Origin of the sequence: Pseudomonas sp. SDI (assembly GCF_003105155.1) — a bacterium.
Taxonomy (GTDB): Bacteria; Pseudomonadota; Gammaproteobacteria; order Pseudomonadales; family Pseudomonadaceae; genus Aquipseudomonas.
This window is the reverse complement of the sequence record NZ_QETK01000034.1, coordinates 1-49,708: the sequence shown is the minus strand read 5'-3', so window position 1 is coordinate 49,708 and position 49,708 is coordinate 1. Positions and strand designations below refer to the sequence as shown.

Sequence of the window (49,708 nt, the reverse complement as noted above, 5' to 3'; positions counted from 1 at the left end):
CTGTGCATGGCAGTCCCTGTGGGAGCGGGCTCGTCCCGCGATGCTTTTAGGGGGCTAATTGGTCTTGCACCCCACCCAGCCATCGCAGACACTGACGAACCCGTCTCGCAGCCCTTCGGAGAGCGCCTCAATGGCCCAGGAACTCTACACCCGTACCAACCAGAAAATTTACTTCGCCGGCCTTGCCCTCGAAGCGCTGGGCGATGCGCAGGAAAGCCGTGCGATGAATGCCCAGGCGTTGATTCAGGCCGAGCGCGAGTCAGCGCTGTTTCACCTGTATGGGGCGCTGCTGGGGTTGTGCCATGAGATCGCCGGCTTCTACCGCCTGCCGCAGGCCGCCGCGCCGCGTGCCGAGCTACTGCTGAGCCGCGACGTGCTCGACGCCATTGCCATTCCGGAGATGGCCGAGCTGGTTGAGCTGGCACAACAGCCGGAGACCTGGCTGGCGCAATTGCTCAAAGCTTATGCCGATTTGTTTCGACCGCCGGTCGCGACGAAACAGCCCAAAGGCGACGTCACCCAACCGCTGATTCAGGCCGTGAGCCTCGATGCACCCGAAGTGCTAGCGCTGTCGCGTGAAGAACTGGAAAGCTGGCGGCAGAACCTTAAGGGCCTGGCCGTTCGTTTCCGCGAGGGCTTGAGTGAGTGCTGATCCTGCCCGTGGCTGGTACAATGCCGGCCTTTCCTGGAGATCAGTCCTTTATGCCCACGTCCTTTCTAGAAATTGTCGAGTTACCTGACGGCCGGATCGAGCTGCGTCGTGCCGAGGACGAGGGTTCACTGGTTACCCTGGATTTCTCTGAAGACGCCAAGGCGTTCCTGCAAGGTCAGCATGTCGAGGTGGCCAAGGCCATGCTCAGCGTCGGCGTGCAGATGGCGGGCAAGCTGGTTGAGGGCGAAATCGAGCGTGACGACGGTCCGCGGGTTTTGCACTGATCCCTCAAATCCTCCTGGATTTAGCCTGTGGGAGTCGGCCAGCAAGGCAGGCTCCCACAAAATCTCCTTGAACCAAGTGTTCAGCCCAAGCGGATGTTCAGGCTCTGCGCATCGCCGGCGCGTGCGGCATTGGTCAATTGCTGGCGAGCGGTGGTGCTGACCGGATTGAGCCAGCTCACCACGGTGTGGCTACGGCCCAGGCGCAGCGCGTCGCAGGCCAGTTGCAGGGCGCTCTGGTTGCCACGCGGTTGCAACAGCAGGATGCGTTCGCGGTTCAGCCCGGCGTCACGCAGCCAGGCCTGGGTAAGGCTGGCTGGCGGGGCGATCAGGGTCAGCCAGCGGGCATCCTGTTCCTCGCTGAGTTCGCGCAACATCGGCGCCAGCAGGTTCTGGCAGTGCTCCAATGCGCCACGGAAAGACAACTCGCTGAACGCTGGTGGTTCGTTGCTCGGCTGAGCTGGTGCCCTGGCTTTCAGGCGTGGGAGTACCGGCTGGGCCAGAAACGCCTCGAACAAGGGCAACTGTGCTTGCTGTGGTGCATGGGGGAACTGCATGACGCCTCCTGTTACCGGCGAATGATGCCGACGCTCAAGCCCTCGATAACCAGCTCCTGTTCTTTCAGGTTGACTTCGATGGGGGCGAATTCGGGGTTTTCGGCGATCAGCCAGACCTTGCTGCCTTCACGCTTGAAGCGTTTCACCGTGACCTCATCGCCGAGGCGGGCGACGACGATCTGGCCGTTGCGCGCTTCGCGGGTGGTGTGTACCGCCAGCAGGTCGCCGTCGACAATGCCAACGTCCTTCATGCTCATGCCGTTGACGCGTAGCAGGTAGTCGGCGCGTGGATGGAAGAAGGCCGGATTGATGTTGCAGGATTCCTCGATGTGCTGCTGGGCGAGGATCGGTGCCCCGGCCGCAACCCGGCCGATGATCGGCAGGCCGCTGTCGTCGGGCTTGGCTTCGAAGCCAGGGATGCGAATGCCGCGCGATGCGCCGGGGGTCATCTCGATAGCGCCCTTGCGGGCCAAGGCCTTGAGGTGCTCTTCGGCGGCATTGGGCGATTTGAAACCCAGCTCCTGGGCGATTTCCGCGCGGGTTGGCGGGAAGCCGTTGTCTTCCAGGCAGCGCTTGATAAAAGCCAGAATCTCAGCTTGGCGTGGCGTCAGTTTTAGCATGTCGATCGCTCTGTCTTTTTATACAGTGACTGGGATTATATACAGTGGGTGGCAAGCTGCAAGCGTCACGCTGCAAGAAAACCCCGGCCAACGCCCCTGACGCCGTGCAGTACGTGGCGTGAAGCTGTGTTCTAATAGCGCGCTCGACTTGACAGTCACGGTGTTGAAACGTATGTTTCAAACAAGTGTTTGTCAGGCGGAGTAGTCATGGCCCAGTCGGAAACCGTTGAACGCATTCTCGATGCTGCCGAGCAGTTGTTCGCGGAAAAAGGTTTTGCCGAAACCTCATTGCGGCTGATCACCAGCAAGGCCGGGGTCAACCTGGCGGCGGTGAACTACCATTTCGGTTCGAAAAAGGCCCTGATCCAGGCCGTCTTCTCGCGCTTCCTCGGGCCGTTCTGCCAGAGCCTGGAGCGCGAGCTGGAGCGCCGCCAGGCGCGCCCCGAGCAAAAGCCCAGCCTTGAAGAACTGCTGGAGATGCTGGTCGAGCAGGCCCTGGTGGTGCAACCACGCAGCGGCAACGACCTGTCGATCTTCATGCGCCTGCTGGGCCTGGCCTTCAGCCAGAGCCAGGGCCACCTGCGCCGTTACCTTGAAGACATGTACGGCAAGGTCTTCCGCCGCTACATGCTGCTGGTCAACGACGCCGCACCACGCATTCCGCCGATCGAGCTGTTCTGGCGTGTGCACTTCATGCTGGGTGCCGCAGCGTTCAGCATGTCCGGGATCAAGGCGTTGCGTGCCATCGCTGAAACCGACTTCGGGATCAATACCTCGATCGAGCAGGTCATGCGCCTGATGGTGCCGTTCCTCGCCGCCGGCATGCGCGCCGACAGCGGTGTCACCGACGCAGCCATGGCGGCTGCGCAGTTGCGTCCGCGGAGCAAGTCCAGCAGCGCGCCGGCGACCGCCAAGGCCTGATTCACGGCTGGGCGCGGCGGCTGCCATCGGCTAAGCTAGCGCCCCATGCCTACTCTCGATTTGTTGCATATTTCCCTCGCCGACCAATGCCTCTATGGGTTCGCCCATGGGCGTCTGGTGCTGCGTCTGGCGGTGTCGACCGCGCGCAATGGCCCAGGTGAACGCAACGGTTCCGGCTGCACGCCGCGTGGCCGTCATCAGGTCCGCGCAAAAATCGGCGCCGGCCTGCCGCAAGGCGCCGTACTGCGTGGGCGGCGCTGGACCGGCGAAACCTGGACCCCGGCCCTGCACGCGCAGTTTCCCGGGCGCGACTGGATCCTCACGCGCATCCTCTGGCTGAGCGGCTGCGAGCCGGGGCGCAATCGCCTCGGTCCGGTCGACACCTTCCGCCGCTATATCTACCTGCACGGCACCCCCGACAGCGAGCCGATGGGCGTACCCCTGTCACATGGCTGCGTGCGCTTGCGCAATGCCGAGCTGATGCGCCTGTTCGAGCAGGTGCCGCTGCATTGCCCGGTACAGATTGAAGAAGCCGCCTGCCCACTGTGGGCCGACGCGCCCCTGAACTGAAGGATCATTTATGAGTGCCAGCCTGCAAGGCTCCCTGATGGTGGATATCGCCGGTACCTGGCTGACCGCCGAAGACCGCCAGCTTCTGCGCCAGCCCGAAGTGGCCGGCCTGATCATCTTTGCCCGCAACATCGACAGCCCGCGCCAGGTGCGCGAGCTGTGTGCGTCGATCCGCGCCATTCGTCCCGAACTGATCCTGGCGGTGGACCAGGAGGGCGGTCGCGTGCAGCGCCTGCGCCAGGGCTTCGTGCGCCTGCCGGCCATGCGTGCGCTGGCCGACAATGCCAACGCCGAGTACCTCGCCGAGCAGTGCGGCTGGTTGATGGCGACCGAGGTGCTGGCGGTGGGCCTGGACCTGAGCTTCGCGCCAGTGCTGGACCTCGATCACCAGCGCAGCGCCGTGGTTGGCAGCCGGGCCTTCGAGGGTGACCCGCAACGTGCCACGGCACTGGCCGGAGCATTCATTCGCGGGATGAACGCAGCGGGCATGGCCGCCTGTGGCAAGCATTTCCCCGGGCATGGCTGGGCGGAGGCCGATTCGCATGTGGCGATTCCGACCGACGAGCGCAGCCTGGAGCAGATTCGCGCGGCCGACCTGGTGCCGTTCACGCGCTTGAGCGGGCAACTGGCGGCGGTGATGCCGGCGCATGTGATCTACCCGCAGGTCGACAACCAGCCGGCCGGTTTCTCGCGGCGCTGGCTGCAGGACATTCTGCGTGGCGAGCTGGGCTTTGATGGGGTGATCTTCAGTGACGACCTGTCGATGGCCGGCGCGCATGTGGTCGGCGATGCGGCCAGCCGGATCGAGGCGGCCTTGAGTGCCGGTTGCGACATGGGCCTGGTGTGCAACGACCGCGCGGCGGCGGAGCTGGCCTTGTCGGCGGCGCAGCGGCTGAAGGTCAAGCCCTCGCCGCGGATTGCGCAGATGCGCGGGCAGGGTTTTGCGCGCACCGACTACCGTCAGCAGCCGCGCTGGCTGGAGGCGCTCGGGGCGCTGAAAGAGGCGCAATTGGTGGATTGAGGGCTGCGGTGTAGCCTATCGCGGGGCGAGCCCGCTCCCACAATGCTGTGGGGGCGGGCTCGTCCCGCGATGGGTTCAGCCGGTTTTGGACGTCTGGCGCTTCCCCGGCAACGGTGCAAACAGCGCATCGATATCTTCCGCCGCGAGCTTCCAGTCACCGGCCTGGCGTCCCTCCAGTACGCCCGCGGCCAGCGCTGACTTCTCCAGCTGCAATTGCTGGATCTTCTCTTCCACCGTCCCGCGGGTAATCAGCTTGTAGACGAACACCGGCTTCTCCTGGCCGATGCGATACGCACGGTCGGTCGCCTGGTTTTCCGCTGCCGGGTTCCACCACGGATCGTAGTGAATCACCGTGTCCGCTGCGGTCAGGTTCAAGCCGACCCCGCCAGCCTTCAGGCTGATCAGGAAGATCTGCCGCTTGCCGCTCTGGAAGTCCGCCACCGGCGTGCGCCGATCACGGGTTTCGCCGGTCAGCAGGGCATAGTCGATTTGCCGCTCGCGCAGCTCCTGCTCGATCAGCCCGAGCATGCTGGTGAACTGCGAGAACAGCAGCACCCGGCGGCCCTCGGCGATCAGTTCCTCGATCATTTCCATCAGGCTGGCCAGCTTGCCCGAGGCCGCGTTGCGCACGTTCGAGGCTTCGGCGTTGACCAGGCGCAGATCGCAGCACACCTGGCGCAGCTTCAGCAGCGCCTCCAGAATGATGATCTGGCTGCGCGCCACGCCCTTGCGGGTGATCTCGTTGCGCACCTTCTGGTCCATCGCCAGGCGCAGGGTTTCATACACGTCGCGCTGCGCGTCGCTGAGCTCGACCCAGTGGATCATCTCGGTCTTGGCCGGCAGCTCGGTGGCCACCTGCTCCTTGGTGCGGCGCAGCAGGAACGGCTTGATCCGGGCATTCAGGTGCTGCAAGCGCTCATCATTGGCTTGACGCTCGATCGGTACCCGGTAATCGCGGTTGAACGCCTTGCTGTCGCCCAACCATCCCGGCAGCAGAAAGTGAAACAGCGACCACAGCTCGCCCAGGTGATTCTCCAGCGGCGTGCCGCTCAGGCACAGGCGCTGGCGTGCATTGAGCTGGCGTGCGGCCTGCGCCGCCTTGCTCGACGGGCTCTTGATGTACTGCGCCTCGTCGAGGATCAGTACGTGCAGCGGCAGGTTGCGGAACTGCGGGAGGTCCTTGGGCAGCAGGGCGTAGGTGGTCAGTAGCAGGTCATAGTCCTGCAACTGGTCGAAATACTTGCGCCGGCCGATGCCTTGCAGGGCCAGCACCTTCAGCCCCGGCGCAAAGCGCGCGGCTTCGTCCTGCCAGTTGGGGATCAGGCTGGTCGGCATCACCACCATGGCCGGCCGGTCGAGCCGCCCGGCGTTCTTTTCGGTCAGCAGGTGCGCCAGGGTTTGCAGGGTTTTGCCCAGGCCCATGTCGTCGGCGAGGATGCCGCCCACCTCCAGCTCGCGCAGCGCCTGCATCCAGCTCAGGCCGTCGAGCTGGTAGCTGCGCAGGGTCGCATTCAGCCCCTCTGGCGGTAGCGCCGGTTGGGTGCGGATATCACGCAGGCGCTCGGCCAGGTCGCGTACCCGCTCGCCGCCTTGCCAGCTCAGTGGCAGGTCGTGCAGGGCATTGAGCCGGGTCGCGTCCGGGGTGGCCAGGCGCAGGGTGGTTTCGCCGGGCTCGCGCAGGTAGAAGTCGCCGAGTGCCGTCAGTACCGGTTTGAGCCGGCCATACGACAGGGCGATGTTCAGCGCCCGGCGCGCTGCCTGCGGGTGCGGGATCGGCACCAGCAGTTGTTCGTCGTCGCGGTGCCGCGCCAGGTGGTTGGCATTGAGCAGCTCCGGGTGCGTGCGCAGCAGGTTGAGCAGGATCGGCAGCAGGCTCAGGCGCTCGCCGTTGATCACGATGCCCAGCTCCAGGTCGAACCAGTCGCGTTCCGGGGCTTCCTGGATATGTGCGTACCAGTCGTCGACCGGGGTCAGGTCGAAGGCAAAATCGTCGGCGCACTCGATGATCCAGCCGCGCTCGCGCAGGCTGGCCAGGTCGTTGAGGACAAAGCGCAGCCAGGCGTTGTCGTTGGGCAGTTCGTAGGGCTCGCCGGCGCTTTCCGGCAGGGCTTTGCTCTGCCGGGTGGCGACCTTGAAGCCGAGTTCGAGCAGGCGGTCGCGCAGGGCGCGTTCGGCCAGCGGCTGGCGGGTCGGATGCGGGTTGTGATCGCTGTCGTGGCGCGGCGCCGTGCGGCTGCCGCTGACGTACTCGCCGGCGTAACCGAAGGCGAGTGCTGCGCGGTGTTGCACGTGGCGTTGCATGCGCCCGTTGCGCGGGTCGAAAGCGCTGAACTCGATGCTGCCCAGCCACAGCCGTGGCTGGGGCTGGAGGGTGTCGGAGGGGGTGTCGGGCATTTCAGGGTTTCGTGATCTTGAGCAGCAGCGCCAGGTGCCCGCCATCCATGAAGGTCAGTGTGCCGGCCTTGATGCTGGCATTGCTCTGGCGCAACTGCTCGCTCTGGAGCACGCTGCCGTTAGCGTCGAGCTGGTTGACCCAGAGGTTGGCGTCGGCGCTGATAAAGCGCTCTTCGCCGACCTCAAGGTTGCCCTCGATCGGGAAGTGCCCGAACTGCTCGTTGCCGGCGCTGATCGCCACGCGGCCGGCCGGTTGCTGCCAGGCCTTGTGCAGCAGCACGGTGTATTGGCTGTCGGCAGCCAGCTTGGCGGCTTCGTCGCTCAGCAGTGGCTTGCGCTCGTCGGCCGCAGCCGGGGCTTGTGCGCCCTGGCGCCAGTCTTCCGGGGCGTACTGGCTGGTGATGGCCGGTACGGCGTTCTGCCGCACCAGGATCATTTCGACCTGGTAGGTGCCTTCGGCAAAGGCTGCCGGCGCTACCAGCGCCAGCAACAGGGTCAGGCTACGCATTACACGCATGGATCTTCCTTCACGCAGAGGGTGGGGTCAGGCGCTCGAACAGCGCCTCGAGGTTATTGAAGCGTTCTTCCGGGCGTTCCATCGGCACCATGAACCTGAACTGGGTCGCGCCTTCGAACTTGTAGCGTTTCGGCTGGCTCTGGATCAGCTTGATCAGCACCAGCGGATCAACCGGGGTTTGTGCCTCGAATTCGAGCTTGCCGCCATTCGGTCCGGCGTCGACTTTCTTGATGCCGAGTTTTTCCGCCTGCAGCTTGAGCAGGGTCAGCCGCACCAGGTTCTTGGTCGGCTCCGGCAGCAGGCCGAAGCGGTCGATCATTTCCACTTGCAGGTCTTTCAGGCCGTCCTCGTCCACCGCCGAGGCGATACGCTTGTAGAGGATCAGCCGCGCGTGCACGTCGGGCAGGTAGCTTTCGGGGATCAGTGCCGGCAGGCGCAGGTTGATCTCCGGGCCGCCGCCCAGCGGCTGGTCGAGGTTTGGCTGGCTGCCCTTGCGGATAGCCTTGACCGCGCGTTCGAGCATTTCCATGTACAGGGTAAAGCCGACCGCCTGGATCTGTCCGCTCTGGCCTTCGCCAAGCAGCTCGCCGGCACCGCGGATTTCCAGGTCGTTGGTGGCCAGGACGAAACCAGCGCCCAGGTCCTGGGTGTTGGCGATGGCTTCCAGGCGCTTCTCGGCGTCGGCGCTGATCTGCTGGCGCGGTGGCGTCAGCAGGTAGGCGTAGGCCTGGTGGTGGCTGCGCCCGACCCGGCCGCGCAACTGGTGCAACTGGGCCAGGCCGAACTTGTCGGCGCGCTCGATGATGATGGTGTTGGCGCTCGGCACGTCGATGCCGGTCTCGATGATGGTCGAGGCGATCAGCACGTTGAAGCGCTTGTGGTAGAAGTCGCTCATCACCTGTTCGAGTTCGCGCTCGCGCATCTGCCCATGGCCGATACCGATGCGTGCCTCCGGCACCAGTTCGGCGAGGTCGGCGGCGCATTTCTCGATGCTCTTCACGTCGTTGTGCAGGTAGTAGACCTGGCCGCCGCGCAACAGCTCCCGCAGCAAGGCTTCCTTGATGGTGCTCTTGTTCTGCTCCATGACGAAGGTGCGCACCGACAGCCGGCGCGCCGGCGGGGTGGCAATGATCGACAGGTCGCGCATGCCCGACACCGCCATGTTCAGCGTGCGCGGGATCGGCGTGGCAGTGAGGGTGAGAATGTCGACTTCGCTGCGCAGGGCCTTGAGCTGCTCTTTCTGGCGTACACCGAAGCGGTGCTCCTCGTCGATGATGACCAGGCCCAGGTCCTTCATCTTGACGTCGTCCTGCAGCAGCTTGTGGGTGCCGATAACGATGTCGATCTTGCCTTCGGCGAGGTCGGCGACGGCGGCGCCGATCTCCTTGGGCGACTTGAAGCGGCTCATCACTTCGACATTCACTGGCCAGTCGGCGAAGCGGTCGCGGAAGCTGTTGTAGTGCTGCTGGGCGAGCAGGGTGGTCGGCACCAGGATTGCCACCTGGCGACCGCTATGCACGGCGATGAACGCGGCACGCATGGCCACTTCGGTCTTGCCGAAGCCGACGTCGCCGCACACCAGGCGGTCCATCGGCTTGGCGGCGAGCATGTCCTCGCGCACCGCTTCGATGGCGGCCTGCTGGTCGGGGGTTTCCTCGAACGGGAAGCCGGCGCTGAAGGTGGCATAGTCGGCGCTCGGGTCGGCGAACGCATAGCCTTTGCGCGCGGCGCGGCGCGCATAGATGTCGAGCAGCTCGGCGGCCACGTCGCGGACCTGCTCGGCGGCCTTGCGCTTGGCCTTTTGCCAGGCTTCGGAGCCGAGCCGGTGCAGCGGCGCCAGGGCGTCATCGCTGCCGGTGTAGCGCGCGATCAGGTGCAGGTTGGCCACCGGCACGTAGAGCTTGGCGCCTTCGGCGTACTCCAGGGTGAGGAATTCCGCCGCCTGGCTGTCGATCTCCAGCGTCGCCAGGCCGAGGTAGCGGCCGACCCCGTGATCGATATGCACCACCGGCGCGCCTTCGCGCAGTTCGGTGAGGTTCTTGATGACTGCGTCGTTGCTGACGTCGCTGCGCTTCTCGCGGCGTCGGCGCTGCATCACCCGTTGGCCGAACAGCGGGCTTTCGGCGATCAGTGCCAGCGCCGGGTCGTCGAGCAGCAGGCCGTCGTCCAGCGGCGCGATGGTGATCGCCAGGCGGTGCTTGCCGTCGACGAATTCGCGCCAGCCGTCGACCGTCTGCGGGCGCAGCTTCAGGCGTTCGAGCAGCTCCAGCAGCACTTCGCGGCGGCCCGCCGACTCGGCGGTGAACAGCACCCGGCCGGGGAACTGGTCAAGGAAGCCGGCCAGCGCGGCCAGCGGCTGGTTGGCCTTGGCCTCGATGGCCAGTTGCGGCAGTTGCTGTGCCGGGAAGCGTTCGCGGCCGGGGCCGCTGTCGACGTCGTCCTGGCTGGCGACGATGCGCGGCCAGCCCTTGAGTCGGGCGAAGCAGTCTTCCACCGGCATGAACAGCTCGGCCGGCGGCAGCAGCGGCCGGGTCGGGTCGATGCGGCGCTCCTCGTAGCGGTTGCGCACGTCGCTCCAGAAATGCTCGGCAGCCTGCTCGACGCCGGGCAGGGAAAATACCTGGGTGTCCTGCGGCAGGTAGTCGAACAGGGTCGAGGTTTCCTCGAAGAACAGCGGCAGGTAGTACTCGATGCCGGCCGGGATGATCCCGCTGGTGAGGTCCTGGAAGATCGGGCTGCGGCGGAAATCGACGTCGAATCGTTCGCGAAAGCGCGCTTTGAAGCGGGTCACCGCGTCTTTCTGCAGCGGGAATTCGCGGGCCGGCAGCAGTCGCACCGACTCGACCTTGTCGATCGAGCGCTGGGTTTCCGGGTCGAAGGTGCGCAGGGTTTCGATTTCGTCGTCGAACAGGTCGATCCGGTAGGGCAGCTTGCTGCCCATCGGGAACAGGTCGATCAGCGCCCCGCGCACGGCAAATTCGCCGTGCTCGTACACGGTGTCGACGCAGCGGTAGCCGCTGGCTTCCAGGCGCGTGCGCATCTGTTCGACGTCGAGCTTCTGGCCAACGTCCAGTACCAGGCTGCTGCCGAGCAGGAAGCTGGTCGGTGCCAGGCGGTGCAGGGCGGTGGTGATCGGCACCACGAGAATGCCGTGGTCGAGCTCCGGCAGCCGGTAAAGGCTGGCGATCCGCTGCGAAATGATGTCCTGGTGCGGCGAGAACAGGTCGTAGGGCAGGGTTTCCCAATCCGGGAACGGCAACACGGCCAGTTCCGGGGCGAAGAAGCGCAGTTCCTGCTCCAGCCGGTCGGCAGTCTGGCTGTCGGCGGTGAGCAGCAGGGTAAAGCGCTTGGCGGCGCTGGCGGCTTCGGCGATGGCCAGGCTCAGGGCGGCGCCGGGCAGGTTGCCCCAGGTTTGTTTGCCGGCGATGGCCGGCAGGTGCGGTAGACGCAGAACAGGCACGGGAGGTCGAGCTCCAAGCGTTGCGACAAAGACGCCAATTGTACCGGGCCAAGGCCGCTGCTGTCAGGTTCCAGCGGTTGTATTGCATGTAGTGCGGCGAACTCGACAGGCGCTCATTGCCCGATGCGACGCGGGGCGTCATAATGTAGCCCCTTTTTTCTGTCCCTACATGTGGAAGGTTCCCGTGACTCAGAAGCCCGACCAGTGTCTTGGTGAGTGGATTGATCGTGAAGCGCTTGCAGAAGCGATGATCCCGCTTATCGGTCAGCTCTACCGCAATAACAACGTGGTGAGCTCGATCTATGGCCGTAGCCTGATCAACCGTTCGGTGATCGCGATCCTCAAAGCCCACCGCTTTGCCCGTCATCGCCAAGCCGACGAAACCGAACTGTCTGTCCACGAGACATTCCCGCTGCTTAAAGCGATGAGCGAGCTGAAACTGGGCGCCGCTTCGGTCGACCTGGGCAAGCTGGCTGTCAAGTTCAAGGAACAAGGCAACGGCCGTACCCCTGAGCAGTTCGTACGTGAAGAAATGGCCGACGTCGTCGGTCAGCAAAACGTTGCGGCGCGCAAAGGTACTGACGTCGTGCTGTACGGCTTCGGTCGTATCGGCCGTCTGCTGGCGCGTATCCTGATCGAGAAAACCGGTGGTGGCGACGGTCTGCGCCTGCGTGCCATCGTCGTGCGCAAAGGCGCCGAGAACGATCTGGTCAAGCGTGCCAGCCTGCTGCGCCGTGATTCGGTGCACGGTCCGTTCGATGGCACCATCACCATCGACGAAGAAAACAACACCATCACCGCTAACGGTAACCTGATCCAGATTATCTACGCGAAGAGCCCGAGCGAAGTCGACTACACCCAGTACGGCATCGAAAACGCGCTGATCGTCGACAACACTGGTGTATGGCGCGACGCCGACGGCCTGGGCCAGCACCTGGCCTGCCCGGGCGCTGCCCGCGTGATCCTCACCGCACCTGGCAAGGGCGCGCTGAAGAACATCGTGCACGGCATCAACCATGGCGAAATCAGCGCCGATGACAAGATCATCTCCGCGGCTTCCTGCACTACCAACGCCATCGTTCCTGTGCTCAAGGCGGTCAACGACCAGTACGGCATCGTCAACGGCCACGTTGAAACCGTTCACTCGTTTACCAACGACCAGAACCTGATCGACAACTTCCACAAAGGCAGCCGCCGTGGTCGTGCCGCACCGCTGAACATGGTAATCACCGAGACCGGTGCAGCTACCGCAGCGGCCAAGGCGCTGCCAGTGCTCAAGGGCAAGCTGACCGGTAACGCGATCCGTGTACCGACGCCTAACGTGTCGATGGCGATCCTGAACCTGAACCTGGAAAAAGCCACCACCCGCGAAGAGATCAACGAGTACCTGCGCCAGATGGCCATGCACTCGGATCTGCACAAGCAGATCGACTACGTGAGCTCGCAGGAAGTGGTTTCCACCGACTTCGTCGGTTCGCGCCACGCTGGTGTAGTGGATGCCGAAGCAACTATCTGCAACGACAACCGTGTTGTCCTGTACGTCTGGTACGACAACGAATTCGGTTACAGCTGCCAGGTAGTGCGTGTCATGGAAGACATGGCCGGGGTCAACCCGCCAGCTTTCCCACGCTAAGCTTTGTCGTGTGAAAAAACGGGAACCTTCGGGTTCCCGTTTTTTTTCGCCAGCGCAATAGAGGGAGCTGCCCATGCAAGCACCGAGTGAAACTGTCCCCTGTGGGAGCAGGACAAGGCCCGCGCCCACAGGGTTGATGCCGATACTGATGCTGGTGCTGGTGCTGCTTACTGGCTGCAAGCCCGGCGACAGCCTTGAACGCATCAGCGGCCCGACCATGGGCAGCAGCTACACCGTGCAGTACGTTCGCACGCCCCAGGGCCCGGCACCGCAGCAGGTGCAACGCGAAGTGCAAGGCATCCTCGCCGGCATCGACCAGCGCTTCTCCACCTATCGCAGCGATTCCCTGGTGGAAACCTTCAATCGGCTGCCCGCCAACCGCTGCCAGCGCATGCCGGCCGACGTGCTGGAGCTGGTCGGGGTAGGGCAGAGGCTGTCCGCGCAAAGCAACGGCGCCTTCGACCTCACTGTCGAGCCCTTGCTCGACCTGTGGGGCTTCGGCCCGCAGTCGCGCGGCGAACAGGTTCCGACAGTCGCCCAGCTCGAACACGCCCGCCAGCGCGTCGGCTACCACCAGTTGCGTATCGACGGCGAACAGCTGTGCAAGCAGGCCGCGGTCGAGATCGACTTCAACAGCATCGCCGCCGGCCACGCCGTCGACCTGATCGGCGAGCGCCTGCAGGCCTTGGGCATTACCAGCTTCCTCGTCGAAGCCACCGGCGAGCTCAAGGCCGTCGGCCACAAACCCGACGGCAGCGCCTGGCAGATTGCCCTGGAGCTGCCGCGCGACGACCAGCAGATCGCCAGCGAGGTGATTGCCGTGGATGGCTTCGGGGTGTCCACGTCGGGTGACTACCGCAACTATTTCGAGCAGAATGGCCGGCGTTATTCGCACACCTTCGATGCCCGTCTGGGGCGCCCGGTGAGTCACGAACTGGCGGCGGTAACCGTGCTCGCACCCTCGGCCCTGATGGCCGACGGTTACTCGACCGTGTTGCTGATCCTGGGGCCGGAGCAGGGCTGGGCACTGGCCGTGGCGCACCATCTTGCGGCGGTTTTCGTGACCCGCAGCGGCCAGGGCTTCGTCTCCCAGGCTACCCCGGCGTTTTGTCAGCACTGGCCACAGTCGGGCAGGGCATCGAAGGTGAAGTGCATGTAGTGCAGAGAAAAATAGCCTACGACGCGACCAAGGGTTAATGTGCGCGGCGCTCAGGCTTGATTAGACTGCACCCGAATTTTTTCATGGCGCCGCGCGCGACATGATGTAGCCCCGGACGCCAGCGTGGCATCCGGGCCTGTTCTGAAGGAGTACGCATGGCTGTCTACAACTACGACGTAGTGGTGCTGGGTTCCGGCCCCGCAGGAGAAGGGGCGGCAATGAATGCCGCCAAAGCAGGACGCAAGGTAGCGATGGTCGATAGCCGTCGTCAGGTCGGCGGTAACTGCACCCATCTGGGCACCATCCCGTCCAAGGCCTTGCGTCACTCGGTTCGCCAGATCATGCAGTTCAACACCAACCCGATGTTCCGGGCTATCGGTGAGCCGCGCTGGTTCTCCTTCCCCGACGTGCTGAAAAGCGCCGAGAAGGTCATCTCCAAACAGGTTGCCTCGCGTACCGGCTACTACGCCCGTAACCGCGTCGACGTGTTCTTCGGCACCGGCAGCTTCGCCGACGAGCAAACCGTCGAAGTGGTCTGCGCCAATGGCGTGGTCGAAAAACTGGTGGCCAAGCACATCATCATTGCCACCGGCTCGCGCCCGTACCGTCCGGCCGACATCGATTTCCACCACCCGCGAATCTACGATAGCGACACCATCCTGAGCTTGGGCCACACCCCGCGCAAACTGATCGTGTACGGTGCCGGGGTTATCGGTTGCGAATACGCATCGATCTTCAGCGGCCTGGGGGTACTGGTCGAGCTGGTCGACAACCGTGGCCAGTTGCTGAGCTTCCTCGACTCGGAGATCTCCCAGGCGCTGAGCTACCACTTCAGCAACAACAACATCACCGTGCGTCATAACGAAGATTACGAGCGTGTCGAAGGCCTGGACAACGGGGTGATCCTACACCTCAAGTCTGGCAAGAAGATCAAGGCCGACGCCTTGCTCTGGTGCAACGGCCGTACCGGCAACACCGATCGCCTGGGCCTGGAAAACATCGGCATCAAGGTCAACAGCCGCGGCCAGATCGAAGTCGACGAAAACTACCGCACCTGCGTGCCGAACATCTATGGCGCCGGCGATGTGATCGGCTGGCCTAGCCTGGCCAGTGCCGCCCACGACCAGGGCCGTTCGGCCGCTGGCAGCATTGTCGACAACGGCAGCTGGCGTTTCGTCAACGACGTCCCGACCGGGATCTACACCATTCCGGAGATCAGCTCGATCGGCAAGAACGAGCAGGAGCTGACCCAGGCCAAGGTCCCGTACGAAGTCGGCAAGGCGTTCTTCAAGAGCATGGCGCGGGCGCAGATCGCCGGCGAACCGCAAGGCATGCTGAAGATTCTGTTCCACCGTGAAACCCTGGAAATCCTCGGCGTGCACTGCTTCGGCTACCAGGCGTCGGAGATCGTCCACATCGGTCAGGCGATCATGGACCAGCCAGGTGAACGAAATACCCTGAAGTATTTCGTCAACACCACCTTCAACTACCCGACCATGGCCGAAGCCTATCGGGTTGCCGCCTACGACGGCCTCAACCGGCTTTTTTGAGCGGCTCCGGCCGGTGGCCTGAGCCGGCCGGGGAGATTGATTTCAGCGCTTCCCAAGCGTGGCAGTGGCCAAACCGGGAAAGTCTGTAATCAGGCTGTCTACGCCAAAGTCGGCGAGTCGACGCATCAGCGCCGGCTCGTTGACCGTCCACACCGACACATGCAAACCCTGGCGCTGCGCTTTCAGCAGGCGCTCGGGGGTGCAGTGGGTCCAGTTCAGCGCCAACAGATCACAGCCGTAGTTCTGCGCGACCTTCAGTGGGTCGAGCCAGGTGTACTCGGCCACCAGCCCGCGGGAAATGTCCGGGGTCAGCTCCAGGGCAGCACCGAGCACTTCGCGTGAGCTGGAGGTGATGGTGATCTTGTCCAGCAGGCCATATTGCTGGGCCATTTCGCGAATCGCCAGTACGGTGGTGGCGGCGCGGGTGCGCGAGGCACTCTTGACCTCCAGTTGCCAGTGCTCGAAGTCGCATTTCTCGAACAGTTCTTCCAGGCGTGGGATCGGGCAGGGCTGGACCCAGCCCGGGCCGCCGTGACGTGCGTCGTAGGTGACCAGGTCGGCGGCCGATTGCTCGACCACCTTGCCGCGTCGGCCGGTGGTGCGCTTCAGGGTCGGGTCGTGGATCACCATCAGTTGGTTGTCGGCAGACAGGTGCAGGTCCAGTTCGCAACGGCGCACGCCGTGGTCGAGGCATTGCTGGAAGCTGCTCAGGGTATTTTCGGGGGCTTCGCCCTTGGCGCCGCGGTGGCCGTAAATCAGGGTCACGTTTGTTCCTTCAAGTAAGGCTGAACATCAGGAGGAGGCGGCCGGGTCGTTCTGGTCCAGGGCCTGGCGTCGTTGTTGCGCCTGCCGTTGCAGGATATAGCGGGCAAGCAGTTGGCGCTGCGCATCGGTCATGTCGACGAATTCGGTGCCGACTTCGTACTGACCATCTGCGCGCTTGTCGCAGTGGGTGACCTTGGCCCGCAGCAGTAGGCCAAGCGCTTGTGGCATCAGCACCATCTTCACCGCGACGCGGGCGCCGGCAGCTAGCGGTCGGGCTTCGGCGAACTCGACACCGCCTTCGGACAGCACCACCGCACGGGGCGCGCTGAGCTGGCCGAGCAGGGTTTGCGCGACCACTGCGCTGAGCAGGTCGATGCGTTTGTTCTGGGCCTTGAGGAAGGCGGCGAGGGTACGGTCCTTCTCGCTGAGCTGACGCAACAGGTGCTGCGACTCGAACTCGCTCAGGTGCAATTCGCTGAGCAGGTTGAACAGCGGTGAATCATCCTGCAACAAGTCTGTGCCAAGGGCTTCGGCAGCACTCAGCGGGCTAATTTCCAGTGCGATCCTATCGTCGATACGGTAGTATTCGCGGCGATCTTCTTCATCTAATGTCGACATGGCGAACCCATGGTAGCGGCGGTGGTCTGAGTGTAAAGCTGCTCCTCAAGCCTCGCCACAAGGACGTTCCTCTTTCATCCGAACAAGCCCCGACATGTTCAGACCTCTTTTCGTTTTCATCGGTACGCGTTACACCCGTGCCAAACGCCGCAATCACTTCGTCTCGTTCATTTCCCTGACCTCGATGATCGGCCTCGCCCTGGGCGTGGTGGTGATGATCGTGGTGCTCTCGGTAATGAATGGCTTCGATCACGAGATGCGTACCCGCGTGCTGGGCATGGTGCCCCACGCCACGCTGGAGACCGGTCAGCCGATCAGCGACTGGCCCGCCCTTGCCAGTAAAGTAAAGCAGAATCCTTCGGTTCTTGCGGTGGCGCCGTTCACCCAGATGCAGGGCCTGCTGACCCACGACGGCAAGGTGCAGAAGGTGCTGCTCAACGGCATCGATCCGGCACAGGAGCGCCAGGTGTCGATCATCGACCACTTCATTCGTGAAGGTCAGCTCGATGACCTGGCGCCCGGCAGCTTCGGCATCATGATCGGCGACAAGGCGGCGGCCAAGCTCGGCGTCGGCATCGGCGACAAGCTGACCTTCGTCGCCCCGGAGGTCACCGTGACCCCGGCCGGGATGTTCCCGCGCATGAAGCGCTTCACCGTGGTCGGGATCTTCCATGTCGGTGCCGGCGAGATCGACGGCTACCTGGGCCTGACCAACCTCTCCGACCTGTCGCGCCTGCACCGCTGGCAGGCCGACCAGGTGCAGGGCTTGCGCCTGAAGTTCGACGACCTGTTCCAGGCGCCGCGCACGGCCTGGGCGATTGCCCAGCAGTTGGGCGAGGATACGTTCTACGCCCGCGACTGGACCCGTAGCCACGGCAACCTGTACCAGGCCATCCGCATGGAAAAAGCCATGATCGGCCTGCTGCTGCTGCTGATCGTTGCGGTGGCCGCGTTCAACATCATTTCCACCCTGGTGATGGTGGTCAACGACAAGAAGGGCGACATCGCCATCTTGCGTACCCTGGGCGCCACGCCGGGGCAGATCATGGCCATCTTCATGGTTCAGGGCACCGTCATCGGCGTGGTTGGCACGCTGATCGGCGCGGTGGTCGGGATTCTTGCCGCGCTCAATGTGAGCGCCGCGATTGCCGGCCTGGAAGGGCTGATCGGGCACAAGTTCCTCAACGCCGATGTGTACTTCATCGACTACCTGCCGTCCCAGGTCATGGCCGAGGACGTGTGGATGGTCTGCGGTGCGGCGCTGGTCCTGAGTTTCCTCGCCACCCTGTATCCGGCCTGGCGCGCGGCGCGCACCCAGCCGGCGGAGGCGCTACGTTATGAGTGAGTTGGGCATGAGTGATAAAGCCGTACTGAGTTGCCGCAACCTCGGCAAGTCCTATGAAGAAGGCCCGGAGTCGGTCCAGGTGCTGTCGAACCTGCAGCTTGAACTGCACCCTGGCGAGCGGGTGGCCATCGTCGGCAGCTCCGGTTCGGGCAAGAGTACCTTGCTCAACCTGCTCGGCGGCCTCGACACGCCGACCCAGGGCAGCGTCTGGCTGGCCGGCGAGGAACTCTCGGCGCTCGGCGAGCGTGCCCGTGGCCTGTTGCGCAACCGTGCGCTGGGCTTCGTCTATCAGTTCCACCACCTGCTGCCAGAGTTCACCGCGCTGGAGAACGTGTGCATGCCGCTGCTGATCGGCCGCACGCCGATCCCCGAGGCCCGCGAGCGCGCCGAAGCGCTGCTCAAGCGCGTCGGCCTCGGTCATCGGCTGAGCCACAAGCCGGCCGAGCTGTCCGGTGGTGAGCGCCAACGGGTGGCCATCGCCCGCGCACTGGTCAACCGCCCGGGGCTGGTGATGCTCGACGAGCCAACCGGCAACCTCGACCAGCACACCGCGCAGGGCATCCAGGACCTCATGCAGGAACTGAGCAGCTCGTCGCAGACGGCGTTTCTGGTGGTGACCCACGACCTCAACCTGGCGCGGCAGATGGACCGTGTGCTGCGCCTGGAAGAAGGCCACCTAGTAGCGATCTGATTCATTCTTTTTTACTGGGTGCTTCGTTCATGTTCAGACCCTTGTCCATTTTTATCGGCGCGCGTTACACCCGTGCCAAGCGCCGCAACCATTTCATCTCGTTCATTTCCATGACCTCGATGATCGGCCTGTCCCTGGGCGTGCTGGCGATGATCGTGGTGTTGTCGGTGATGAATGGCTTCCAGCGCGAGATGAGCGCGCGGATTCTCGGCATGGTGCCGCACGCCACCCTGGTTGGGCTCAAGCCGCTGGACGACTGGCAGCCGGTGGCCGCCGAAGCGTTGAAGAACCCCGAGGTGATCGCCGCAGTGCCGTTCACCGAAATGGAGGGCATGCTCTCCTACAAGGGCTCGATGCAACCGATCCAGATCAGCGGCATCGACCCGGCGCAGGAAGGCAAGGTCTCGATCGTCGCCGAGCATATCGTCCAGGGCCGGCTTGAAGACCTCAAGCCCGGTGAGTTCGGTGTAGTGATCGGCGAGATCACCGCGCGGCGTTTTCGTCTGAATGTCGGCGACAAGCTGACCCTGATCGTCCCCGAAGTCAGCAGCGCGCCAGGCGGTATTACCCCGCGCATGCAGCGTCTGACCGTGGTCGGCGTGTTCAAGGTCGGTGCCGAGCTGGACGGCTCGATGGGTATGATCCACGTAGCCGACGCCGCGCAGATGCAGCACTGGCAACCGAACCAGGTACAGAGCGTGCGGATCAAGCTCAAGGACCTGTACGCCGCGCCGCAGGTGTCGGCGGCGATTGTCGCCACGCTCGGCGAGCAGTACCGCGCCGATGACTGGACCCACACCCAGGGCAGCCTGTTCAGTGCCATGAAGATGGAAAAAACCATGATCGGCCTGCTGCTGCTGATGATCATCGCCGTGGCCGCGTTCAACATCATCGCCACGCTGATCATGGTGGTGAACGACAAGGGCGCCGACATCGCCATTCTGCGCACCATCGGCGCCACACCGGCACAGATCATGGGCACGTTCATGGTGCAGGGCAGCCTGATCGGTGTGGTCGGCACCCTGATCGGTGGCGTGCTTGGGGTGATTGCCGCACTCAATGTCAGCCAGATCGTCGGTTGGCTGGAGCGGCTCAGTGGCCAGCACATCTTCACGTCCGACGTGTACTTCATCAGTACCCTGCCGTCGGAGTTGCAGTGGGGCGATGTGGCGCTGATCTGCAGCGCCGGGCTGATCATGAGCTTCCTCGCCACGCTGTACCCGGCGTGGCGCGCCTCGCAGGTCGAACCGGCCTACGCCTTGCGCTACGAGTAACGCGAACGACACCGCCGGCAATCGCCGGCGGTGTGCTTTTCAGCGGCCAGACAGCATGCTGCGCAATACACCGTCGCGACGGACCAAGCCGTGCATCAGCGCCGCCGCCAGGTGCACCAGCACCGTGGCGAACAGCAGGTACGCCAGCCAGCCATGGGCCTGGCGCAGCACGGCGTAGAGGGTCAGGTCGTGTGGCAGCACTGCCGGTAGCTGCAGCGGCAGCGGGTAACCGCCGGCCGACTGCATGCCCCAGCCAATCAATGGCATCGCCAGCATCAGCCCATACAGCAGCCAGTGCGACGCCTTGGCGGCGACGCGCTGTAACGTTGGCAGGTCGGCCGGTAGCGGCGGCGGGGCGTATTTCAGACGCACGCCGATGCGGATCAGTACCAGTACCAGCAAGGCCAGACCGATCAGCTTGTGCACGCCGATCAGCAGGGTGTGGCGCGGCGACAGGTCGCCGACCATGCTCACGCCGACGAACAGCATCGCCAGGATCAACCCGGCCATCAGCCAGTGCAGCAGGCGGGCGAGGGGGTGGAAGTGTGGGTGCGACGGGGTCATGGGCGTGCTCTTCATGGGCGGGTTCCGAGGCCGGCCGCTTCGCGGCTGCGGCGATTGAAGGATTCGGCGTAGGCGGACGAGCGCGCGGCCAGGATCGGATCGGCCGACGGTTCGATGCCGCTGGGCAGGATCAACGGGTCGAAGTTCAGGTCGCGGCAGGCACCTTGCTCCTTGGTCTCGACCTGTTCGATCACCAGGGTGCCGGCGTTCACCTCACGGCGTTCGGCCGGCCAGGGCTGAGCCGGGTCGTCGACCGGGTCGCCGGCTTCGGCCAGGGTCAGTATTAGCTGCCATTGCAGCGGGCCCTGTTGCAGCCGCTGTTGCAGGTCGTGCTGGAGGAAGTCGGCATCGCTGACCGCGGCCGGGAGTGGCGCGAACGGAGTCAACGGCACCATGCGCCAGCGCACGTAATGCCCCTTGCCACCGGCATCGACCAGGCGGAAAGCGTTGATGCCGTGGAAGCTGGAGTTGGCGAAACTGTCTGTCGCCTTGTAGTCCTTGGCCCACTGGCGGAACGCTGCGCTTTCCGGGTGCTCGGCAAAAAATGCCTGCAACCGGGCCGGGTCGGGTTTGCCGGTGGCCGGATCCGGGCTCATTGCCAGCACTTGCTGATAGAAGCTCTCGGGCGTGCTCACAGCGAGCACCGGCGGGGTGTTCATGCCAGTGCGCCAGAGTTGCCCGTCGTCGCTGGCGAACTGCACGGCGAGGCTGCGGGTCGCGACGCTGGTGTCCGGCGCCAGCGGGTTGGCGCCGCCGATGGCGAAGCGGCCGATTACGGGCACCCGCGGCTGGCTGAACACCCGCGCCCGCGACAGTGGTTCGGCCAGCCCGCTGCTGCGGAAATAGCCGCTGACGCAGAGGCCCTTGGCGTGGTTCTTGCGATAACCGGGGTAGTGCCCGGCCTGGGCCTCGAAGGTGTCGATGATACGCGCCGGGGTCAGGCGCTCGGGGCCGATCCAGCCGGCGGTATAGGCAAAACCGGCGGCCAGGGCGCCGACCAGCAGGCCGATGGCGGTGAGCCGGGCGGCGCGCGCCGGGCCGTGTAACGGAGTGCTCATGGGGGCGTTCCGGTGAATGAATGAGCGGGTAGGACGCTTGCCCGGTGGATTTATTCCACGCGCTCGGGAATAACTTTCGATCTGGCGCGTCTGCCTCGTACACTGACCGCCAGCAAGGCCCGGATTGCAGCGATGAACCACCTCGACGACGACCAATTGCGCGACATGCTCCAGCGTCTGCGCCGCTTTGCCCTGTCGCTGACCCGCGACGCCAGCAGCGCCGACGACCTGGTACAGGCCACCGTCGAGCGCGCCCTGAGCCGGCGCGCCCAGCAGCAGGCCGAGGCCAGCCTGCGCGCCTGGCTGTTCTCGATTCTCTATCGGCTGTTTATCGACGGTAAACGCCGCGAACGCCGGCATGCGCGCTGGCTGGCCTGGTTTGGTCGTGAAGAAGAGGGCGGTGGCAGCACCGAGGCCATTGTCCTTGCCGAAGCCGGACTGGCGGCGTTCACCCGCCTGCCCACCGAGCAGCGCGCCTTGCTCTTGCTGGTCAGTGTCGAAGGCCTGAGTTACAAGGAGGCCGCGCTGGCCCTGGATGTGCCGATTGGCACGGTGATGTCGCGGCTGTCGCGGGCACGCGCGGCACTGCGGGAACTGGCCGAGGGCAACCCAGTGCCCCCGGCATTGCGGAGGTTGAAATGAGCCGGTTGATTCCGTCCGAAGAAGAATTGCACGCCTACGTCGACGAGCGCCTCAGCGCGGAACGGCGCCGTGAGGTCGAGCTGTACCTGGCGGCCAACCCCGAGCAGGCGGCGCGCATCGACGGTTGGCGCAGCGATGCACGCGTGCTGCGCACGGCGCTGGCCGGGCTGATCGAGCAGCCGGTGCCGGCCCGGCTCGATCCGCTTGCCGTGCGTCGGCAGGTGAAGCTCCGCCGGCAGCGGCGCTGGGCAACGGCGGCGATGCTGGTGCTGGCGCTGGGCCTGGGCGGTGCCGGCGGCTGGCAGGCGCGTGAAGCGAGCCTGCTGGCCAGCACCCCGCCGATGGCCGATGCGCTGCAGGCACACCGGTTGTTCGCCTATGCGCCGACACTCGACCTGGCGGTGCAGCAACCGGCGCAACTGCAGGCCTGGCTGGGCGCGCATTTCCAGCACGCGGCGCCACTGCCGGACCTGTCGGCCTATGGCCTCACTCCGGTCGGCGCGCGGCTGCTGAGCAACGAGCAGGGCCCGGCAGCGCTGCTGGTGTTCGAGGATGCCCAAGGCGAGCGGATCAGCCTGTTCCTGCGCTCGCCCGGTGAGCACTACGCGCGCATGCCGCGCGGCGAACGCGTCGACGGTACGCTGCAGGCCAGCTACTGGTCGCAGGGCGATTACAACTACGCGCTGGTCAGCGCTGCTGCCGATGGTCGCGCCGAACAATTACGCAACGTATTGGATATCGCCCTGTAACGCTGCCAGGGGTAAGCTGCAAGAGCGTGTCTGCCGACCGTTAATAGGTGCGCAGCTCGGGCGTCATCCTGGGTTGGCAGACGGTTTTCGTAGCAACGTCATGGCGTACCGTTTGCCCGAGCCGCGCCGTTTCGCTCATGCGAGGTAAGGCTGATGAAACGCAGCACAGGTTTGCTCTTTGGCGCATTGCTGGTGCCATCCCTGGCGCTGGCCGCGCCGGCCAACGATCCGCGCCTGATCGCCCATGAACAGACGGTTCAGGCCTACGCCCAGGCCCATGGCATGGCCGCACCGCAGGTACGCGACTATCAGTACGGCATGCCGCTGGATATCCGTAACGTGCTCTTCAGCACTGGCAGCAGCCGCACCTGCGATGCGCAGCCGATGCTGATGACCTACACCGACAGCAGCGGCCAACTGGTTACCCTGCGCTACAGCGAGCAGGGCAGTTGTCCGAAGTTTCAGGGGTGAGCAATAGTCGGGGCGGGCGCGCTGGCGGTTTGCCGGAAGGCTTGCACACCTGGTATTTCTGCCGCTATCGGCGTGGTCCGATTGTGCTGATGATCGGCAGGCCGGCCAATGACGGCCGGCTTACGCCGGAGCATCAACATGAACAGACATGCAGGCATTGCGCTGCTGGTGCTGGCCCTTATACCGGGGCTGGCCTTGGCGGCTGATAACAAGTTCTTCGACTGCCAGGTGTATGACACGACGATCAACGGCGGCCAGGGTAGCGCCGCGCGACAGGGCGACGTGCCGGTGTCCGCCGCGTCGCTGGTGGCTGCCGAGCAGCAGGTGCGCAAGGAATACCCGGCCTGGCAGGATGGCAGCCGATTCGCGGTGCAATGCCGCGAGAACGAGGAAGTGTAGCAAGCACATCGCGGGGCGAGCCCGCGCCCACCTGAAAGCACCACTGCCCCTTGTGGGAACGGGCTTGTCCCGCGCTGGGTCGTTGAGTCGGGCCCATCAGGTTTGCCATCCCCCCCACTCAACTGCTAAATACCTTATGTGCGTCTGCGTTTGGCGTTCACCTACGGAGCCCCTGCCGTTTGCGGGCTTCGCACATATGGAATCCAGAATGACCCCAAGACAGGTAATCAACGCTTCGGTCAGCCCCAAAGGCAGCCTGGAGACACTTTCCCAACGTGAAGTACAGCAGTTGAGCGAAGCCGGCTCCGGCAGTATCTACACGCTGTTCCGTCAATGCGCCCTGGCCATCCTCAATACCGGCGCCCATGTCGACAATGCCAAGACCATTCTCGATGCCTACAAGGACTTCGAGGTGCGTATCCACCAGCAGGACCGCGGCGTACGCCTGGAACTGCTGAATGCCCCGGCCGATGCCTTCGTCGATGGCGAAATGATCGCCAGCACCCGGGAAATGCTCTTCAGTGCCTTGCGCGACATCGTCTACACCGAAAGCGAACTGGACCGCATGAGCATCGACCTGGAAAGTTCCCAGGGCATCACCGACTACGTCTTCCAGTTGCTGCGCAACGCCCGCACCCTGCGCCCTGGCGTCGAGCCGAAAATGGTTGTGTGCTGGGGTGGGCACTCGATCAGCAGCGAGGAATACCAGTACACCAAGAAGGTCGGCCACGAGCTGGGCCTGCGCAAACTGGACATCTGCACCGGCTGCGGCCCGGGCGTGATGAAGGGCCCGATGAAGGGCGCGACCATCGCCCATGCCAAGCAGCGCATGAGCAGTGGCCGTTACCTGGGCCTGACCGAGCCGGGCATTATCGCCGCCGAAGCGCCGAACCCGATCGTCAACGAGTTGGTGATCCTGCCGGACATCGAAAAGCGTCTGGAGGCCTTCGTCCGTGTCGGCCACGGCATCATCATCTTCCCTGGCGGCGCCGGTACCGCCGAAGAGTTCCTCTACCTGCTTGGCATCCTGATGCACCCGGACAACCGTGAGCTGCCGTTCCCGGTGGTGCTCACCGGGCCGAAAAGCGCCGAGCCGTACCTGCAACAGTTGCATGCCTTTGTCGGCGCCACGCTGGGCGAGGCGGCACAGCGGCTGTACGAGATCATCATCGACGACCCGGCCCAGGTGGCGCGGCAGATGGTCGAGGGGCTCAAGGCAGTCAAGCAGTTCCGCCGCGAGCGCAACGATGCGTTCCACTTCAACTGGTTGCTGAAGATCGAGGAGGGTTTCCAGCGTCCGTTCGATCCAACCCACGCCAACATGGCCGGCCTGCAACTGAGCCGCGCGCTGCCGGCGCACGAACTGGCGGCAAACCTGCGGCGGGCGTTCTCCGGGATTGTCGCCGGCAACGTCAAGGACAAGGGCATCCGCCTGATCGAGGAGCATGGGCCGTACACGATCCACGGCGATGCGGCGGTGATGCAGCCGCTGGATAAACTGCTGCAGGCATTCGTCGAACAGCACCGGATGAAGCTGCCGGGTGGCGCGGCGTATGAGCCGTGCTATCGCGTGGTGAGCTGATTTTTCCTACATATCTTGTCGGTTGAAAGAGGGCGGGCCGCTCCAACAGGATAGCCCGCTCAATTAACCGGGAAGGATTCTCTTGTGAAATACATTCTCCGTGTTTTGTTCGTGTGGTTCGGGTTGTGTAGTTTGCTGTTTGCTCAAGATGTGCCGGGAGCCAGGGAGCTAGAGAGAGCGGATGCTACCGGAGAAAAGCTGGCGGAGATTGTCGGGAAAATTACTAGAGATAAGGAAGGTGCAATTAATCGAGCTGATGCAACGACCCCGCAAATAAAGGCTCTGCTATTACAACTCAAAGAAGAGTACCTCCTGGCAGCGGAGGCAGGTAACGCCGTGGCTATGTACAAGCTGGGTAACATGCTGGCCAAAGATTTAATGAGGTTTGAGGGATGCGTTGCATTTGGTATGTCTGCTAAAAATGGCCTAATGGCAGGGAGTGTGGCGGCAATGAGGTGCCTGTCGGGTCCCGATGTTAGAGGGCGCGTGCGAGAAGATCAGTTCGAAACGTTGAGGCGGGCCATGAAATCAACCGATCTATACGCTGTTTATTACCCGATAGCCTATCTGAATCCAATCTGTTTTGGTCCACCGCAGGTTGATCTTAGGGCAATGGGCCCAGATGAACGTCGTGCGCACTTGATACCTCAGCCATTGAGTGAGCAGCAGTTTAGGGTAGAGGGGAACTATCTGCTGGCCCTGAATGTGTTGGAGATGAAAGGTCGCTCAGGTTGGGAAGAGGCACAGGAATATGCTAACGAAGCTTTCAGGGGGGGATGCAAAAATGATAAAGAGCTGAGGCGCCTGCTTGAGGTGCTTAAACCTTAGGGGGAGATCTCGGCGAGTTGCGGGAAATGGACCTGGTAGTGACCCCTCCCATCAAGAAGATGCTTGATCGCCGTTGAGAAAGGTAGTTTGTCAATGGCTTCAAGTTCTTCAGTCAATAGCTCTTGCCATTCCTCAGCTTCACATAAAGCCGCATTTGTCTTTGTGGTCTCCGCAGGTGTTTGTGAGGTTGCAAGAGCCGAAGAGATTAGGCCACTCAAAGGTCGCTTGTGCACGTCGTCCTTTTTGAATGAAATGCTCTATGTGACAGTCTGTAGCCTCGAGTTTCGTGGCTTGCGGCGTGCACTCTAATGTGACTGAATCATCCTATTGCAAAACCATTTCACCCTGGACTTCTCGTTTACCATCCCTAAACTTTACGCGATCTTTATACCCATCCCACTCCCCCGGTCTCGTCCCTTTACAGCCTCCCGCCGGACAATTCCTCCAAGCGGCATTCAAGCCGCAGGACGGAGACTCTTCATGAACATTCTGGACGGGGTGTCACTGCTGCTGGCAGTGGCGTTGTTTGTGTACCTGATGGTTGCGCTGCTGCGCGCCGATCGCCACTAGGAGCCACCATGCACAGTTACGACTACGCAGTGCTGCTGGCCTTCTTCGCCTTGGTGCTGCTGCCCGCACCGTGGCTCGGGCGTTTTTACTACAAGGTCATGGAAGGCCAGCGCACCTGGCTGAGCCCCGTACTCGGCCCGCTGGAGCGCGGCTGCTACCGCATCGCCGGGGTCGACCCGGCCAGCGAGCAAAGCTGGAAGAAGTACGCCCTGGCCTTGCTCGCCTTCAACCTTGCCGGCTTCCTGATGGTGTTCGGCGTGCTGCTGTTCCAGGGCTACTTGCCACTGAACCCGCAACACCTGCCCGGCCAGGAATGGTCGCTGGCGTTCAACACCGCTGTCAGTTTCATGACCAACACCAACTGGCAGTCCTACAGCGGCGAAGCCTCGGTCAGTTACCTGAGTCAGATGCTCGGCCTCACCGTGCAGAACTTCGTCAGCGCCGCCACCGGCCTGGCTGTGCTGGTCGCCTTGTGCCGTGGCATCGCCCGCCGCTCGGCGAGCACCGTGGGTAACTTCTGGGTCGACATGACCCGCGCCACCCTCTATGGCCTGCTGCCGCTGTGTCTGCTGCTGGCGCTGTTCCTGGTCTGGCAGGGCGTGCCGCAAACCTTCAGCGACTACGTCCACGCCCTGACCCTGCAAGGCGCCGACCAGACCATCCCGCTGGGTCCGGCCGCCAGCCAGATCGCGATCAAGCAACTGGGCACCAACGGCGGTGGCTTCTTCGGCGTGAACTCGGCGCACCCGTTCGAGAACCCCAGCGCCTGGAGCAACCTGTTCGAAGTCGCCTCGATCATCCTGATTCCGGTGGCTCTGGTATTCACCTTCGGCCACTACGTGAAGGACCTGCGCCAGAGCCGCGCGATCATCGCCTGCATGCTCGCGCTGTTCCTGATCGGCGGCGGCACCGCGCTGTGGGCCGAGTCGCAGCCCAACCCGGCACTGAGCAACCCGCAGGTCGAACAGACGGCTCCGCTCGAAGGCAAGGAAAGCCGCTTCGGCACCACCGCCAGCGTACTCTGGACCGTCACCACCACCGCCGCCTCGAACGGTTCGGTGAACAACATGCATGACAGCCTCAACCCGATTGCCGGGATGGTCGCGCTGGTCAACATGATGGTCGGCGAGGTGATCTTCGGCGGCGTTGGTGCCGGCCTCTACGGCATGCTGCTGAACGTGCTGATCGCGGTGTTCCTCGCTGGCCTGATGATCGGCCGCACCCCGGAATACCTCGGCAAGAAACTCCAGGCGCGGGAAGTGCAATTGCTGGTGGCGACCCTGCTGGTCATGCCGATTGGCGTGTTGGTGCTCAGCGCCATTGCCTCAAGCCTGTCCGGCCCGGTGGCCTCGGTGACCAACCCCGGCGCGCATGGCTTCAGCCAGTTGCTCTACGCCTACACCTCGGCCAGTGCCAACAACGGCTCGGCCTTCGCCGGCCTGGGCGCCAACACCACCTTCCACAACCTGATGATCGGCCTGGGCATGCTGATCGGCCGCTTCGGCTACATCCTGCCGGTACTGGCCCTGGCCGGGTGCCTGGCGGCGAAGAAAAGCGCCCCGGTCGGGCAGAACAGTTTCCCGACCCATGGCCCGCTGTTCGCCACCTTGCTGGTGGTGACCATCCTCCTGGTCGGTGGCCTGACCTTCCTGCCGGCACTGGCCTTGGGCCCGATCGCCGAACACCTGAGCATGGGTTTCTAAGGAACTGATCATGAATATGCCGATTCCCGAAGTGAAAGCGGCCGTTAGCCCGGCTGCGGCCCGCACCACCTTCGCCGCACTGTGGCGGCCGGCGCTGGTGCAAGCGTTCGTCAAGCTCGACCCGCGTCAGTTGAAGCGCTCGCCAGTGATGCTGGTGGTGGAACTCACCGCCATCTTCACCACACTGCTGTGCTTCGTGCCGCAGAGCGGCGTGAGTACCGCGGTGGCCGTGCAGATCGCCCTGTGGTTGTGGTTCACCGTGCTCTTCGCCAACTTTGCCGAGGCGCTCGCCGAGGGCCGTGGCAAGGCCCGTGCCGACAGCCTCAAAGCCGGTAGCCAGGGCCTCAGCGCTCGACGCCGGACCGCCTCGGGCGGCTTCGAGGTAGTCCCCGCCACGGCCCTGCGCAAAGGCGATGTGGTGCGCGTGGACGCCGGGGAGATGATTCCTGGCGACGGCGAAGTGCTCGAAGGCATCGCGGCCGTCAACGAGGCGGCGATTACCGGTGAGTCTGCGCCGGTGATTCGCGAATCCGGTGGCGACCGCTCAGCCGTCACTGGCAATACCCGGCTGGTGTCCGACTGGTTGCTGGTGCGGATCAGCGCCAACCCTGGCGAGTCGACCCTGGACCGGATGATCGCCCTGGTCGAAGGCGCCAAGCGCCAGAAAACCCCCAACGAGATCGCCCTGGACATCCTGCTGATCGGCCTGACGCTGATCTTCCTGGTGGTGGTGGTGACCTTGCAGCCGTTCGCGCACTTTGCCGGCGGCGCAATCCCGATGGTGTTCCTGGTGGCGTTGCTGGTCACGCTGATCCCCACCACCATTGGCGGCCTGCTCTCGGCCATCGGTATCGCCGGCATGGACCGTCTGGTGCGCCTCAACGTGATTGCCCGCTCCGGGCGTGCGGTGGAAGCGGCCGGCGACGTGCACGTGCTGATGCTCGACAAGACCGGCACCATCACTTTCGGTAACCGCCGTTGCAGCGCGGTACTGGCGGCACCGGGCGTCACCGCGCGTGAGTTGGCCGAGGGCGCCTTGCTGGCCTCGCTGGCCGACGATACTGCCGAAGGCAAGTCGGTGGTCGAGTACCTGCGCCAGTTGCACGACTTCGACGAGCCGGACAGCACGCTACTGACGGCGGTGCCGTTCAGCGCCGAGACGCGGCTGTCCGGGGTGGACTTCCAGCAGCGCCGCTACCGCAAGGGCGCGGTCGATTCGGTGCTGGCCTTCGTGGGCATGCAGCGCCTGGAAATGCCGGCCTCGCTGGCCCGCGAAGTGGACAGGATTGCCCAGAGTGGCGGCACGCCGCTGCTGGTGTGCGTGGACAAGCGCCTGCTCGGTGCGATCCACCTGAAGGATGTGGTCAAGCCGGGTATTCGCGAGCGCTTCGCCGAGCTGCGCAAGCTCGGTATCCGTACCGTGATGGTGACCGGCGACAACCCGCTGACGGCCGCCGCCATCGCTGCCGAGGCCGGGGTCGACGACGTGCTGGCCGAGGCCACCCCGGAGAAGAAACTGGCGCGGATTCGTCAGGAGCAGAACGACGGGCGCCTGGTCGCGATGTGCGGCGACGGTGCCAACGATGCGCCGGCACTGGCCCAGGCCGACGTCGGCATGGCGATGAACGATGGCACCCAGGCGGCGCGCGAGGCGGCCAACATGGTCGACCTCGACAGCGATCCGACCAAACTGCTCGACGTGGTGCAGGTGGGCAAGGAGCTGCTGGTGACCCGTGGCGCGCTGACCACCTTCTCGATTGCCAACGACGTGGCCAAGTACTTCGCCATCCTGCCGGCGCTGTTTGCGGCGATCTATCCGCAACTGGGCGTGCTCAACTTGATGCGCCTGAGCAGCCCGCAGAGTGCGATTCTGTCGGCCATCGTGTTCAACGCCTTGATCATCGTCGTGCTGATCCCGCTGGCCTTGCGCGGGGTGCGGGTGCAGGCGGCGAGTGCCGCGCACCTGCTGCGGCGCAACCTGCTGATCTATGGCGTGGGCGGGCTGGTGGTGCCGTTTGTGGGGATCAAGTTGATCGACATGTTGCTGACTGCGTTGCACCTGGTCTGAACCGAGGAAGAGAACATGACTACTGTGGTACGTCCGGCCTTGAGCCTGATTCTGTTGATGACCCTGATTACCGGTGCGGTGTATCCGCTGGTGGTAACCGGGATTGCCCAAGTGGCGTTTCCCGAGCAGGCCAATGGCAGCCTGGTGCGCGACGAGCAGGGCCAGGTGCGTGGCTCCCGCCTGATTGCGCAGCCTTTCCAGGGCGATGCGTGGTTCCAGTCGCGGCCGTCGGCGGCCGATTATGCGACGGTGGCCAGTGGCGCGAGCAACCTGGCGCCGAGTAATCCGGCGTTGGCGACGCGGGTGAACGAGGCGGCAGCGGGGCTCTACCTTGAGCAGCAGGGGCCGGTGCCGCTGGCGCTGCTGACTACCTCCGGCAGTGGCCTCGACCCGCACTTGCCGCCGGCAGCGGTGGCCTATCAGCTGCCACGGGTGGCGGCGGCACGACAAATACCGCTGGAGGCCTTGCAAGGCCTGGTCGAGCAGTCCACCCTGCGGCCATTGGTAGGGCCGCCGGTGGTGAATGTGCTGGCGTTGAATGCAAGCCTGGAGCGCGTAGCGCCACTGGCGAAGTAACCATCCCAGCGTGTGGACGACCCTGTGGCAGCCGGCATTGCCGGCTCCCACAGGGTTTTGCAGTTTCCCCCGATTGAGTCAAGGACACGCCGTTACATGACAGATTCCACCCGCGCTGACGCGCTGTTGGCCGAGCTGCCCCGTGAAGGTCGCGGCCGGCTAAAAGTTTTTCTCGGCGCTGCCCCCGGTGTCGGCAAAACCTACGCCATGCTGCAAGCCGCGCACGCGCAACTGCGCCACGGCCGCAAGGTGCTTGCCGCCGTCGTCGAAACCCACGGCCGCAGCGAAACCGAAGCGCTGCTTGGCGGCTTGCCGCAACTGCCACTGCTGCGCAGCGAATACCGCGGCGTCACCCTCGAAGAAATGGACCTCGACGGCCTGCTCAAGGCTGCCCCGGAGCTCGCTCTGGTTGACGAACTGGCCCATAGCAACGCCCCCGGCAGTCGTCATGCAAAACGCTGGCAGGACGTGCAGGAACTGCTCGCCAGCGGTATCGACGTGTACACCACGGTCAACGTCCAGCACCTGGAAAGCCTCAACGACCACGTGCGCGGCATTACCGGCGTGCAGGTCCGCGAAACCCTGCCGGACTGGGTCCTGCAGGAGGCCTTCGAGCTGGTCCTGATCGACCTGCCGCCACGTGAGCTGCTCGAACGCCTGCGCGAAGGTAAGGTCTACGTGCCGGAACAGGCCCGCGCCGCCATCGATGCGTTCTTCACCCAGACCAACCTCACCGCGCTGCGCGAACTGGCCATGCAAACCGCTGCCGCGCAAGTCGACGCCGACCTCGCCAGCGGCTACCGCAAACTCGGCCAGGATGCCCCGGCGCTGCGCGGGCGGCTGTTGGTCGGGGTCGATGGCGATAGCCAGGCCGAACGCCTGGTGCGCCACGCCAGTCGCGTCGCGCAACGCCGGCACCTGCCCTGGAGCCTGGTCCACGTCGACAACGGCCGGTTGCGCGACGAAAGTGCCCGCCAGCGCCTGCAAGCCGCCCAGCAACTGGCCGAGCGCCTCGGCGGCGAAGTGGTGCTGCTGCGCGCCGGCGAGGTGGCGCACACGTTGATCGAACATGCCCTCGAACGCCGCGCCAGCCTGGTGCTGGTCGGCCAGTCGCGCGCCCGCTTGCGCCGACGCTTCTTCGGCGCCGGCGTCGCCGCCCGTTTGCTGCGCGAATCCCACGGCCTGGAAATCAACGTGCTCGATCGCGATGGCGCGCAACCGGAAGCGCCGCGTGCCGCCGTCGCCGGTGACTGGCCGTGGCGGCACTACGCGCTGGCGCTGCTGGCCACGGTGTGCGCCTCGGGCCTGGCCTGGGCGGTGTCCAGCGTGCTGGCGCTGCCGAACATCTCGCTGGTGTTCCTCGCCGCGGTGCTGCTGGTGGCAGTGCGCAGCAGCCTGGGTCCGGCGCTGGCTTGTGCGGCAATGTCGTTCCTGGCCTACGATTTTCTGTTCATCCCGCCGACGTTTTCGTTCAACATCCAGCGCGAAGAGGATGTGCTGACCTTGCTGTTCTTCCTGCTGATGGCGGCGCTTACCGGCAATCTGGCGGCCCGCCAGCGTCGGCAGTTGCAGGCATTGCGTGAAACCCAGGAACAGACCAGCCAACTGCTCGACCTGTCGCGCAAGCTCACCGCCGCCACCGACGCCAGGGCGGTGTACAGCGCCGCCGGCCAGCACCTGGAAGGCTTCAGCGACGTGCAGGTGTGCCTGCTGGAGCGCGATGTGGAAGGCCGGTTGCACGTGGCGCTGGGGGCGCCGCTGCAGTTCAGCGACAACGAACGCGCCGCCGCCGACTGGGCCTGGCAGCACGACCAGGCGGCAGGACTGGGCAGCGACACGCTGCCCAACGGTCGCTGGTGGTGGTGGCCGCTGTCGGTGGAGGAGGGTCCGCTGGCGCTGCTTGGCGTACGCCCGCGCGAAGGCCAGAGCCTGACCGCCCAGCGCCGTCGCCTGCTCAAGTCGCTGTGTCAGCCGCTGGCCCAGGCCCTGGCCCGCGCCCGACTCGCCGACGAGCTGGAAGCGGCACGTCTGCATGGCGAAACCGAGCAACTGCGCAGCGCCTTGCTGGCGTCGGTATCGCACGATCTGCGCACGCCGCTGACGGCCATGCGCGGCAGCATCGACAGCCTGCTGGCGCTGGGCGAGGCGATCCCGCTGGAAGACCGCCGCGAGCTGCTCGAAGGCACCCGTAACGAGGCCGAGCGCCTCGATCGCTATATCCAGAACCTGCTCGACATGACTCGCCTGGGCCATGGCGGGCTCAAGCTGGCCCGCGACTGGGTGGCGCCGAGCGACATTGTCGGCAGCGCCCTGAATCGCCTGCGGGTGGTGCTCGCGCCGTTGCAACTGCACACCGATGTGCCGGCCGACTTGCCGTTGCTGTATGTGCATGCGGCGCTGATCGAGCAGGCCCTGGTGAACGTGCTGGAAAACGCCGCGCGCTTCTCGCCGGCGCAAGGTCGGCTGGCACTGCGGGTGACGGTGGAGGAGGGCGAGCTGTGCCTGGCGGTGGCCGATGAAGGGCCGGGGATTCCGTTGGCCGAGCGCGAGCAGATCTTCGACATGTTCTACACCGCTGCGCGCGGTGATCGCGGTGGCCAGGGCACGGGCCTTGGCCTGGCGATCTGCCGGGGCATGATCGGTGCGCATGGCGGGCATATCCGTGTGGCTGACGGCATCGATGGTCAGGGCACCTGCATCACACTATGCTTGCCGCTTCCGGCCCAACCCGAAATGGACAGCGAGACCCCATGAGCCTGACTGCGACCGTACTGGTCATCGACGATGAACCGCAGATTCGAAAATTCTTACGTATCAGCCTGGCCTCCCAGGGCTACAAGGTGCTGGAGGCCGGCACCGGCGGCGAGGGCTTGAGCCAGGCGGCGGTGGGCCGCCCGGACCTGGTGGTGCTCGACCTCGGTTTGCCGGACATGGACGGTCAGCAGGTGTTGCGCGAGCTGCGCGAGTGGAGCCAGGTGCCGGTGCTGGTGTTGAGTGTGCGTGCCAGCGAGGTGCAGAAAGTCGAGGCGCTGGATGGCGGTGCCAACGATTACGTGACCAAGCCGTTCGGCATTCAGGAATTTCTCGCGCGGGTCCGGGCGTTGTTGCGCCAGGTGCCGCAAACCCAGGCCGAGGAAACCGCGCCGCAGTTCGGCCCGCTGACTGTCGACCTGGCCTACCGGCGGGTGACGCTGGAGGGGCAGGAGGTGGCGTTGACGCGCAAGGAGTATGCCTTGATCGCCCAGTTGGCGCGCCATCCGGGGCGGGTGATTACCCAGCAGCAGTTGCTCAAGGACATCTGGGGGCCAACCCATGTCGAGGACAGTCATTACTTGCGGATCGTGGTGGCGCATGTGCGCCAGAAGCTCGGCGATGACCCGACGGCGCCACGGTTTCTGGTGACGGAGCCGGGGGTCGGGTACCGGCTGATTGCGCCGGGGCAGGGCTGAGCCAGGCGCCAACGCCTCGCTCCCACAGAAGGCCCGCCTTCACCAAAAGCTGTTAGCGCCGCTCCGCTTCATAGTTATCCAGCGTATCCCGCGCAATCTCTCGGCCCAGCGCGATCAGCTCCGGTGCCTTGTAGAACTCGAAGAACCGGCACACCCGCTTCGGCACGTTGATCAGCACATCCGGCGGATACCCGGCAATCTTGTACTGCGCCAACGAGGTTTGCATCACCTCGAAACTCTGGTTGATCAGGTCCAGTAACGACGCCGGACCAACGTTGTCGACGATGAACGAACCCGTCGCCGACTTCGGCGCGCCCTCGCTCTCCGGCGCCGCTGCCGGTTGCTGCGCCTCCGGTGTCGCTGCGTCGGCCAGCCACGGGTTGGGCAGCTCCTGCGCCAGCCGGATCAGCGCCTCCGTCGGCTTGCGCCGAAACGGCATGTGCGAACCCAGCGAACTGATCAGGCTGTCGAAACGCAACTTGAACGCGGCCGGCCGCTCGATCACCGGCAGTTGGTACTGCTTCTGGTTGGTCGAGTTGAGGTTCACCGCAATGATCAGGTCGCAGTGGCTGGACACCACCGGCACAATCGGCAATGGGTTGAGAATGCCGCCATCGACCAGCATGCGGTTACCTTGCACCACGGGCGTGAACAAGCTTGGAATCGCTGCCGAGGCGCGCATCGCCTGATGCAGGCAGCCCTCCTGGAACCAGATTTCCTGTTGGTTGGTCAGGTCGGTTGCCACCGCGGTATAGGGAATGCGCAGTTCCTCGATATTGATCTCGCCGACGATCTTGCGGATCTGCCCGAAGACCTTCTCGCCACGGATCGCACCCAGGCGGAAGCTCACGTCGACCAGCCGCAGCACGTCCAGGTAATCCAGGCTTTCGATCCAGTTGCGGTACTCGTCGAGCTTGCCGGCGGCATAGATCCCACCAATCACCGCGCCCATCGAGCAACCGGCAATGCAGGCGATGTCGTAGCCGCGCCGCTCCAGCTCCTCGATCACACCGATATGCGCATACCCCCGCGCCCCACCTGAACCCAGTACCAGCGCCACGCGTTTGCCCATGGATCGTTCCCCCGCGTTGGACCCGCCGTCAATGGTCTAACAATGCACCCTTTCGTGGCTGCGCTTCAATCGCCTCGAACGCTGCGCTACGCTGTCAGGGCACTTTTGTGCCATTACGCCGTCGAAGTCGCCAACCCGCCCCTTTTTTCCTTGAGGTAATACCGATGAAAGCCTGGATTTTTCTGCCCTTGATCGTTTTGGCGCTGGCCGGCTGTGCGGGCAAGACGGCCTACCGCGACAGCTGCGCGAATCAACTGGACAGCGCCTGGAAAGAACTCGACCTGGCCAAGGCCGAAGGCTTCGCCGGCACTGTGAGCTATTCCAAGGCCTTGTCGCTGCTGACCGGCGCCAAAACCCAGCAGCAATTCGAAGCCTTCGAAGGTTGCAGCAAAAAGGCCGAGACAGCGCGCTTCTACATCCGCGAATCCCGCGCCGGTCGCTAACCGAGGAGTAGCCCATGTCGGCCATGCTCGACCATGTGATTGCCCAGGTGCTGAGCCTGCAGGTGCGCCTGCTGGCCTGTCAGGCGCGACTTGAGGCCAACACCGACAGCGAAGCGCTGCACGACCTGCGCACCAGCGTACGGCGTCTGCGCAGCCTGCTGCGGCCCTTGCGCGGCTTGCCGGGGGTGGAGCAGTTGGAAGACGCCGCGGCGGCGGTCGGCCAACTGACCACGCCGCTGCGCGACCGCGAGGTGCTCGCCGCACAGTTATTCAAGTGCGGCCACGCAGCGGCCGCCGCCAGCCGCCTGGCTCACCGCGGCGAGGCCTTCGCCAGCGTTGCCGCCAGCGCCGAGCTGGCGCGCGTGCTGGCCATCGTCGATGCGTTTCCGATGTTCCTGCGCGCCGCCCAGCGCGAAAAACTCGTGCGCCGGCTGCACGTGCGTATCGGCAAGCGTCTGGGCAAGCAGTGGCACATACTCAACCGGGCAATTCACGACCCGGCCCACGACCGTCACCACCTGCGCCTGCTGATCAAACGGGTGCGCTACGGCGCCGAAGCCTATCCGCACCTTGAGCGGCTCAGCGGCGGCCTGATGGGGGCGCTGAAACGCGCGCAGGCGGACCTTGGCGACTGGCACGACCTGCTGCAATGGCTGCTGCAAGCCGAGCAGCAGGCCGACCTGGCCCCTTGTGTGGAACGCTGGCAGGCGCAGCTGGTGCTCGCCGAACAACGCGCAGAGCGCACGCTTGAGCGGTTGCTCAAGGCAATCGACGGCCGATAATCCTGTCAATTGGCGTAAATGCGGGCTGTTCGCTGGGAAGTCTCTGAGTAACATCGTGGGACTTTTCGCAGGTCGAGGTCCGCATGAACTTTTCCCAACTGCTCACTGCTGTGCGGCAACGCCCGCAAGACGTCACTATTCCTGCCAGTTGGGCCCAGGGGCGCGCCAGTTTTGGCGGGCTGATGGCGGCCCTGCTGTATGAAGCCATGCATGCCAAGGTGTCCCCGGCGCGCCCGGTACGCTCGCTGGCGATCACCTTTGTCGGCCCGGCTGCGCCAGACGTGTCGATCAGTTTCGACGTCGAGTTGCTGCGTGAAGGTGGCTCGGTCAGCACGCTGCTCGGCCGCGCCGTGCAGAACGGCCAGGTGGTCACGGTGATGCAGGGCAGCTTCGGCGCCGGGCGCGATTCGCGGATCGACGTGCCGGCCTTGCCCGCGGTAGACATGCCTAGCCTGGCCGAGGCCAGCCAGGAACTGCCGTTCATCAACGGCGTGACCCCGGCCTTCATCCAGCACCTGTCGATGCGCTGGGCGATTGGCGGCTGGCCGTTCAGTGGCAAGAAGGAGCGGCAGATGGGCGGCTGGGTACGGCTCAAGGGCGATGCCGAAGACGTGGTCACCGAAGCCCACCTGCTGGCGTTGGTGGATGCCTGGCCGCCGGCCTTGCTGCCGCACCTGAACACACCTGCGGCCGGCAGCACGCTGACCTGGACCATCGAATTCGTCCAGCCGGTGGCCAGCCTGAGTACCCTCGACTGGTGCCGCTACTGCGCCGATATCGAGCACGCCCGCGATGGTTATGGGCATGTCGCGGCGCAGTTGTGGAACGCCCAGGGCGAACTGTTGGCGCTCAGCCGGCAGACGGTGACGGTGTTCGCCTGAGTCTCAGTGCCGGTGGCGTTCGCGCCAGGCGCGCCACCAGGCACCACTGAGGACGAAGCGCGGGAAGGTCACGAACTGTTCCACCAGTAGCCGTTGCACGGCGTCCTTGCGGTCGGCGAACGGTTCCGGCTGCTCGGCTTCCAGGCGGTGCCCCTGGCGCTGCAGGACCAGGCCGGCAAGCAGGCCGATGATGCCGACCGCCATCGTGCCCAGGTCGAGGTCGAACAACCCGCTCAGCACCAGCAGCACGCCAAGCATGAACAGCGGCACGGCAATCAGGTGCAATACCAGGTTGGTCGGGTTGCGATGGTTGTTCGGGTAGCCGCGCCATTGCCAGGCGGGCAGGTTGGGAAGACGTTTGTTCATCGCAGGGTTCCTCAGCGTGACACATTCGGACATGCCTGAAGAATAGATTGGCCCCCGCTCGGGAGCCAATCGCACCTGTCTATGGCGCTTATAGCTTGAGCTGGCCGATGGCCTTGCTCAGTTCGCCGGCCAGGGTCGCCAGCTCGTTGCTGGTGGTGGCCGAATCCACGGTCTGCTGGACGGTTTCCTCGGTGACGTCGCGGATGCTCACCACCGCCCGGTTCATTTCCTCGGCCACCTGGCTTTGCTGTTCGGCCGCTACCGCAATCTGCGTGTTGCTCTCGCGCATCTGCGCCACGGCGCCGGTGATCTCGGCCAGCGCCTCGCCGGCTTCCTGGGCCTGCTTGACGCAGTCGTCAGCCTTGTACGAGCTCTCCTGCATGAAATCCACTGCGTCACGGGTACCGGCCTGCAAGGCGGAAACCATGGTGGTGATTTCGTCGGTGGAGGCCTGTACCCGCTTGGCCAGGTTGCGCACCTCGTCGGCGACCACCGCGAAACCACGGCCCAGGTCGCCGGCGCGTGCGGCTTCGATGGCGGCGTTGAGCGCGAGCAGGTTGGTCTGCTCGGCGATGCTGTGGATCACCCCGACCACACCGTTGATCTTCTGGCTGTCTTCGGCCAGTTGGCGAATCATTTCGGCGGTTTGCTGCACGCCGCTGGACAACCCGGAAATCGAATCCTGCACCCGGCTGACCACGATCTGACCGCTGCCGGCGAGGGCGTCGGCGCTTTGCGACAGGTCGCGGGTGGCACCGGCGTGCTGGGCAATGTGGTAGACGGTGGCGGTCATTTCGTTGATCGCCGTCGCCGCCTGGTCGGTTTCGCTTTGCTGGCCGAGCATGCCGTGGCGCACGTCGTTCATGCTCGCGGCCAGGCGTGCGGCACCCGAGTCGAGCTGCGCGGCGGTGCGTGCGACGGTGTTTACCACCCGGTGGTAGGTGGTCTGCATGGCGTTGAACGCCGAGGCCATCTGCCCGACTTCGTCGCCACAGGCCAGCGGTACGCGGGCCGAGAGGTCGCCGGTTTTCTCGACGTGGAGCATCACATCTTTGAGGGTATTGAGCTGGCTGAGCAGGAAACGGATCAACAGTTGCGAGGCGCAGAGCATCGCCAGCATCAGGATCAGCACACACACCGCGTAATTGGCGAAGCGGTCGCCGAACACCTGGAGGATGCTCGGCGCCTGAGCCAGCACGGCAATGCGCTGGCCGTCGTGGTTGAGTACCTGGGCGCCGATCAGCGGGTCGTTGCCAAACACCGGGAAGCTATTCAGTGCGACCCAGCCCTGGGCGTTGCTCAGGCGGTCGAGGGTGGCGCCCTCGAAACGTGGCGCTTGCCCGGCGGCGAAGCTCACCCAGCGGCGGTCTTGCGGCAACGCCTGGCCGGCCGGCCAGCTGGCCAGCAGCTTGGCTTCGGACTGGGCCTGGGCCTGCGCGGTTTCCGCGCGCGCCTGCTGCTCCAGGTGCACGGCGTAGAGCACCAGGAACAAGGTCGTGACGAAGGCGACCGCGTTCACGGCCCAGAACTTGTACTTCAGGGAGATATTGCTAAGCCAGGCACCCATGGTAGGTCTTCTCTGAATTGGCGGAAACATTGTTGGCAAGGTGCCATCATTGTGTCCGACAATTCAGGGATAAATCTTGATATGCGTCAAGCCCGTTCTGGTAAGCCAAAGAACGCCCGCGCGCAGGCGCTGGTGTGCGCGGCAACGACTTCCGGGCTTTCCTTGCGGTGCCGGGCCACCTCGCGCAAGACCTCCGGTAGATAGGCCGGTTCGTTGCGGCCACTTTTCGGTTTTGGCCGCAGGCTGCGCGGCAGCAGGTAGGGCGCGTCGCTTTCGAGCATTAATCGGCCTGCGGGGATGCTGGCCATCAGCGGGTGCAGGTGGGTGCCACGGCGCTCGTCGCAGATCCAGCCGGTGATGCCGATGTGCAGGTCGAGGTCGAGGTAGCCGAACAGCGCCTCGCGCTCGCCGGTGAAGCAATGCACCACCGCCGCAGGCAACTGATCGCGGTAATGCTTGAGGATTGCCAGCAGGCGCCCGCTGGCGTCGCGTTCGTGCAGGAACAGCGGACGCTGCGCCTCGACGGCCAGGGCCAGGTGTTCTTCGAGGACCTTTTCCTGCTGTGGACGTGGCGAGAAATCGCGGTTGAAGTCCAGCCCACATTCGCCCACCGCCCGCACCCGTGGCTGGTCGAGCAGGGCGCGCAGTTGACGAGCGCTATCGGCAGTCCAACTGCTCGCATCGTGGGGGTGGATGCCGGCGGTGCTGAACAGCCGCTGGCCGCTTTCGTCCAGTTGCAAGCACAGCGCCAGAGCGCTTTCGCTGCCTTCCAGGCTGGTACCGGTGACCAGCATCTGGCGTACGCCGGCCGCCTCGGCGCGTTCAAGAATGTCCTGGTGCTTGCCGGCGAAACTTGAGTTGGTCAGGTTGACGCCGATGTCGATGAGTTGCATGGTGCTACCTCGCAGAGTGCGGCAGTAAAAGCCTTGGCGGGCCTGAAAATATCAACAATGCCAAGAACTTCAAGGCGTTGTCGCGGTCTTTTGCGGTCCTTTGTCATGGAATGACCGCAGCGTATGACGCCAAATAATCCATCGCGACCTGTTCATGGAGAGTGGATGACGCGAGCCTTGCTGCCGTTGCTGGTGTGTCTCGCTCTGCTCCTGGCCGGGCCGGCGCAGGCGCGCCTGCCGGGGCCGCAGCAGGCCGTGCCGGCGGCCAAGGTCCGTGACCTGGCGCAGATCCGCAGCAGCCGTGAACTGCGCGTGCTGGTCAATCAGAGCCGCAACAGCTCGGGCCAGGTCAAGGGCGAGTCGGTGGGGGTGGAGTATCACCGGTTGCGCGCGTTCGAACACTACCTCAATGCCCGCGCCCGCGACGGCGCGGAAATCCGCCTGAAGATCATCCCCAAAGCCAAGGAGCAACTGCTCGCAGCGCTGCTGCGCGGCGAAGGCGATCTGGCCGCGCCGGGCGAGCTGCTCGACCCCAGCTCCACCCGCGGCGTCAGTGCCAGCGACCCGGTACGCGAGCAGGTCGCGCTGGTACTGGTCGGGCACAAGGGCGGGCGGATTTACCAACGCGTCGAGCAGTTGTCCGGACGAACCCTGGCGCTGACCAGTGCCAGCGCGGCCGGCGACACCCTGCACGAAATCAACCAGAAGCTGGCCTTGCGCAAGCTGGCGCCGATCAAGGTCGAGTGGGTCGACCCGAGCCTGGCGGTGGAAGACGTGCTGGAGATGGTGCAGGCCGGGGTCTATCCGTTGACCGTGGTCGAACAGCCGATTGCCGAGCGCTGGGCGCGGGTGATGCCCAAGCTGCAGGTGCAGCGCAAGCTGCGCCTGACCGAACCTGAAGCGATGCACTGGTATGTGCGCCGCGACGCGGCGATGCTGCATGCCAGTGTCGATCGCTTTTTGCAGGGTTACCGCGTGCCGGAGAACCAGGATGCCGCCTTCGAGCGCATCTACCGACGCCTGTACAAGGTGCACAATCCGCTGGCGCGGGTCAGTCGTCAGCGTCTGGAGAAACTCCGCCCGGTGCTGCAACGCCATGCGCAGGCGCAGAACATCGACTGGCTCAACCTGGCTGCACTGGCTTTCAAGGAGTCGTCGCTCGACCCTTCGGCACGCGGTGCCGGCGGTGCCCATGGGCTGATGCAGATTACCCCGAGTGCGGCGCAGCGGGTCGGCGTAAGCGATATCGCCAGCGTTGAAGGCAATGTCCAGGCCAGCGCCCGCTACCTGGCGCTGATCCGCAAGCAGTTCTTCGCCAGCAACCAGCTCAACGAGCGCGAGCGCATGGCTTTTGTGCTGGCGGCTTACAACCTCGGCCCGGAGCGGGTCCAGGCGATGCGTGCCGAAGCTCGGCGGCGCGGGCTCAACGGCAATCAGTGGTTCTTCCAGGTGGAACGGGTGGCCATGGAGCAGGTGGGGATGGGCCCGGTCAGCTATGTTAATAGCGTCAACAAGTATTTCCTGGCCTACGACCGGCAGCGGCGATCGCTGGAACCGTGAGTCGGCTGCCCCGCTGGGTGCCAGCCCTGCCCGCGATGAGGCCAGGCGCGGTGGCTGCTGTGCTGCCGATCACTGGCAAGGGCAGTGCACACCGGGGTTAAAGTTATCGATATTATAGATTTTAATGTCGCAGTATTTGCGCTTTTAGCATTGGTAAATATGATTAATATGGCGACCAACACCTAACACCTCCTCTAAGGAAGACAGCATGAACGCCATTCATTCCATCGTCTCCACTCGCGCCGGCTGGGGCATCACCGTCCTGCGCATCATCGTCGGCATCATCTTCATGGCCCACGGTTCGCAGAAGCTCTTCGGTCTGTTCGGCGGCGGCGGGCTGGCCGGCACTGCGCAGTACATGGAAAGCATCGGCTTGCACCCGGGCACCCTGATGGCCATGCTCGCTGGCGGTGCCGAATTCTTCGGCGGCCTGGCCTTGGTCATCGGCTTGCTGGCACGGCCGGCGGCCTTGGCGATCGTCGGCTTGCTGGTGGTGGCGATCTTCTCGGTGCACATCAACAATGGCCTGTTCATGGCCAACAACGGCTACGAATTCGCCCTGGCTTTGCTCGGTGGTGCGCTGGCGGTGCTGATCGAAGGCGCGGGCAAGGCCTCGCTGGATCGGTTGATTGCCAAGTAGGCCGTTCACCAGCGGAAGGGCCCCGCCGATCGGGCCCTTTTTGGTTCTGCCCAGGCGTTCAGCAGTGCCCGGCCCTGGCATTTTTGCCAGGTGCGGATAGGCAAGCGCTGGCATAACCTTGCCGTGCCAGCAGCCAAGACCTGTCACTTCCCGGATATGAGCTGGCAAGGAGATGGACCATGCCCTATGTTGCACTGGAGTTTGATCATCGTATCGCTCAGCCGGCTATCCAGTGGATCGTGGTGAGCTGCTCGGGGGTTGGCGAAAAATGCGGTGGCCCGATTGCGTTGTCGCCGCGTCATGATGTTGCCTACTTTCTTGATCAGGCGACTGCCGAGCACGATGCCAGGATGTTCGCCGAGTACAAGAACAACGCGGACGCCGAGACGCCGCCGGCCACCGGTCAACCTGCCAGGCATTACGCCTATCAGTGGGACCACCATGTGTTTTCCTCGACCTTGTGCTGGGGCGTACTGAACTGGTCAGGTATCGAGGGGGTGCAGTCAAAGCGCACCGACGTTGCCTATTTTGTCGACCCGAGTACTGCGCAGGCAGACTCTAGGGCATTTTCCTTCATGCGTGACAAGGGGCGAGCGTAGGAATTCTCTGATGGATGTTTAAGCGGGTCGGTTGACAGTCGGCCCGCTGCTTCTCTAGGATGCAGACTTGCGCCGATTTAAACAGCTACTTGCGGGGCGCAGGAAAACCCCAAGTGGTTTTCCGAATACCGCTAAAGCGCTGGTTCGGTGACGCCTCCCACCGCAGCCCAGCGGGATTCGCGAGGCGGAGAGAGTGCTCCATGAGTTGCCCACGTACCAGTGTTTGCCTAACCCCGATTCCTTCCAGCCAGTCGGCTCGTACCCCCCGCATCCTGCTGGGCGGTCAGCATCAGCCGACCCTGCTGCGTTACCTTGATGGCTGGCCACGCCGTAAGGGCCGTGCCACTGCCTTCCTCATCCAGTTCTGTGATAACACCTCGTCCCTGAGTCACTTCGGCAATGATCGCTTCGACCTGGCCGTGGTACAGGCACCGTCGCGCGAAGATGCCGCCGAGGTGATCGGGCACCTGACCCGGATCGCCCGGCAGGGGTTGATTACTCGGGGTTGAGTGGCCGCGAGCAAGGCAACGTTCTGGATTACTTGTAGAAGATCGTGAATGACAGGGCACCCTCGGCCTTGCCTGCCCCGACTGTGGTATCGGTCTGGTAGTAGCGTGCCTTGAATTTAAGGTCAATGTTTCCGGCGCTGACCGGCATGTGTTCCACTTCTTTCTTTAGCGGTACTACCCTGTCGTTGGCATCCAGTAGCTGAATGCCGATGCCGGCTACGCTGGACGTAAACACTCCTTGGTCATCGTCCCAGCCAGTTGAGCCAGCAGTCGGGTCCAACTGTATATAGGCATTGGCTACCGGGTTGCCGCTGGCGTCGGCGACGCAGCTGTTCAGGGCAATGCTGAAATCTTTGGCTGTGGTCGTGTAGCCTTGCTGGGTGAAGTCCGAGGCTTTCCAGTCGCCGAGATTAACTTCGATGGGGGTCACCGGGTTCTGCGTGACGTTGCACTCCGCCTGAGTCACGGTGCCCATCACGCCGACGCTCAGACCGTCGGGCACGCCAGTATACGAAGCGGTGCCCAGGGTCTGGTCCAGCTGGTGCGGCTGCCCCGATGCGATTGGCCCGGTTTTGATCAGGGTGACGTACGCTTTGATGGAGTTGTGCGCCAAGTCCGCTGGTAGTTGAAAGTCGATGACCGCCTGGAACGGTATGATGCTGCCGGTTGGACTTTTCCAGGAGTACTGAGCGACACCGTCGTACGGTGACGCGGGTTCAATCTGCACGCCAATGCCCGGGATATTGGTTTCCATCACCGTGCCGCTGATGCCCGGGAATGAGTTCTGCACGATCGGTGAGTCGTTTCGGAAGTCGAGGTTAAGGACCGTATCGCCATTGTTCGCGCAACGGATGACCGAGATAGGGTCGGATTTACCGTACAGTTTTCTCGCAGCAATGACGTCGCCGACTTTGGCATCCCTAGGTATATAGTGTGCCCCCAGATCTAGCACCAGATCTATCTTTGCCGCAGAGCCAGGGTCCCAGCCGCAGGTGTTGCGGATGTCGGCGCTTACCGGAGTGGTTGTCAGCAGGCCGGTAATCAGCGTGAAGAGCATGCCGGCGATCAAACGATTGAACATGTCGTAGTTTCCTGGATGGGCGGGCGCGATGCGCCGTGCAACAAAGTAATGGGCAGGTGATATCAGCGGCAGATCAGGTCCTGAACGCGATAACCCTCTTCTTCGGGCATTTTCTGCACATCGAATTTCAGCTGGCACTGTTCGGCTGCCGTGTCGCCCCAGCGCACATTCAGGGTCTGTTGGTCACCCTCGGTGCCCAGCAAGGCCTGGCCGGCCTGGCCGACTACGCCCACGTTTGTGTCGGCGGAGTTGCTGATCTGGGCGCCGAAGGGAAGCGGCACGCCATCGGCCGTGCGGATGGTCAGGAACAGGCGCTCTACACGACGAGCCGGGAAGCTGGCCTTGACGATTGCGCCGCGGCGGGGGACAACTTGTGTTGCGCCGTTTTCGATTTCCACGTTTGGCTCCAGCTCGGCGATATCAAGCATGACTCGGTTGATCCGATAAGGTTGCAGATAGGGGATCAACGCATAGCCGCCCTGGTTGGTCTTGTTGCTGTCGGCGTTGACCAGGCCGACACCCTTGACTTGCGGTACATGCGCCAGGCCGCTGGTTTCGCCGACGTAGGTCCCGAACACTGCACCCTCGCTATGCAACAGTACGGCGCCGCTGGCGTTTAGCGAAACGCTGCGGAAATCGCTCCCTTGAGATACGCCGGCACCAATAGATGCAAATGGTGCTTGGTAGCCAAGCGACAACTCGCCGGTTTTTTGCTGGCGACCGTTGTCGGCCAGTGAGGCGCGATAGCTCAGACGACCTGCTTCGGTAACGCCTGAAAGCGCAGCGCGCTGGCTGACCTGGTTCTTGTTCTGTTGCAGGTCGTAGGTGGCTCTGGTGCTGCGTCCAAACTCGAACGGCATCGAAACACTCAGACCGATCTGCCGGTCGCTGCCAAAGTCATCATTGAGTGACTGGGAGGCGTACAGGTTGACGTTGACTGATTTGAAGCTGGTGGCGAAGTTGACTTGAAACTGACGCTGCTGATAGTCGCTATTCCAGTAGTCCTGTTGCGACAACGACAGGTTCAACGAGCTTTGCTTGCCAATGCTCTGCGACACCGAGGCCTCCAGCCGGCTGCGGCGGCTGCCGAGCAGACCCTGTTCGCTGTTGCGCTCGCGCAGCGCTTCGGAAAAGTCCCGGTAGCCTTCGGTGGAATAGCGATAACCGGCAAATCGCACGCTGGTCCGGGTGTCGAACGACTTGCTGTATTTCGCCGCATAACTCATCCCCCGGACTTGACGACGTGTTTCGCCCAGGCCGATATCGGCCACCGAGCGGGTCGCATCCACGGACAGCGCGCCGAAGCTGCCCAAGTTCTTCGTGATGCCGAGAGCCCCAGCCTGGTAGAAGTCATTGCTCATCAGGCCGCCATACAGCGTTGAGTTCCAGCCTATACCGCGCGCCAGGGTGCCCTGGAACAGTGGCGAGCCAGCGTCGCTCGCAGAGTCGCCTGGCGCGTTGTATCGGCCGACACTGGCGGTGTAGCGCCAGACGCCGTCGCGCAGCAGGTTGCTCATGGTCGAGTAGGGCTGGGTGAAGCGCCGTACCTGGCCATCGGATTCGGTCTGGATGATTTCCAACTCGCCGCTGCCCGATACGGCGCTCAGGTCGTCGATTTCATAAGGGCCGGCACTGACGTAGGTGGAGTAGATCGGAAAACCGTTCTGACGAATGTCCAGGCGTGCCCGGCTCATGGCGACCCCGCGTACCACTGGCGCGTAGTTACGTAGCGCGTCGGGCAGCATGTTCATGTCGCTTGCAACCTGCGCGCCGGTTATCGGTAGGCTACGGAAAATGTCGCCGGGGGTAGAGGTTTCTCCCAGTGTCAGTTGCGCAAGGGTTCCGGGCAGATCGCGCTGAACATAGGTATAGGCGCGTGACCATTCCTGGCGCCCCTGGCCGTCGTTCTGGAACGCATTGCTGCTGCGCAATCGCCAGGCGCCCAGGTTCAGGCCACTGGTCAGGTACAGGTACTGGCTGCTGCTGGAGCCACCCTGGTCGTGACGGCTTTGCTGGCCGGCAACCTGATAGTTGATGAAGGCCGAATTGATGCCGTCGTCCCACTGTGCAGGGTCGGTATACCCGGTCGAATCGCGGCGCATCAATATTTGTGGCACGGAGATCGACAACTGCATGCGGCTGGCATTGAGTTCGATCCTGGCTTCGGGGATCAAGCTTTGCAAATTGACACAGCCGGCTGCTTCGGGAGCGGGTAGTGGCCCCGGCAGGCTGTCGAGCTTTACGCCTAACGCTTCCACCAGCTTGAGCGACAGGCAGGGCAACAGCTCGCCTTGGGCATCGATGGAGAATTCCAGTTCACGGCGGTCAAAGAACGTACTGTTGATTTCGATGCTTACGGCGTAGCGCCCCGGTGCCAGCTCGTTGCTGACTAAGGCCTTGAGTGCCAGTGCATTGGCATCGCCGCCATGGCCACCCAATTGGCGCATGAAACCGGACTGGAACGCCACGACCTCTTCCGCGCGGGCGGTCATGCTGGCCAGTACGGCAAGGCAGCAGCCAGACAGGGTAAATAGGGAAGACAGCCGCCGGGCCAGCGGTGTGCGCCAGTGCAATGGAAGGTACATGTTCAGGTCCGCCCGGTGTTACAGATCAACGGCCACGGGCAGCGTCAATGGGGTAGAGAAGCCGCCGTAGTCGTTGATCGTGGAGAAATTAACCTGCATGCCAGGGGTGGGCTTGAAGCCCTCGAGCGCGAACTGCTGACTGCTCATGGGCGCGACCATGGGGGTGTGCTTCAGCTCGACCTTCTGGCGCCCGTCCTGCAGCTCCACCGTTATGAACGACACGAAGTACGGGCTCGGGTTGCTGACCTGCAGGTGAGGTGTGCCGTTAACCGAGCGCACCGACCAGCTCAAGCTTTTCAGGCTTTCCTGCGTGGTACTCGGCAGGCCCTTCGGGCGATAGAACAGCTTGATGCGCGAGCGCAGGGCGATGCTCAACGTGTTGCTTTTTGTCGAGCTGGCCTGGGGGATTTCCTGCACATTGAAAAAGAACAGCGACTCGCGGTCCTTGGGCAGCGAATTCGGCAGGCCGTGAATTTGCACCTGCTGATCCTTGCCGGCGTTGATACGGAACAGCGGCGGCGAGGCGATGAAGGGAACGGCCGTGCTCTGGTCGTCCGCAGCGGTATTTACCCAGGCCTGAACGGCAAAGGTATCTGGGCTGGGGTTGGATACCGTGATGGCGGTGCTGCGTTTGTCACCATCGAAGACCACGCGGGTACCGCTGAGTGTCAAAGCGCCATGGCTGCTCGGCAACCAGGCCAGCAAGGCCCCGAATAGCGCGCACGACAAGAGGCCGTGCCTGAGGGAACCAGGACGTTGAGTGAAGGCGTACATGGTAAGAATTCCTTGCCGATATCTCGGCCAGCGACAACGGGCAGAAAGCCCGTTGTCAGAGGTGGGTCGTGGTCATCAGTTGGGGGTGATTACCAGCTCGACATCGGCTTCGACAGAGCCCGCAGTTACCGCAGCGGCGGTGGAGATGAGCATGGCATCGAAGCTCATGATGCTAGCGGAGCCTGGCGCCAGGTCGAAGTCGGCAGAAGGCGTGCCATGCGCCACGAACGTACCGGTACGGGGATCGCGGATGGCGACAGCGATGCCGGTGGCCGGGTTGGTGAGCCCCGGACGTACACCGTAGTGAGTACCGCTGGCGGTGTAGGGCGTACTGAAGGTAACAGTGGCTTTCTTGTTGGTTCCCGGGATACAGCCACCACCTGGGGTCACGCGCAGCTGGAAGGGGTGTGGATAGGTCGTGACGTTTGCGGCGGTGAAGAAGCCGGCCCGGAACTCACCAAGGCCAATCTGGTTGGTAGGGTTGTTGCTACCCGGGTCGACGACCTCGACAGCACAGGTGCCATTGGTGATTTCACCGGAGAAATTGATTTGGCCATCGGCGGCAAAGGCCGAGGTGGATGCCAGACCCAGGGTCAGGGCAAGGCTGATAAGCGAAGTTTTCATGAAACGAATCCTTTGACAGGGTGAGTAGGTGAGATCGTCGTTCGACCATCCTTTTTTGTAAGAAAGGAAGGAGGGTGTCGGACTTGGCGCAGTGTATAGGGGGCTCGGATGGTGTCCGTATCAGCGGATTCGACGACGACTACAGATAATTCCGATGAGTCATGTAGGAAAATTCCTAGTCGATCATCGCAACATCAAACGGTGCTTGAGCACGTACGGTCCCGCAGCATTGCCTGCTCCTTGGAGCACCTCGACAGGTTCAGTGCTACATCGAGGTGCTCGGGGTGGTTAGGCTGGATGGGCTACCGCTTCCAGTCGGGCACGCCGGCAAACCTCACTTGCTTGGCCTTTTGGACAATGCCCGCTTGATTGATACCGTCAATTTGAAGATTGTTTATTGAATGGATCGCTTCTACATCATCGGGTGTTACCCATTTCCCATTCCTACCGGGCAACCTCTCGCCCATCTCTGCATATCGGCTGCCCATGACAGTAGTTCCTTCGCCCCGGCTCACAGCCGCTAGTAACCCAGTAGTAGGGTTTGCATGGGCCTGTCCCGTGACAACGGACGCCAAGAAGCGATACTTAAGTCGCTCTCTTGGAGGTTGCCATGTACCCAAGTACTCGCCGTAACTACACCGATGA

Annotated in this window: 48 protein-coding genes; 30 read left to right on the top strand and 18 right to left on the bottom strand. The window is 63.8% G+C overall.

All coding sequences use genetic code 11. The features are described 5' to 3' along the window. Nucleotides 1–130 precede the first annotated feature (130 nt). Both DCO48_RS19615 and DCO48_RS19610 read left to right on the top strand, forming a co-directional pair. Complete coding sequence (locus DCO48_RS19615) at nucleotides 131–652, top strand: DUF6586 family protein (protein WP_116552267.1); 522 nt, start codon at nucleotides 131–133, stop codon at nucleotides 650–652. Between the two features lie 50 nt (nucleotides 653–702). Then, nucleotides 703–936 carry a hypothetical protein gene (locus tag DCO48_RS19610; protein WP_045194907.1) on the top strand — a complete coding sequence of 78 codons (234 nt, stop codon included), beginning with the start codon at nucleotides 703–705 and terminating at the stop codon, nucleotides 934–936. An 80-nt stretch (nucleotides 937–1,016) separates the two neighbouring features. Here DCO48_RS19610 and sulA read toward each other — a convergent pair whose 3' ends face one another. Both sulA and lexA read right to left on the bottom strand, forming a co-directional pair. Continuing rightward, entirely contained in the window at nucleotides 1,017–1,490 is a 474-nt protein-coding gene (gene sulA, locus DCO48_RS19605; protein WP_116552265.1) for an SOS-induced cell division inhibitor SulA, read from the bottom strand. An 11-nt stretch (nucleotides 1,491–1,501) separates the two neighbouring features. Further along, on the bottom strand, nucleotides 1,502–2,110 hold the full coding sequence (gene lexA / locus DCO48_RS19600) for a transcriptional repressor LexA (protein ID WP_116552264.1): 609 nt from the start codon (nucleotides 2,108–2,110) through the stop codon (nucleotides 1,502–1,504). Between the two features lie 207 nt (nucleotides 2,111–2,317). Here lexA and DCO48_RS19595 point away from each other — a divergent pair, with 207 nt between their 5' ends. From DCO48_RS19595 to nagZ, 3 genes are read left to right on the top strand one after another with little or no spacing between them, the layout of a single operon-like run. Next, nucleotides 2,318–3,031, top strand: coding sequence for a TetR/AcrR family transcriptional regulator (locus tag DCO48_RS19595; protein WP_116552263.1), 714 nt, complete (start codon nucleotides 2,318–2,320; stop codon nucleotides 3,029–3,031). A 45-nt stretch (nucleotides 3,032–3,076) separates the two neighbouring features. Next, nucleotides 3,077–3,601 carry a L,D-transpeptidase gene (locus DCO48_RS19590; protein ID WP_116552262.1) on the top strand — a complete coding sequence of 175 codons (525 nt, stop codon included), beginning with the start codon at nucleotides 3,077–3,079 and terminating at the stop codon, nucleotides 3,599–3,601. Between the two features lie 22 nt (nucleotides 3,602–3,623). Next, nucleotides 3,624–4,622 (top strand): beta-N-acetylhexosaminidase, encoded by a 999-nt coding sequence (gene nagZ / locus DCO48_RS19585; RefSeq protein ID WP_177410627.1) that lies wholly within the window; start codon nucleotides 3,624–3,626, stop codon nucleotides 4,620–4,622. 75 nt (nucleotides 4,623–4,697) lie between these two features. Here the strand turns inward: nagZ and DCO48_RS19580 are convergent, their stop codons facing one another. From DCO48_RS19580 to mfd, 3 genes are read right to left on the bottom strand one after another with little or no spacing between them, the layout of a single operon-like run. After that, nucleotides 4,698–7,016: a DEAD/DEAH box helicase gene (locus DCO48_RS19580; RefSeq protein WP_165840805.1), complete on the bottom strand. Its 2,319-nt coding sequence runs from the start codon at nucleotides 7,014–7,016 to the stop codon at nucleotides 4,698–4,700. A 1-nt stretch (nucleotide 7,017) separates the two neighbouring features. Next, nucleotides 7,018–7,533 carry a CsiV family protein gene (locus tag DCO48_RS22770; RefSeq protein ID WP_165840804.1) on the bottom strand — a complete coding sequence of 172 codons (516 nt, stop codon included), beginning with the start codon at nucleotides 7,531–7,533 and terminating at the stop codon, nucleotides 7,018–7,020. Nucleotides 7,534–7,543: 10 nt separating this feature from the next. Then, nucleotides 7,544–10,993, bottom strand: coding sequence for a transcription-repair coupling factor (gene mfd, locus DCO48_RS19575; protein ID WP_116552260.1), 3,450 nt, complete (start codon nucleotides 10,991–10,993; stop codon nucleotides 7,544–7,546). A gap of 169 nt (nucleotides 10,994–11,162) precedes the next feature. Here mfd and DCO48_RS19570 point away from each other — a divergent pair, with 169 nt between their 5' ends. The 3 genes from DCO48_RS19570 (at nucleotide 11,163) to sthA (ending at nucleotide 15,335) form a co-directional block, all read left to right on the top strand. Beyond that, complete coding sequence (locus DCO48_RS19570) at nucleotides 11,163–12,626, top strand: glyceraldehyde-3-phosphate dehydrogenase (protein WP_116552259.1); 1,464 nt, start codon at nucleotides 11,163–11,165, stop codon at nucleotides 12,624–12,626. A 136-nt stretch (nucleotides 12,627–12,762) separates the two neighbouring features. Beyond that, nucleotides 12,763–13,785 carry an FAD:protein FMN transferase gene (locus DCO48_RS19565; RefSeq protein ID WP_371919529.1) on the top strand — a complete coding sequence of 341 codons (1,023 nt, stop codon included), beginning with the start codon at nucleotides 12,763–12,765 and terminating at the stop codon, nucleotides 13,783–13,785. A 155-nt stretch (nucleotides 13,786–13,940) separates the two neighbouring features. Beyond that, on the top strand, nucleotides 13,941–15,335 hold the full coding sequence (sthA, locus tag DCO48_RS19560) for a Si-specific NAD(P)(+) transhydrogenase (protein ID WP_116552257.1): 1,395 nt from the start codon (nucleotides 13,941–13,943) through the stop codon (nucleotides 15,333–15,335). Between the two features lie 42 nt (nucleotides 15,336–15,377). Here the strand turns inward: sthA and DCO48_RS19555 are convergent, their stop codons facing one another. Beyond that, complete coding sequence (locus DCO48_RS19555; protein ID WP_116552256.1) at nucleotides 15,378–16,100, bottom strand: glycerophosphodiester phosphodiesterase; 723 nt, start codon at nucleotides 16,098–16,100, stop codon at nucleotides 15,378–15,380. A gap of 27 nt (nucleotides 16,101–16,127) precedes the next feature. Then, a complete protein-coding gene (locus DCO48_RS19550; RefSeq protein WP_116552255.1) occupies nucleotides 16,128–16,718 on the bottom strand; it encodes a PilZ domain-containing protein in 591 nt (196 codons plus the stop codon). Nucleotides 16,719–16,812: 94 nt separating this feature from the next. On the opposite strand from DCO48_RS19550, the gene DCO48_RS19545 reads away from it, so the two are divergent. From DCO48_RS19545 to DCO48_RS19535, 3 genes are read left to right on the top strand one after another with little or no spacing between them, the layout of a single operon-like run. Then, on the top strand, nucleotides 16,813–18,063 hold the full coding sequence (locus DCO48_RS19545; protein WP_116552254.1) for a lipoprotein-releasing ABC transporter permease subunit: 1,251 nt from the start codon (nucleotides 16,813–16,815) through the stop codon (nucleotides 18,061–18,063). Between the two features lie 7 nt (nucleotides 18,064–18,070). Continuing rightward, nucleotides 18,071–18,754, top strand: a complete 684-nt coding sequence (gene lolD, locus DCO48_RS19540; protein WP_177410626.1) for a lipoprotein-releasing ABC transporter ATP-binding protein LolD — start codon at nucleotides 18,071–18,073, stop codon at nucleotides 18,752–18,754. Between the two features lie 29 nt (nucleotides 18,755–18,783). After that, nucleotides 18,784–20,028 (top strand): lipoprotein-releasing ABC transporter permease subunit, encoded by a 1,245-nt coding sequence (locus DCO48_RS19535; protein WP_116552252.1) that lies wholly within the window; start codon nucleotides 18,784–18,786, stop codon nucleotides 20,026–20,028. 39 nt (nucleotides 20,029–20,067) lie between these two features. On the opposite strand, the gene DCO48_RS19530 is transcribed toward DCO48_RS19535, so the two are convergent. Continuing rightward, a complete protein-coding gene (locus tag DCO48_RS19530) occupies nucleotides 20,068–20,607 on the bottom strand; it encodes a cytochrome b (RefSeq protein WP_256584118.1) in 540 nt (179 codons plus the stop codon). Next, nucleotides 20,604–21,650 carry a catalase family peroxidase gene (locus tag DCO48_RS19525; RefSeq protein WP_116552250.1) on the bottom strand — a complete coding sequence of 349 codons (1,047 nt, stop codon included), beginning with the start codon at nucleotides 21,648–21,650 and terminating at the stop codon, nucleotides 20,604–20,606. The genes DCO48_RS19530 and DCO48_RS19525 overlap by 4 nt, the downstream gene beginning before the upstream one ends. Before the next feature lie 132 nt (nucleotides 21,651–21,782). Between DCO48_RS19525 and DCO48_RS19520 the strand changes: the two genes are divergently transcribed. The 12 genes from DCO48_RS19520 to DCO48_RS19465 all read left to right on the top strand — a co-directional run bounded on the left by DCO48_RS19520 (nucleotide 21,783) and on the right by DCO48_RS19465 (nucleotide 34,687). Beyond that, nucleotides 21,783–22,292, top strand: coding sequence for a sigma-70 family RNA polymerase sigma factor (locus DCO48_RS19520; RefSeq protein ID WP_116552249.1), 510 nt, complete (start codon nucleotides 21,783–21,785; stop codon nucleotides 22,290–22,292). Beyond that, nucleotides 22,289–23,041, top strand: a complete 753-nt coding sequence (locus DCO48_RS19515; protein WP_116552248.1) for an anti-sigma factor — start codon at nucleotides 22,289–22,291, stop codon at nucleotides 23,039–23,041. The genes DCO48_RS19520 and DCO48_RS19515 overlap by 4 nt, the downstream gene beginning before the upstream one ends. 153 nt (nucleotides 23,042–23,194) lie before the next feature. After that, nucleotides 23,195–23,512 carry a DUF2790 domain-containing protein gene (locus DCO48_RS19510; RefSeq protein WP_116552247.1) on the top strand — a complete coding sequence of 106 codons (318 nt, stop codon included), beginning with the start codon at nucleotides 23,195–23,197 and terminating at the stop codon, nucleotides 23,510–23,512. A gap of 138 nt (nucleotides 23,513–23,650) precedes the next feature. Next, complete coding sequence (locus tag DCO48_RS19505; RefSeq protein ID WP_116552246.1) at nucleotides 23,651–23,911, top strand: hypothetical protein; 261 nt, start codon at nucleotides 23,651–23,653, stop codon at nucleotides 23,909–23,911. Nucleotides 23,912–24,119: 208 nt separating this feature from the next. Then, nucleotides 24,120–25,493 (top strand): nucleotide 5'-monophosphate nucleosidase PpnN, encoded by a 1,374-nt coding sequence (gene ppnN / locus DCO48_RS19500; RefSeq protein WP_116552245.1) that lies wholly within the window; start codon nucleotides 24,120–24,122, stop codon nucleotides 25,491–25,493. A gap of 84 nt (nucleotides 25,494–25,577) precedes the next feature. Next, on the top strand, nucleotides 25,578–26,321 hold the full coding sequence (locus DCO48_RS19495; protein ID WP_116552244.1) for a hypothetical protein: 744 nt from the start codon (nucleotides 25,578–25,580) through the stop codon (nucleotides 26,319–26,321). A 480-nt stretch (nucleotides 26,322–26,801) separates the two neighbouring features. Next, a complete protein-coding gene (gene kdpF, locus DCO48_RS19490) occupies nucleotides 26,802–26,891 on the top strand; it encodes a K(+)-transporting ATPase subunit F (RefSeq protein ID WP_116552243.1) in 90 nt (29 codons plus the stop codon). Between the two features lie 8 nt (nucleotides 26,892–26,899). Then, nucleotides 26,900–28,594 (top strand): potassium-transporting ATPase subunit KdpA, encoded by a 1,695-nt coding sequence (gene kdpA, locus DCO48_RS19485; RefSeq protein ID WP_116552242.1) that lies wholly within the window; start codon nucleotides 26,900–26,902, stop codon nucleotides 28,592–28,594. Nucleotides 28,595–28,604: 10 nt separating this feature from the next. After that, complete coding sequence (gene kdpB, locus DCO48_RS19480; protein ID WP_116552241.1) at nucleotides 28,605–30,662, top strand: potassium-transporting ATPase subunit KdpB; 2,058 nt, start codon at nucleotides 28,605–28,607, stop codon at nucleotides 30,660–30,662. A 15-nt stretch (nucleotides 30,663–30,677) separates the two neighbouring features. Beyond that, a complete protein-coding gene (gene kdpC, locus DCO48_RS19475) occupies nucleotides 30,678–31,238 on the top strand; it encodes a potassium-transporting ATPase subunit KdpC (protein ID WP_116552240.1) in 561 nt (186 codons plus the stop codon). A gap of 96 nt (nucleotides 31,239–31,334) precedes the next feature. Then, complete coding sequence (locus DCO48_RS19470) at nucleotides 31,335–33,992, top strand: sensor histidine kinase KdpD (RefSeq protein ID WP_116552239.1); 2,658 nt, start codon at nucleotides 31,335–31,337, stop codon at nucleotides 33,990–33,992. Then, nucleotides 33,989–34,687, top strand: a complete 699-nt coding sequence (locus DCO48_RS19465) for a response regulator (RefSeq protein WP_116552238.1) — start codon at nucleotides 33,989–33,991, stop codon at nucleotides 34,685–34,687. Before DCO48_RS19470 ends, DCO48_RS19465 begins: the two co-directional genes overlap by 4 nt. Nucleotides 34,688–34,739: 52 nt before the next feature. On the opposite strand, the gene DCO48_RS19460 is transcribed toward DCO48_RS19465, so the two are convergent. After that, nucleotides 34,740–35,759 carry a patatin-like phospholipase family protein gene (locus DCO48_RS19460; RefSeq protein ID WP_116552237.1) on the bottom strand — a complete coding sequence of 340 codons (1,020 nt, stop codon included), beginning with the start codon at nucleotides 35,757–35,759 and terminating at the stop codon, nucleotides 34,740–34,742. 164 nt (nucleotides 35,760–35,923) lie between these two features. On the opposite strand from DCO48_RS19460, the gene DCO48_RS19455 reads away from it, so the two are divergent. From DCO48_RS19455 to DCO48_RS19445, 3 genes are all read left to right on the top strand, one after another. After that, nucleotides 35,924–36,202: a hypothetical protein gene (locus DCO48_RS19455; RefSeq protein WP_116552236.1), complete on the top strand. Its 279-nt coding sequence runs from the start codon at nucleotides 35,924–35,926 to the stop codon at nucleotides 36,200–36,202. Nucleotides 36,203–36,216: 14 nt separating this feature from the next. Then, a complete protein-coding gene (locus DCO48_RS19450) occupies nucleotides 36,217–36,984 on the top strand; it encodes a CHAD domain-containing protein (protein WP_116552235.1) in 768 nt (255 codons plus the stop codon). 83 nt (nucleotides 36,985–37,067) lie between these two features. Further along, entirely contained in the window at nucleotides 37,068–37,865 is a 798-nt protein-coding gene (locus DCO48_RS19445) for an acyl-CoA thioesterase II (RefSeq protein WP_116552234.1), read from the top strand. A 3-nt stretch (nucleotides 37,866–37,868) separates the two neighbouring features. On the opposite strand, the gene DCO48_RS19440 is transcribed toward DCO48_RS19445, so the two are convergent. From DCO48_RS19440 to DCO48_RS19430, 3 genes are all read right to left on the bottom strand, one after another. Then, on the bottom strand, nucleotides 37,869–38,231 hold the full coding sequence (locus tag DCO48_RS19440; protein WP_116552233.1) for an Mpo1-like protein: 363 nt from the start codon (nucleotides 38,229–38,231) through the stop codon (nucleotides 37,869–37,871). An 88-nt stretch (nucleotides 38,232–38,319) separates the two neighbouring features. Then, nucleotides 38,320–39,798, bottom strand: coding sequence for a methyl-accepting chemotaxis protein (locus DCO48_RS19435; protein ID WP_116552232.1), 1,479 nt, complete (start codon nucleotides 39,796–39,798; stop codon nucleotides 38,320–38,322). Between the two features lie 86 nt (nucleotides 39,799–39,884). After that, a complete protein-coding gene (locus tag DCO48_RS19430) occupies nucleotides 39,885–40,691 on the bottom strand; it encodes a TatD family hydrolase (RefSeq protein WP_116552231.1) in 807 nt (268 codons plus the stop codon). A 165-nt stretch (nucleotides 40,692–40,856) separates the two neighbouring features. On the opposite strand from DCO48_RS19430, the gene DCO48_RS19425 reads away from it, so the two are divergent. The 4 genes from DCO48_RS19425 to DCO48_RS19410 all read left to right on the top strand — a co-directional run bounded on the left by DCO48_RS19425 (nucleotide 40,857) and on the right by DCO48_RS19410 (nucleotide 43,999). Then, nucleotides 40,857–42,251 carry a transglycosylase SLT domain-containing protein gene (locus DCO48_RS19425; RefSeq protein WP_116552230.1) on the top strand — a complete coding sequence of 465 codons (1,395 nt, stop codon included), beginning with the start codon at nucleotides 40,857–40,859 and terminating at the stop codon, nucleotides 42,249–42,251. A gap of 208 nt (nucleotides 42,252–42,459) precedes the next feature. Beyond that, nucleotides 42,460–42,891: a DoxX family protein gene (locus tag DCO48_RS19420; RefSeq protein WP_116552229.1), complete on the top strand. Its 432-nt coding sequence runs from the start codon at nucleotides 42,460–42,462 to the stop codon at nucleotides 42,889–42,891. A gap of 179 nt (nucleotides 42,892–43,070) precedes the next feature. Next, nucleotides 43,071–43,490, top strand: coding sequence for a hypothetical protein (locus DCO48_RS19415; RefSeq protein WP_116552228.1), 420 nt, complete (start codon nucleotides 43,071–43,073; stop codon nucleotides 43,488–43,490). A gap of 200 nt (nucleotides 43,491–43,690) precedes the next feature. Beyond that, a complete protein-coding gene (locus DCO48_RS19410; RefSeq protein WP_116552227.1) occupies nucleotides 43,691–43,999 on the top strand; it encodes a hypothetical protein in 309 nt (102 codons plus the stop codon). 28 nt (nucleotides 44,000–44,027) lie between these two features. On the opposite strand, the gene DCO48_RS19405 is transcribed toward DCO48_RS19410, so the two are convergent. From DCO48_RS19405 to DCO48_RS19385, 5 genes are all read right to left on the bottom strand, one after another. After that, complete coding sequence (locus DCO48_RS19405; protein WP_116552226.1) at nucleotides 44,028–45,080, bottom strand: fimbrial protein; 1,053 nt, start codon at nucleotides 45,078–45,080, stop codon at nucleotides 44,028–44,030. A 62-nt stretch (nucleotides 45,081–45,142) separates the two neighbouring features. Beyond that, complete coding sequence (locus tag DCO48_RS19400) at nucleotides 45,143–47,665, bottom strand: fimbria/pilus outer membrane usher protein (protein WP_116552225.1); 2,523 nt, start codon at nucleotides 47,663–47,665, stop codon at nucleotides 45,143–45,145. An 18-nt stretch (nucleotides 47,666–47,683) separates the two neighbouring features. Continuing rightward, nucleotides 47,684–48,439 (bottom strand): molecular chaperone, encoded by a 756-nt coding sequence (locus tag DCO48_RS19395; RefSeq protein WP_116552224.1) that lies wholly within the window; start codon nucleotides 48,437–48,439, stop codon nucleotides 47,684–47,686. A gap of 75 nt (nucleotides 48,440–48,514) precedes the next feature. Then, nucleotides 48,515–49,063 carry a fimbrial protein gene (locus DCO48_RS19390; RefSeq protein WP_116552223.1) on the bottom strand — a complete coding sequence of 183 codons (549 nt, stop codon included), beginning with the start codon at nucleotides 49,061–49,063 and terminating at the stop codon, nucleotides 48,515–48,517. 302 nt (nucleotides 49,064–49,365) lie between these two features. Further along, complete coding sequence (locus DCO48_RS19385; protein WP_116552222.1) at nucleotides 49,366–49,551, bottom strand: hypothetical protein; 186 nt, start codon at nucleotides 49,549–49,551, stop codon at nucleotides 49,366–49,368. Nucleotides 49,552–49,708 lie beyond the last annotated feature (157 nt).

Bases quoted from the DNA above. Each gene is read 5' to 3' on its own strand.
- DCO48_RS19615 (WP_116552267.1), top strand. From the start codon at position 131: ATGGCCCAGGAACTCTACACCCGTACCAACCAGAAAATTTACTTCGCC.
- DCO48_RS19610 (WP_045194907.1), top strand. From the start codon at position 703: ATGCCCACGTCCTTTCTAGAAATTGTCGAGTTACCTGACGGCCGGATC.
- sulA (WP_116552265.1), bottom strand. From the start codon at position 1,490: ATGCAGTTCCCCCATGCACCACAGCAAGCACAGTTGCCCTTGTTCGAG.
- lexA (WP_116552264.1), bottom strand. From the start codon at position 2,110: ATGCTAAAACTGACGCCACGCCAAGCTGAGATTCTGGCTTTTATCAAG.
- DCO48_RS19595 (WP_116552263.1), top strand. From the start codon at position 2,318: ATGGCCCAGTCGGAAACCGTTGAACGCATTCTCGATGCTGCCGAGCAG.
- DCO48_RS19590 (WP_116552262.1), top strand. From the start codon at position 3,077: ATGCCTACTCTCGATTTGTTGCATATTTCCCTCGCCGACCAATGCCTC.
- DCO48_RS19580 (WP_165840805.1), bottom strand. From the start codon at position 7,016: ATGCCCGACACCCCCTCCGACACCCTCCAGCCCCAGCCACGGCTGTGG.
- DCO48_RS22770 (WP_165840804.1), bottom strand. From the start codon at position 7,533: ATGCGTGTAATGCGTAGCCTGACCCTGTTGCTGGCGCTGGTAGCGCCG.
- DCO48_RS19570 (WP_116552259.1), top strand. From the start codon at position 11,163: ATGTGGAAGGTTCCCGTGACTCAGAAGCCCGACCAGTGTCTTGGTGAG.
- DCO48_RS19565 (WP_371919529.1), top strand. From the start codon at position 12,763: ATGCCGATACTGATGCTGGTGCTGGTGCTGCTTACTGGCTGCAAGCCC.
- sthA (WP_116552257.1), top strand. From the start codon at position 13,941: ATGGCTGTCTACAACTACGACGTAGTGGTGCTGGGTTCCGGCCCCGCA.
- DCO48_RS19550 (WP_116552255.1), bottom strand. From the start codon at position 16,718: ATGTCGACATTAGATGAAGAAGATCGCCGCGAATACTACCGTATCGAC.
- DCO48_RS19545 (WP_116552254.1), top strand. From the start codon at position 16,813: ATGTTCAGACCTCTTTTCGTTTTCATCGGTACGCGTTACACCCGTGCC.
- lolD (WP_177410626.1), top strand. From the start codon at position 18,071: ATGAGTGATAAAGCCGTACTGAGTTGCCGCAACCTCGGCAAGTCCTAT.
- DCO48_RS19535 (WP_116552252.1), top strand. From the start codon at position 18,784: ATGTTCAGACCCTTGTCCATTTTTATCGGCGCGCGTTACACCCGTGCC.
- DCO48_RS19530 (WP_256584118.1), bottom strand. From the start codon at position 20,607: ATGAAGAGCACGCCCATGACCCCGTCGCACCCACACTTCCACCCCCTC.
- DCO48_RS19525 (WP_116552250.1), bottom strand. From the start codon at position 21,650: ATGAGCACTCCGTTACACGGCCCGGCGCGCGCCGCCCGGCTCACCGCC.
- DCO48_RS19520 (WP_116552249.1), top strand. From the start codon at position 21,783: ATGAACCACCTCGACGACGACCAATTGCGCGACATGCTCCAGCGTCTG.
- DCO48_RS19515 (WP_116552248.1), top strand. From the start codon at position 22,289: ATGAGCCGGTTGATTCCGTCCGAAGAAGAATTGCACGCCTACGTCGAC.
- DCO48_RS19510 (WP_116552247.1), top strand. From the start codon at position 23,195: ATGAAACGCAGCACAGGTTTGCTCTTTGGCGCATTGCTGGTGCCATCC.
- DCO48_RS19505 (WP_116552246.1), top strand. From the start codon at position 23,651: ATGAACAGACATGCAGGCATTGCGCTGCTGGTGCTGGCCCTTATACCG.
- ppnN (WP_116552245.1), top strand. From the start codon at position 24,120: ATGACCCCAAGACAGGTAATCAACGCTTCGGTCAGCCCCAAAGGCAGC.
- kdpF (WP_116552243.1), top strand. From the start codon at position 26,802: ATGAACATTCTGGACGGGGTGTCACTGCTGCTGGCAGTGGCGTTGTTT.
- kdpA (WP_116552242.1), top strand. From the start codon at position 26,900: ATGCACAGTTACGACTACGCAGTGCTGCTGGCCTTCTTCGCCTTGGTG.
- kdpB (WP_116552241.1), top strand. From the start codon at position 28,605: ATGAATATGCCGATTCCCGAAGTGAAAGCGGCCGTTAGCCCGGCTGCG.
- kdpC (WP_116552240.1), top strand. From the start codon at position 30,678: ATGACTACTGTGGTACGTCCGGCCTTGAGCCTGATTCTGTTGATGACC.
- DCO48_RS19470 (WP_116552239.1), top strand. From the start codon at position 31,335: ATGACAGATTCCACCCGCGCTGACGCGCTGTTGGCCGAGCTGCCCCGT.
- DCO48_RS19465 (WP_116552238.1), top strand. From the start codon at position 33,989: ATGAGCCTGACTGCGACCGTACTGGTCATCGACGATGAACCGCAGATT.
- DCO48_RS19460 (WP_116552237.1), bottom strand. From the start codon at position 35,759: ATGGGCAAACGCGTGGCGCTGGTACTGGGTTCAGGTGGGGCGCGGGGG.
- DCO48_RS19455 (WP_116552236.1), top strand. From the start codon at position 35,924: ATGAAAGCCTGGATTTTTCTGCCCTTGATCGTTTTGGCGCTGGCCGGC.
- DCO48_RS19450 (WP_116552235.1), top strand. From the start codon at position 36,217: ATGTCGGCCATGCTCGACCATGTGATTGCCCAGGTGCTGAGCCTGCAG.
- DCO48_RS19445 (WP_116552234.1), top strand. From the start codon at position 37,068: ATGAACTTTTCCCAACTGCTCACTGCTGTGCGGCAACGCCCGCAAGAC.
- DCO48_RS19440 (WP_116552233.1), bottom strand. From the start codon at position 38,231: ATGAACAAACGTCTTCCCAACCTGCCCGCCTGGCAATGGCGCGGCTAC.
- DCO48_RS19435 (WP_116552232.1), bottom strand. From the start codon at position 39,798: ATGGGTGCCTGGCTTAGCAATATCTCCCTGAAGTACAAGTTCTGGGCC.
- DCO48_RS19430 (WP_116552231.1), bottom strand. From the start codon at position 40,691: ATGCAACTCATCGACATCGGCGTCAACCTGACCAACTCAAGTTTCGCC.
- DCO48_RS19425 (WP_116552230.1), top strand. From the start codon at position 40,857: ATGACGCGAGCCTTGCTGCCGTTGCTGGTGTGTCTCGCTCTGCTCCTG.
- DCO48_RS19420 (WP_116552229.1), top strand. From the start codon at position 42,460: ATGAACGCCATTCATTCCATCGTCTCCACTCGCGCCGGCTGGGGCATC.
- DCO48_RS19415 (WP_116552228.1), top strand. From the start codon at position 43,071: ATGCCCTATGTTGCACTGGAGTTTGATCATCGTATCGCTCAGCCGGCT.
- DCO48_RS19410 (WP_116552227.1), top strand. From the start codon at position 43,691: ATGAGTTGCCCACGTACCAGTGTTTGCCTAACCCCGATTCCTTCCAGC.
- DCO48_RS19405 (WP_116552226.1), bottom strand. From the start codon at position 45,080: ATGTTCAATCGTTTGATCGCCGGCATGCTCTTCACGCTGATTACCGGC.
- DCO48_RS19400 (WP_116552225.1), bottom strand. From the start codon at position 47,665: ATGTACCTTCCATTGCACTGGCGCACACCGCTGGCCCGGCGGCTGTCT.
- DCO48_RS19395 (WP_116552224.1), bottom strand. From the start codon at position 48,439: ATGTACGCCTTCACTCAACGTCCTGGTTCCCTCAGGCACGGCCTCTTG.
- DCO48_RS19390 (WP_116552223.1), bottom strand. From the start codon at position 49,063: ATGAAAACTTCGCTTATCAGCCTTGCCCTGACCCTGGGTCTGGCATCC.
- DCO48_RS19385 (WP_116552222.1), bottom strand. From the start codon at position 49,551: ATGGGCAGCCGATATGCAGAGATGGGCGAGAGGTTGCCCGGTAGGAAT.